Annotated in this window: 51 protein-coding genes and 1 tRNA gene (1 of these 52 running past the window's edge); 30 read left to right on the top strand and 22 right to left on the bottom strand. The window is 70.8% G+C overall.

Annotated features, from left to right (window positions below; translation table 11 throughout):
* On the bottom strand, positions 1 to 416 hold the 5' portion of the coding sequence (locus ACWD3D_RS00905) for an XRE family transcriptional regulator (RefSeq protein ID WP_451458795.1). 166 nt of this gene lie to the left of the window's left edge; only the first 416 of its 582 coding nucleotides appear in the window; the start codon lies at positions 414 to 416; the stop codon falls past the left edge of the window.
* Positions 413 to 628, bottom strand: coding sequence for a hypothetical protein (locus ACWD3D_RS00900; RefSeq protein WP_451458794.1), 216 nt, complete (start codon positions 626 to 628; stop codon positions 413 to 415). The genes ACWD3D_RS00905 and ACWD3D_RS00900 overlap by 4 nt, the downstream gene beginning before the upstream one ends.
* Positions 629 to 664: 36 nt before the next feature.
* Here ACWD3D_RS00900 and ACWD3D_RS00895 point away from each other — a divergent pair, with 36 nt between their 5' ends.
* From ACWD3D_RS00895 to ACWD3D_RS00880, 4 genes are all read left to right on the top strand, one after another.
* Positions 665 to 1,489, top strand: coding sequence for a methyltransferase domain-containing protein (locus ACWD3D_RS00895; RefSeq protein WP_451458793.1), 825 nt, complete (start codon positions 665 to 667; stop codon positions 1,487 to 1,489).
* 100 nt (positions 1,490 to 1,589) lie between these two features.
* Positions 1,590 to 2,945, top strand: a complete 1,356-nt coding sequence (locus tag ACWD3D_RS00890) for a sensor histidine kinase (protein WP_451458792.1) — start codon at positions 1,590 to 1,592, stop codon at positions 2,943 to 2,945.
* Entirely contained in the window at positions 2,942 to 3,604 is a 663-nt protein-coding gene (locus ACWD3D_RS00885) for a response regulator (RefSeq protein ID WP_451458791.1), read from the top strand. The genes ACWD3D_RS00890 and ACWD3D_RS00885 overlap by 4 nt, the downstream gene beginning before the upstream one ends.
* Positions 3,605 to 3,703: 99 nt before the next feature.
* Positions 3,704 to 4,909, top strand: a complete 1,206-nt coding sequence (locus tag ACWD3D_RS00880) for a cytochrome P450 (protein WP_451458790.1) — start codon at positions 3,704 to 3,706, stop codon at positions 4,907 to 4,909.
* Positions 4,910 to 4,977: 68 nt separating this feature from the next.
* Here ACWD3D_RS00880 and ACWD3D_RS00875 read toward each other — a convergent pair whose 3' ends face one another.
* Both ACWD3D_RS00875 and ACWD3D_RS00870 read right to left on the bottom strand, forming a co-directional pair.
* A complete protein-coding gene (locus ACWD3D_RS00875; RefSeq protein ID WP_451458789.1) occupies positions 4,978 to 6,636 on the bottom strand; it encodes an ABC transporter permease in 1,659 nt (552 codons plus the stop codon).
* Positions 6,633 to 7,604: an ATP-binding cassette domain-containing protein gene (locus ACWD3D_RS00870; RefSeq protein ID WP_451458788.1), complete on the bottom strand. Its 972-nt coding sequence runs from the start codon at positions 7,602 to 7,604 to the stop codon at positions 6,633 to 6,635. The genes ACWD3D_RS00875 and ACWD3D_RS00870 overlap by 4 nt, the downstream gene beginning before the upstream one ends.
* 184 nt (positions 7,605 to 7,788) lie before the next feature.
* Between ACWD3D_RS00870 and ACWD3D_RS00865 the strand changes: the two genes are divergently transcribed.
* Together ACWD3D_RS00865 and ACWD3D_RS00860 are read left to right on the top strand one after the other, a co-directional pair.
* Positions 7,789 to 8,415: a GbsR/MarR family transcriptional regulator gene (locus ACWD3D_RS00865; protein WP_451458787.1), complete on the top strand. Its 627-nt coding sequence runs from the start codon at positions 7,789 to 7,791 to the stop codon at positions 8,413 to 8,415.
* Positions 8,416 to 8,990: 575 nt separating this feature from the next.
* Positions 8,991 to 9,440 carry a hypothetical protein gene (locus ACWD3D_RS00860; protein ID WP_451458786.1) on the top strand — a complete coding sequence of 150 codons (450 nt, stop codon included), beginning with the start codon at positions 8,991 to 8,993 and terminating at the stop codon, positions 9,438 to 9,440.
* 13 nt (positions 9,441 to 9,453) lie between these two features.
* Here the strand turns inward: ACWD3D_RS00860 and ACWD3D_RS00855 are convergent, their stop codons facing one another.
* Positions 9,454 to 10,332 (bottom strand): diacylglycerol kinase, encoded by an 879-nt coding sequence (locus tag ACWD3D_RS00855; RefSeq protein ID WP_451458785.1) that lies wholly within the window; start codon positions 10,330 to 10,332, stop codon positions 9,454 to 9,456.
* 185 nt (positions 10,333 to 10,517) lie between these two features.
* Here ACWD3D_RS00855 and ACWD3D_RS00850 point away from each other — a divergent pair, with 185 nt between their 5' ends.
* A complete protein-coding gene (locus ACWD3D_RS00850) occupies positions 10,518 to 11,801 on the top strand; it encodes an adenylosuccinate synthase (protein ID WP_387374195.1) in 1,284 nt (427 codons plus the stop codon).
* A gap of 222 nt (positions 11,802 to 12,023) precedes the next feature.
* Here ACWD3D_RS00850 and ACWD3D_RS00845 read toward each other — a convergent pair whose 3' ends face one another.
* The gene (locus ACWD3D_RS00845) at positions 12,024 to 13,532 is read right to left on the bottom strand and encodes a PstS family phosphate ABC transporter substrate-binding protein (RefSeq protein ID WP_451458784.1); all 1,509 of its coding nucleotides are present in this window, start codon (positions 13,530 to 13,532) and stop codon (positions 12,024 to 12,026) included.
* Positions 13,533 to 13,735: 203 nt separating this feature from the next.
* Positions 13,736 to 15,964: a serine/threonine-protein kinase gene (locus ACWD3D_RS00840; RefSeq protein WP_451458804.1), complete on the bottom strand. Its 2,229-nt coding sequence runs from the start codon at positions 15,962 to 15,964 to the stop codon at positions 13,736 to 13,738.
* Positions 15,965 to 16,483: 519 nt separating this feature from the next.
* On the opposite strand from ACWD3D_RS00840, the gene ACWD3D_RS00835 reads away from it, so the two are divergent.
* Together ACWD3D_RS00835 and ACWD3D_RS00830 are read left to right on the top strand one after the other, a co-directional pair.
* Positions 16,484 to 17,374, top strand: coding sequence for a glycoside hydrolase family 19 protein (locus ACWD3D_RS00835; RefSeq protein WP_451458783.1), 891 nt, complete (start codon positions 16,484 to 16,486; stop codon positions 17,372 to 17,374).
* Between the two features lie 156 nt (positions 17,375 to 17,530).
* On the top strand, positions 17,531 to 18,088 hold the full coding sequence (locus ACWD3D_RS00830) for a hypothetical protein (RefSeq protein WP_451458782.1): 558 nt from the start codon (positions 17,531 to 17,533) through the stop codon (positions 18,086 to 18,088).
* A gap of 85 nt (positions 18,089 to 18,173) precedes the next feature.
* Here the strand turns inward: ACWD3D_RS00830 and ACWD3D_RS00825 are convergent, their stop codons facing one another.
* Positions 18,174 to 18,419 carry a DUF6332 family protein gene (locus ACWD3D_RS00825; RefSeq protein WP_451458781.1) on the bottom strand — a complete coding sequence of 82 codons (246 nt, stop codon included), beginning with the start codon at positions 18,417 to 18,419 and terminating at the stop codon, positions 18,174 to 18,176.
* 261 nt (positions 18,420 to 18,680) lie between these two features.
* Here ACWD3D_RS00825 and ACWD3D_RS00820 point away from each other — a divergent pair, with 261 nt between their 5' ends.
* Positions 18,681 to 18,842, top strand: coding sequence for a hydrophobic protein (locus ACWD3D_RS00820; RefSeq protein ID WP_266707077.1), 162 nt, complete (start codon positions 18,681 to 18,683; stop codon positions 18,840 to 18,842).
* A gap of 296 nt (positions 18,843 to 19,138) precedes the next feature.
* Positions 19,139 to 19,492 (top strand): PRC-barrel domain-containing protein, encoded by a 354-nt coding sequence (locus ACWD3D_RS00815; RefSeq protein ID WP_387371170.1) that lies wholly within the window; start codon positions 19,139 to 19,141, stop codon positions 19,490 to 19,492.
* Positions 19,493 to 20,561: 1,069 nt separating this feature from the next.
* Here the strand turns inward: ACWD3D_RS00815 and ACWD3D_RS00810 are convergent.
* Complete coding sequence (locus ACWD3D_RS00810) at positions 20,562 to 21,215, bottom strand: MFS transporter (protein WP_451458780.1); 654 nt, start codon at positions 21,213 to 21,215, stop codon at positions 20,562 to 20,564.
* Between the two features lie 790 nt (positions 21,216 to 22,005).
* Here ACWD3D_RS00810 and ACWD3D_RS00805 point away from each other — a divergent pair.
* The 3 genes from ACWD3D_RS00805 to ACWD3D_RS00795 all read left to right on the top strand — a co-directional run bounded on the left by ACWD3D_RS00805 (position 22,006) and on the right by ACWD3D_RS00795 (position 25,324).
* Positions 22,006 to 23,388 (top strand): aminotransferase class III-fold pyridoxal phosphate-dependent enzyme, encoded by a 1,383-nt coding sequence (locus ACWD3D_RS00805; protein ID WP_451458779.1) that lies wholly within the window; start codon positions 22,006 to 22,008, stop codon positions 23,386 to 23,388.
* A gap of 251 nt (positions 23,389 to 23,639) precedes the next feature.
* Positions 23,640 to 24,329, top strand: a complete 690-nt coding sequence (locus tag ACWD3D_RS00800) for a GntR family transcriptional regulator (RefSeq protein ID WP_451458778.1) — start codon at positions 23,640 to 23,642, stop codon at positions 24,327 to 24,329.
* A gap of 344 nt (positions 24,330 to 24,673) precedes the next feature.
* The gene (locus ACWD3D_RS00795) at positions 24,674 to 25,324 is read left to right on the top strand and encodes a hypothetical protein (RefSeq protein ID WP_451458777.1); all 651 of its coding nucleotides are present in this window, start codon (positions 24,674 to 24,676) and stop codon (positions 25,322 to 25,324) included.
* 110 nt (positions 25,325 to 25,434) lie between these two features.
* Here ACWD3D_RS00795 and ACWD3D_RS00790 read toward each other — a convergent pair whose 3' ends face one another.
* Positions 25,435 to 26,235, bottom strand: a complete 801-nt coding sequence (locus ACWD3D_RS00790) for an SLATT domain-containing protein (protein ID WP_451458776.1) — start codon at positions 26,233 to 26,235, stop codon at positions 25,435 to 25,437.
* A 367-nt stretch (positions 26,236 to 26,602) separates the two neighbouring features.
* On the opposite strand from ACWD3D_RS00790, the gene ACWD3D_RS00785 reads away from it, so the two are divergent.
* The 3 genes from ACWD3D_RS00785 (at position 26,603) to ACWD3D_RS00775 (ending at position 28,421) form a co-directional block, all read left to right on the top strand.
* Positions 26,603 to 26,938 carry a YbaB/EbfC family nucleoid-associated protein gene (locus tag ACWD3D_RS00785; protein WP_328720342.1) on the top strand — a complete coding sequence of 112 codons (336 nt, stop codon included), beginning with the start codon at positions 26,603 to 26,605 and terminating at the stop codon, positions 26,936 to 26,938.
* Positions 26,939 to 27,095: 157 nt separating this feature from the next.
* Positions 27,096 to 27,695: a recombination mediator RecR gene (gene recR / locus ACWD3D_RS00780; protein ID WP_266707091.1), complete on the top strand. Its 600-nt coding sequence runs from the start codon at positions 27,096 to 27,098 to the stop codon at positions 27,693 to 27,695.
* A 66-nt stretch (positions 27,696 to 27,761) separates the two neighbouring features.
* The gene (locus ACWD3D_RS00775; protein ID WP_451458775.1) at positions 27,762 to 28,421 is read left to right on the top strand and encodes a DUF5063 domain-containing protein; all 660 of its coding nucleotides are present in this window, start codon (positions 27,762 to 27,764) and stop codon (positions 28,419 to 28,421) included.
* 83 nt (positions 28,422 to 28,504) lie between these two features.
* Here ACWD3D_RS00775 and ACWD3D_RS00770 read toward each other — a convergent pair whose 3' ends face one another.
* Positions 28,505 to 29,269, bottom strand: coding sequence for an SDR family NAD(P)-dependent oxidoreductase (locus tag ACWD3D_RS00770; RefSeq protein ID WP_451458774.1), 765 nt, complete (start codon positions 29,267 to 29,269; stop codon positions 28,505 to 28,507).
* Between the two features lie 108 nt (positions 29,270 to 29,377).
* Between ACWD3D_RS00770 and ACWD3D_RS00765 the strand changes: the two genes are divergently transcribed.
* The 8 genes from ACWD3D_RS00765 to ACWD3D_RS00730 all read left to right on the top strand — a co-directional run bounded on the left by ACWD3D_RS00765 (position 29,378) and on the right by ACWD3D_RS00730 (position 40,786).
* On the top strand, positions 29,378 to 30,013 hold the full coding sequence (locus ACWD3D_RS00765) for a TetR/AcrR family transcriptional regulator (RefSeq protein WP_451458773.1): 636 nt from the start codon (positions 29,378 to 29,380) through the stop codon (positions 30,011 to 30,013).
* A 70-nt stretch (positions 30,014 to 30,083) separates the two neighbouring features.
* A complete protein-coding gene (locus tag ACWD3D_RS00760; protein ID WP_451458772.1) occupies positions 30,084 to 31,106 on the top strand; it encodes a hypothetical protein in 1,023 nt (340 codons plus the stop codon).
* Positions 31,107 to 31,556: 450 nt separating this feature from the next.
* Positions 31,557 to 32,831: a hypothetical protein gene (locus ACWD3D_RS00755; RefSeq protein WP_451458771.1), complete on the top strand. Its 1,275-nt coding sequence runs from the start codon at positions 31,557 to 31,559 to the stop codon at positions 32,829 to 32,831.
* Positions 32,832 to 33,050: 219 nt separating this feature from the next.
* The gene (locus ACWD3D_RS00750; RefSeq protein ID WP_451458770.1) at positions 33,051 to 35,132 is read left to right on the top strand and encodes a LamG domain-containing protein; all 2,082 of its coding nucleotides are present in this window, start codon (positions 33,051 to 33,053) and stop codon (positions 35,130 to 35,132) included.
* 272 nt (positions 35,133 to 35,404) lie between these two features.
* Positions 35,405 to 36,676 carry an aspartate kinase gene (locus tag ACWD3D_RS00745; RefSeq protein WP_266707105.1) on the top strand — a complete coding sequence of 424 codons (1,272 nt, stop codon included), beginning with the start codon at positions 35,405 to 35,407 and terminating at the stop codon, positions 36,674 to 36,676.
* Positions 36,673 to 37,752: an aspartate-semialdehyde dehydrogenase gene (locus tag ACWD3D_RS00740; RefSeq protein ID WP_451458769.1), complete on the top strand. Its 1,080-nt coding sequence runs from the start codon at positions 36,673 to 36,675 to the stop codon at positions 37,750 to 37,752. Before ACWD3D_RS00745 ends, ACWD3D_RS00740 begins: the two co-directional genes overlap by 4 nt.
* Before the next feature lie 836 nt (positions 37,753 to 38,588).
* Positions 38,589 to 39,173: a SigE family RNA polymerase sigma factor gene (locus ACWD3D_RS00735; protein WP_387371300.1), complete on the top strand. Its 585-nt coding sequence runs from the start codon at positions 38,589 to 38,591 to the stop codon at positions 39,171 to 39,173.
* Positions 39,170 to 40,786: a hypothetical protein gene (locus ACWD3D_RS00730; RefSeq protein ID WP_451458768.1), complete on the top strand. Its 1,617-nt coding sequence runs from the start codon at positions 39,170 to 39,172 to the stop codon at positions 40,784 to 40,786. Before ACWD3D_RS00735 ends, ACWD3D_RS00730 begins: the two co-directional genes overlap by 4 nt.
* 109 nt (positions 40,787 to 40,895) lie before the next feature.
* On the opposite strand, the gene ACWD3D_RS00725 is transcribed toward ACWD3D_RS00730, so the two are convergent.
* The 4 genes from ACWD3D_RS00725 to ACWD3D_RS00710 all read right to left on the bottom strand — a co-directional run bounded on the left by ACWD3D_RS00725 (position 40,896) and on the right by ACWD3D_RS00710 (position 44,950).
* Positions 40,896 to 41,807, bottom strand: coding sequence for an SURF1 family protein (locus ACWD3D_RS00725; protein WP_451458767.1), 912 nt, complete (start codon positions 41,805 to 41,807; stop codon positions 40,896 to 40,898).
* A 62-nt stretch (positions 41,808 to 41,869) separates the two neighbouring features.
* A complete protein-coding gene (locus tag ACWD3D_RS00720; protein WP_451458766.1) occupies positions 41,870 to 43,705 on the bottom strand; it encodes a prolyl oligopeptidase family serine peptidase in 1,836 nt (611 codons plus the stop codon).
* A 415-nt stretch (positions 43,706 to 44,120) separates the two neighbouring features.
* The gene (locus tag ACWD3D_RS00715; RefSeq protein ID WP_451458765.1) at positions 44,121 to 44,453 is read right to left on the bottom strand and encodes a hypothetical protein; all 333 of its coding nucleotides are present in this window, start codon (positions 44,451 to 44,453) and stop codon (positions 44,121 to 44,123) included.
* The gene (locus tag ACWD3D_RS00710; protein WP_451458764.1) at positions 44,450 to 44,950 is read right to left on the bottom strand and encodes a DUF6232 family protein; all 501 of its coding nucleotides are present in this window, start codon (positions 44,948 to 44,950) and stop codon (positions 44,450 to 44,452) included. The genes ACWD3D_RS00715 and ACWD3D_RS00710 overlap by 4 nt, the downstream gene beginning before the upstream one ends.
* Before the next feature lie 258 nt (positions 44,951 to 45,208).
* On the opposite strand from ACWD3D_RS00710, the gene ACWD3D_RS00705 reads away from it, so the two are divergent.
* Positions 45,209 to 45,655 (top strand): nuclear transport factor 2 family protein, encoded by a 447-nt coding sequence (locus tag ACWD3D_RS00705; protein ID WP_451458763.1) that lies wholly within the window; start codon positions 45,209 to 45,211, stop codon positions 45,653 to 45,655.
* Between the two features lie 197 nt (positions 45,656 to 45,852).
* On the opposite strand, the gene ACWD3D_RS00700 is transcribed toward ACWD3D_RS00705, so the two are convergent.
* The gene (locus ACWD3D_RS00700) at positions 45,853 to 46,647 is read right to left on the bottom strand and encodes an SGNH/GDSL hydrolase family protein (protein ID WP_451458762.1); all 795 of its coding nucleotides are present in this window, start codon (positions 46,645 to 46,647) and stop codon (positions 45,853 to 45,855) included.
* Between the two features lie 502 nt (positions 46,648 to 47,149).
* Between ACWD3D_RS00700 and metG the strand changes: the two genes are divergently transcribed.
* Positions 47,150 to 48,970, top strand: a complete 1,821-nt coding sequence (gene metG / locus ACWD3D_RS00695; protein WP_451458761.1) for a methionine--tRNA ligase — start codon at positions 47,150 to 47,152, stop codon at positions 48,968 to 48,970.
* A gap of 70 nt (positions 48,971 to 49,040) precedes the next feature.
* Here the strand turns inward: metG and ACWD3D_RS00690 are convergent, their stop codons facing one another.
* Entirely contained in the window at positions 49,041 to 50,318 is a 1,278-nt protein-coding gene (locus ACWD3D_RS00690; protein ID WP_451458760.1) for a helix-turn-helix transcriptional regulator, read from the bottom strand.
* 113 nt (positions 50,319 to 50,431) lie between these two features.
* Here ACWD3D_RS00690 and gltX point away from each other — a divergent pair, with 113 nt between their 5' ends.
* Positions 50,432 to 51,802, top strand: a complete 1,371-nt coding sequence (gltX, locus tag ACWD3D_RS00685) for a glutamate--tRNA ligase (RefSeq protein WP_451458803.1) — start codon at positions 50,432 to 50,434, stop codon at positions 51,800 to 51,802.
* 127 nt (positions 51,803 to 51,929) lie between these two features.
* Positions 51,930 to 52,178 carry a Sec-independent protein translocase subunit TatA gene (tatA, locus tag ACWD3D_RS00680; RefSeq protein WP_451458759.1) on the top strand — a complete coding sequence of 83 codons (249 nt, stop codon included), beginning with the start codon at positions 51,930 to 51,932 and terminating at the stop codon, positions 52,176 to 52,178.
* Positions 52,179 to 52,271: 93 nt separating this feature from the next.
* Here the strand turns inward: tatA and ACWD3D_RS00675 are convergent, their stop codons facing one another.
* The 5 genes from ACWD3D_RS00675 to ACWD3D_RS00655 all read right to left on the bottom strand — a co-directional run bounded on the left by ACWD3D_RS00675 (position 52,272) and on the right by ACWD3D_RS00655 (position 55,760).
* Entirely contained in the window at positions 52,272 to 52,505 is a 234-nt protein-coding gene (locus ACWD3D_RS00675) for a hypothetical protein (protein WP_266707129.1), read from the bottom strand.
* A 200-nt stretch (positions 52,506 to 52,705) separates the two neighbouring features.
* Positions 52,706 to 53,314 (bottom strand): hypothetical protein, encoded by a 609-nt coding sequence (locus ACWD3D_RS00670; protein WP_451458758.1) that lies wholly within the window; start codon positions 53,312 to 53,314, stop codon positions 52,706 to 52,708.
* 524 nt (positions 53,315 to 53,838) lie between these two features.
* Positions 53,839 to 53,912 (bottom strand) — tRNA-Pro (locus ACWD3D_RS00665).
* A gap of 65 nt (positions 53,913 to 53,977) precedes the next feature.
* Positions 53,978 to 54,715 (bottom strand): Pr6Pr family membrane protein, encoded by a 738-nt coding sequence (locus ACWD3D_RS00660; protein WP_451458757.1) that lies wholly within the window; start codon positions 54,713 to 54,715, stop codon positions 53,978 to 53,980.
* Positions 54,716 to 54,821: 106 nt separating this feature from the next.
* A complete protein-coding gene (locus tag ACWD3D_RS00655; protein ID WP_328720324.1) occupies positions 54,822 to 55,760 on the bottom strand; it encodes a metallophosphoesterase in 939 nt (312 codons plus the stop codon).
* Positions 55,761 to 55,853: 93 nt separating this feature from the next.
* Between ACWD3D_RS00655 and ACWD3D_RS00650 the strand changes: the two genes are divergently transcribed.
* Entirely contained in the window at positions 55,854 to 56,318 is a 465-nt protein-coding gene (locus ACWD3D_RS00650; protein WP_451458756.1) for a GatB/YqeY domain-containing protein, read from the top strand.
* Positions 56,319 to 56,453 lie beyond the last annotated feature (135 nt).

Genomic DNA, 56,453 nt, shown 5'->3' with positions numbered 1-56,453 from the left:
GTGCCGGAGAGCACGGTGAACCAGTCGTTGCCGCCCGGGTGCACCTTCAGCTCGTCCTGCCCGTGCCGTGGCTCGGGCGCGGTGATGCTCATCCGGACCACGGTGACGCCCGGTTGCCCGCCCTCCCGGTTCAGCAGCCAGGTGGTCGTCCCGCACTCCGCGTCGTGCTGCGGGCGGATCACCACGTCCTCGTCCGAGACCGACTCCACCAGCGCGTCCAGGGTCGTCCCCAGGGCGCGCGCGATCGAGCTGAGCTGATCGAGACCGATCCGCCGGTGGCCGGTCTCGATACGGCTCAGGGTGGAGGGGCTGAGGAAACAGCGCGCGGCCAGATCGTCGAGCGACCAGCCCTGGGCGGTACGGAGGCCGCGTATCCGCTTGCGGACCAGGGAGTCGAGTTCACCGTCTTGCGTCATACGCAAGATGCTATGCCTTTGGCGCAAGGCGTGCGTAGGCTCGAACCATGGACGACAACGACGCGCACCGGCACGGGCACGATCACCAGCAGGGACAGCGGCACGGGCACACCCCCGGCCACCAGCACGGTCACGGTCATGGGCACGGCCACGGTCATGGGCACGGCCACGGCCACGGCCACGCTCATGGTCATGGTCATGGTCATGGTCACGGCTCGCAGGATGCCGACTTCTCGGTACTGACCGAGATGCTGGACCTAGACGCCGAGGTGCTGCACGCACACCTGGACGAGCTGACCGGCTGGATCGAGGAGCTGTCCGGCGGTACGACGGCGGAGGCGTCGGGCGCCCCGGAGGGCTCGGGACTGCGCGTGCTCGACCTGGGCAGCGGCACCGGAGCGGGCACCTTCGCCCTGCTCCAGCGGTTCCCCGGCGCCGACGTCACCGCCGTGGACGCGTCGCCCGCGATGGCCGCCCGACTGGAGGAGAAGGCCGCCGCGCTCGGGGTCGCCGGCCGCGTCCGTACCGTGGTGGCCGACCTCGACACCGAGGCCCTGCCCGCCGGGCCCTTCGACCTGGTGTGGGCCTCCGCCTCGCTCCACCACATGGCCGACCCGGCCGCCGTCCTGGCCCAGGTCCGCGAGGTGCTGCGGCCCGGCGGGCTCATGGTCGCGGTCGAGCTCGAAGGCTTTCCGCGCTTCCTCCCCGACGACCTCGGCATCGGCCGCCCCGGACTGGAGGAGCGCTGCCACGCGGCCCAGGCCGAGGGGCGGAAGGCCGCCGGGATGCACATGACCGAGGACTGGGGCACCCGCCTGCGCGAGGCGGGGCTCGACGTGGTGGCCGAGCGGGTCCTCGCCATCGACCTGGCCGCCCCGCTGCCCGCCGCCACCGGTCGCTACGTCCTGGCCTCCCTCACCCGGGTCCGGTCGGCGCTGGAGGACGTACTCGACGCCGAGGACCTCGCCACCCTGGACGCGCTCACCGACGCGGACGGCCCGCACGGGGTACTGCGCCGCGACGACCTCACCGTCCGCACCGAGCGGAGCGTCTCGATCGGTGTCCGCCGCTGAGGTTCGTAGCACCTGAGGCTTCGTAGTACCTGAGGCGGAGGGACCCGTATCCGCTTCTGTGGGGACGACCCCGGCCCGCGCCTCCCCCTACCGTGAGCACGTGACCGAGACCCGAGCCCAGACGAAGACCAGAACACCGGAGTTCCAGGCGGCGGCGAGTGCGCTGGGCGGCCTGCGGCAGGATCTCCTGAGCGACGTGTTCGCCTACCGCCCGCTCGCTCCGCTCGACGGCGACGGGCCGCTGCTGGGGGCACTCCCGGCGAATGTACGGAAGAAGCTGGTGTGGACCCCGCACGCCCTGGTGCTGGGGGCCGCGCTGATCTGTGTGTTCCTCGGGATGGCCCAGTCGGGGGACGAACTGGTGCTCTCCCTGGTGCCGGCGATATCCGTGGCCCTGACCCTGGTCCGCCCGGTGACCGCGTTCTGGACCTCCGTGCTGGGCACGTTGGTGGTGGCCGGGGGTGGCGGCGTCGGCCCGTGGGCGGCGAGCAGCCTGTGGGGGCACCTCGTCGTGCTGGTCGTCGTCGCTGCCCGCACCCGGCCGCGTACCGCCGCCTGGGCATGGTTCCTCACCGTGCTGCTGGGCGTGCTCATGGAGAGCGCGGCCTACTCCGACGGCACGTCGACCGCCGCACCCATGTTCGTCGTGTCCGCGCTCGCCCTGCTCGTGGTCACCGTCGTGCAGGTCCGGCGCGAGGCCAGGCGTGAGGTGAGCGAGGCCGAACGGGAGGTGACCGTCCAGCGCACCGTCACGGCCGTCGAGCGCGACCGGCGCACGCTGCTGGAGGAGCGCACCACCATCGCCCGCGAACTGCACGACGTGGTCGCCCACCACATGTCCGTCGTGGCGATCCAGGCCGAGGCCGCGCCGTACCGGGTGCAGAACCCGCCGCCCGAGCTGGAGCAGGCGTTCGTCACCATCCGCGAGAACGCGGTGGCCGCGCTCACCGAACTGCGCCGCGTCCTCGGTGTCGTACGGGCCGAGGACCAGGAGGCGCCGGACGCTCCGCAGCCCACGCTCGCCCGGCTCGACCGGCTGCTCGACAACGTCCGCGAGGCGGGCCTGGAGACGGAGAAGACCGTCACCGGGGCGGTCCGCGAACTGCCTCAGGGCGTCGAGCTGTCGGCCTACCGGATCGTCCAGGAGGCGCTGAGCAACACCCTGCGCCACGCCCCCGGCGCCACCGCCGTCGTCGAGATCGCCTACGTTCTCGGCGGGCTCGGGGTACGGGTGGTCAACGGCCCGCCCACCGGGCCGGTCAAGGTCTCGCCCGGCGCCGGCCACGGCATCACCGGGATGCGCGAGCGGATCGCCATGCTGGCGGGCGAGATGACCGCAGGGGCGACCGAGGAGGGCGGCTACGAGGTCGCCGCCTTCATCCCGGTGCCCCGGGCGGCGGAGCCCGCCGAGAGCGCGGAAGCCCCCGCCGACGATGCGCGGGAGGCCGCCGCGTGAGCGACGTCCGGGTCCTGATCGTGGACGACCAGATGCTGGTCCGCGAGGGCTTCTCGGTGCTGCTCAACGCCATGCCGGGGATCGAGGTCGTCGGCGAGGCCGTCGACGGGAGGCAGGCGATCGCGCGGACCGCCGAACTCGCCCCGGACGTCGTGCTGATGGACATCCGCATGCCGGAGATGAACGGCATCGAGGCCACCCGCGAGATCGTCGCCGCCGACGCGGATGCCAAGGTGCTGGTCCTGACCACCTTCGACCTCGACGAGTACGTGTACCAGGCCCTGCGCGCCGGGGCCTCCGGCTTCCTGCTCAAGGACGCCTCCGCGCGCCAACTCGCCGAAGGCGTACGGGTGGTGGCATCCGGCGAGGCGCTCCTCGCGCCTACCGTGACGCGTCGGCTGATCACCGAGTTCTCCAAGCTGGCCCAGGCGCCGAGACCCCCGGCCCTGGCCCGGATCGGGGACCTCACCGAACGCGAGACGGAGGTGCTGGTGCTGGTCGCGCAGGGGCTCTCCAACGCGGAGATCGCCGCGCACCTGGTGGTCGCCGAATCCACGGTCAAGACCCACGTCAGCCGGGTCCTGGTGAAGCTCGGGCTGCGCGACCGCACCCAGGCGGCGGTCTTCGCGTACGAGGCACGGCTGGTCACACCGGGGTAAGGGCTGTCCCGCGAGTCCTGCGTCGCGCACCCGCCAGGAATCGCGGGACAGCCCTCGGGGGCCGGCCGCTCCGGGGCGGGCTGCCGGTAGCGTCGGGGCATGCACGTGTCATTCGACCCCTGGTCACCCGCGTTCGTCGCCGACCCGTACCCCGCCTACGCCGCGCTGCGCGCCGCCGGCCGGGTCCACTGGTTCGAGCCGACCCGGCAGTGGCTGATCCCGCACCACGCCGACGTGTCGGCTCTGCTCCGCGACCGGCGGCTCGGCCGGACGTATCTGCACCGCTTCACCCACGAGGAGTTCGGCGTCACCCCGCCGCCCGCCGCGCACGAGCCGTTCACCACCCTCAACGGGCAGGGGCTGCTCGATCTGGAGGCGCCCGACCACACCCGCATCCGGCGTCTCGTCTCCAAGGCGTTCACACCGCGCACGGTCGAGCGCCTCGCGCCGACCGTGCGGCGCCTCGCGGCAGAGCTGGTCGACGCGTTCGTGGCCGAGGGCGGCGGCGACCTCCTCGCGGCGGTCGCCGAACCGCTGCCGGTCGCCGTGATCGCCGAGATGCTGGGCGTCCCGGAGTCCGACCGGGCGCTGCTGCGCCCCTGGTCCGCCGCGATCTGCGGGATGTTCGAGCTGAACCCGTCGGAGGAGACCGCGCGGGCGGCCGTGACGGCGTCCACCGAGTTCTCCGCGTATCTGCGCGAACTGATCGCCGTGCGTCGGGAGAAGCCCGGCGAGGACCTGATCTCCGGGCTCATCGCCGCCCACGACGAGGACGAGCGGCTCACCGAGCAGGAGATGATCTCCACCTGTGTGCTGCTGCTCAACGCGGGCCACGAGGCGACCGTCAACACCACCGTGAACGGCTGGCGCACCCTCTTCCACCACCCCGGGCAGCTCGCCGCGCTCCGGGCCGACCACGGCCTGTTGTCCACAGCTGTGGAAGAACTCCTGCGCTACGACACCCCGTTGCAGATGTTCGAACGCTGGGTGCTGGACGACATCGAGATCGGCGGCACGGTGGTCCCGCGCGGCTCCGAGGTGGCGCTGCTCTTCGGCTCCGCCAACCGCGACCCGGAGCGTTTCACCGACCCCGACACCCTGGACCTGGCCCGCCCGGACAACCCGCACGTCACCTTCGGCGCGGGCATCCACTACTGCCTCGGCGCCCCGCTGGCCCGTATCGAACTGGCCGCCTCCTTCGACGAGTTGTTGCGGAAAGCGCCGGGAATGCGGCTGGTCGAGGAGCCGCTGTGGCACCCGGGGTATGTGATCCGGGGTCTGAAGGGCCTGCACGTGGAGGTGTGAGATGCCCGTCGGACCTGCGGGGGGTCACCCCGCAGCTCTCACCCCCGCAGCTCTCACCCTCGCAACTCTCACCCCCGCAGGTCCCGGCGGCGCAGTGCGGCGAGGCCCGCCGCCACCAGGGCCACCGCCACCGCCGTCAGGGCGGCCAGGGCCCATCCCCGCAGGTCCTCGCCCCCGGGGAGCTTCGGCAGGTGGCTGAAGGGCGACACGTCGAGCACCGCCTGCGGGAGTCCGGCCGCCGGGCCGATCCAGCCGAGCGCCAGGCAGAGCCCGGCCGCGCCCCAGGAACCGGCGACGGAGATCCGGGGCGCCGCCCCGTACAGCAGCACGGCCACCCCGCCCAGCAGCCAGATCGCGGGGAGCTGGACCAGGGCGGCGCCGAGGACGGCCGGGAGGCGGTGGCCGTAACCGGCGGCGAGTCCCAGGCCGCCCGCACCCATCAAGGCGACCGCGCCGCCGAACGCGAACAACAGGTGTCCACCGGCCCAGGCGGTCCGGGAGGCGCCCGCCACGAGCACCGGTTCGGCCCGGCCGCCGGTCTCCTCGGCGAGCGGCCGGAGCGCCGAGGAGACCACGTAGAGCGCCGCGACCATGCCGAGCATCCCGGCCATCGCGGCGAGGAACGCGTCGGTCAGCCCGGCCGCACCGCCCATCCGCGCGATGATCTCCCGCGTCTTCTCGTTGCCGCCGACGAGGTCGGTGGCCCCGTTCGCGAGCCGGCCGAAGACGAGCCCGACGACCGCGAAGGACACCGTCCATCCGGCCAGCGGGCCACGCTGGAGCCGCAGCGCCAGTCCGTACGGCGTGGTGATCCGGCCGGTCGCGGGACCCGGGCGGGTCGCGAACAGGCCGCTTCCCAGGTCCCGTCGGGCGGCCAGCGCGAAGGCGAGCGCGAGGAGCACGGCGGTGCCGGCCACGAAGAGCAGCGGCACCCACCAGCGCTCGCCGGCGTACGCGCGGGTGTTCTCCACCCAGCCGAAGGGGGAGAGCCGGGTCAAGGCGGAGGAGCCGCCGGTGCTCGCCGCGTCACCGGCGGCCTTGAGGACGAACGCGGCGCCGAGGGCGGCGGCGGTCACGCCCTTCGCGGCGCGCGCGGTCCCGGTGAACTGCGCGGAGACGGCGGCGACGGCGGCGAAGAGCAGCCCCGTACCGGCGACCGCGAGGCCCAGCGCGTAGGCACCGGAGCCGCCGCACCCGGCGGACGTCAGGAGGACCACCACGAGCGCGGCGAGCGCCAGATCGGCCACGGCGGCGGCGAGGAGTGCGGCGGTCAGCGGGGCGCGGCTGCCCAACGGCGCGGCGGAGAGCATCTCCTGGCGTCCGGTCTCCTCCTCCTCGCGGGTGTGGCGCACGACGACGATCAGCGACATCACGGCGGCCAGCCCGGCCCCGAAACCGCCCATCCGCCAGGCGACGAGCGCCCCGGTCGAGTCGCCCAGGACCGGGCCGTACAGCGCCCGGAGACTTCCGTTGGCGTTTGTCGAGGCCGCGAGCCCGACGCGGTCCGCGACGGTCGGGTAGAGGGAGGCGAAGGAGCCGGCGACGGAGGCGAACGAGGCGCCGATCGCCAGCAGCCACACGGGGATCCGTACCCGGTCACGGCGGAGTGCGAGACGCAGCAGCACGCCGGTGCCGGTGAACGGGCCGGAGCGGGCGAGGCGTCGGGTGCCGGCGTCGCCGGGGTGGGGGAGCGCGCCCGAGTCGTCGGTGGTCGTCGCCGAGGTCATCGCGCCGCCGTCCCGTCCTCGTCGTGGCTCCGGGGGGCGTTTCCCGTGGCGGTGTCGTCCGCAGGGGTGTCGTCCGCCGTCGTGCCGTCCGACGCGTAGTGGCGCAGGAACAGCTCCTCCAGGGTCGGCGGTGCGCAGCTCAGGGCGCGTACACCGGCGGACGCCAGCGCGGCGAGTACCGCGTCGAGCTTGTCGGTGTCCACCTGGCAGCTGATCCGGGCGCCCCGCGCCTCGTACCCGTGGACTCCGGGGAGTGTCGCCAACCGGTCTGGTACGGCACGGAGTTCGGCGGTGATTCCGGTACGCGTCAGATGGCGCATCGCGGTCAGCGAACCCGTCTCGACGGTGCGGCCCCGGCGGATGATGCTCACCCGGTCGCACAGGGTCTCGACCTCGCTCAGGAGGTGGCTGGAGAGCAGGACCGTGCACCCCCGGTCGCGCGCCTCGGTGACGCAGTCCCGGAACACCGACTCCATCAACGGGTCGAGTCCGCTGGTGGGTTCGTCCAGGATCAGCAGTTCGGCGTCGGAGGCGAACGCGGCCACCAGGGCGACCTTCTGACGGTTGCCCTTGGAGTACGTACGCCCCTTCTTCGCCGGGTCCAGCTCGAAGCGGCGGACCAACGCGTCGCGCCGGGTCCGGTCGAGTCCGCCGCGCAGCCGCCCGTAGAGGTCGATGACCTCGCCGCCGGTGAGGTTCCGCCAGAGCGTGACGTCGCCGGGGACGTAGGCGAGCCTGCGGTGCAGGGCGACCGCGTCCTGCCAGGGGTCTTGGTCGAACAGCCGCGCGGTGCCGGAGTCGGCGCGCAACAGGCCGAGCAGAACACGGATGGCGGTGGACTTCCCGGCGCCGTTGGGACCGAGGAAGCCGTGCACCTCCCCTTGTTCCACGGAGAGTTCGAGGCCGTCCAGTGCGGGGGTCCGGCCGAACGACTTGTGCAGTGCGGACACGGAGATGGCCGTCGTCATGGTTCTGAAAGTACGTGGGTTTCACAAAGTTCTGAAGTTAAGGAACCGTATAAAGTCGGGAAGCGCGTGACACCGCGAGCCAGGGCGTGCGGAAGTGGGCGGAACACCCCTCGGAAGTGGGCGGACACCCCTGACACTCCCTGAAGGGCCGGCCGGAGGGCCGGATCGGGAGGACGGAACGGCGATGGGCGAGAGTGCGGGCGGTACGGGCGGCAGCGGCGCCGGACCGGATTCCGGGGAGCGGCCGGGCGTCGGCGCGCGGGACGGGGCGGCCGTCTCGCGGTTCGTCGAGCGGTTCGCGGCCGACACGACGGAGGCCGGCATGCAGCGCATGGCCTCGCGCGTCTTCGCCGCACTGCTCGCCGACGACGACGCCACCATGACCTCGGCCGAACTCGCCTCCGAGCTGCGGATCAGCCCGGCCGCCGTCTCCGGCGCGATCGGCTACCTCACCCAGGTCGGCATGGTCGGCCGGGAACGCGAACCGGGCTCCCGCCGCGACCGCTACCGGCTTCACCACGAGATCTGGTACACCACCTTCGCCGGACGGGACCGGGTCATGACCCGCTGGGAGCAGACCCTCCGCGACGGGGCCCGGTCCCTCGGCGAGGACACCCCGGCGGGCGCGCGGCTCGCGGAGACGGCGGAGTTCTTCGAGTTCGTCCAGGACGAGATCGTCACGATGATGGAGCGCTGGAAGGCCCGCCAGGAAGCCCGCCGGGAGGTCGGCCTGGAGTCCCGCCGGGAGGCTGGCCTGGAGTCCCGCCGGGAGGTCGGCGGGCCGGAGGCGACGCTGACCGCCGACCGCTGAACCGCCGACCGCTGAACCGCCGACCGTTGAACCGCCGACCGTTGAACCGCCGACCGTTGAACCGCCGACCGCTGAACCGCCGACCGTTGAACCGCCGACCGCCTGACCGCCGACCGCTGAACGTGGCGTGCCGGACCGTGGACGACCGCCGTGGAGGCACCGCATGAAGGAATGGCCCGCGCGGCGACGCACCGCCGTACTGGGTGGCACCGTCCTCGCCGGAGTGCTGGCACTGGCCGGGGGTGCGGAGGCCGTCGCCCGGCACGTGGTGGACGGGCGGGTGGAGAAGCTGGCCGGCGAACGGCTCGGCTCCGAGGTGACGGCCGACACCGACGGCTGGGGTCTCGTGGCGCTCACCCGCGGCAGACTGGGCACTCTCACTTTGCACGCGGACGACGCGACGCTCGACGGGTTCGACGGAGTCGTGGTCGACGCGGTGCTCAGGGACCTCACCGCCCCCGACGGAGGCGGCCGGGCCTCGGTGTCCGGCAGCAGCGCCCGCGCCGAGATACCGGCCGACGCCCTGCGCGCCCGGGTCGCGGCGGCCGGCGGCGCGTTCGGAGCGATGGTCGGCGGTGTCGAACCTCGTCCGGCCGACGGGACGCTGCGGATCATGCTGGGCGGGGGGCGGCCTCGGGCAGGCCGACATACGGCCCGAGCTGCGCGACGGTACCGTCCGCTTCACCCTGACCGGCGCGAAGATGTTCGGCGTCGCCGCCCCGAAGTCCGTGACCGACACCATCGAGTCGGCCCTCGCCGGTCTGACTCCGGCCGGTCCGGGCGTCGGCACCGGGGGTACAGGTGGTGCGGCGGGCGGTACGGGCGGCGGTGCGGGTGCGACCGCCTCGGATCGCGCGGCGGAGGCGCTGGGCCTGCGCCCCACCGCCGTCACGGTCACCGAGGACGGGCTGCGGGTGGACCTGAAGGGCGGACCGGCCGAGTTCGATCAGGACATCGGGGCTGCCGGGGCTACCGGGGCTGCCGGGGCCTCCAGGGTTTTCGGCGCTCCGGACGGGGGTCGCTGAACCCGCCCCGGGGTCAGGCCGCGGCCTCGGCCGCCGGAACCATCAGCCCCCAGGCATTCGCCCACACCGTCCACGTCCGCCGCCGGACCGGGCCGTGGAGCTGTATGTCGGCGCGGTAGCGGAAATCGGGGCCGGAGACCGTCACCGCCTTGGCCTCCGCCGTCACGGTCTCGCCGCTCGACGCGCGGACGACCACCTCGGCCAGGCCGCCGCCGTTCAACGAGGTCACGGTGACCGCCTCCACGGCCCGGTCCAGATCGTTGAGGAGGAGACCGTCGGCCTCCACCCGCAGGCGGTAGCCGGTGGCCCCGGTGGTGGCCGGCGCGGGGAGGGGACGGACCAGGGTGCGGACCAACGAGACGCAGCTGTCCCAGACGGCCGTGACACCCGAGTGGGCCGGAGACGCCGTGCCGTCCGTGCCCTGACCTGGCGCGGGAGGAGGCGCCGGGACGTCCACGCCCCCCAGGACCACGCCGTCGCTGTCGTCGACGAGCAGGTCGAGACGGTGCACCGCTCCGTCCAGCGCCGTGCGCGCCGCCGCCACCGCGCCGCGCGGCACACCGAGGGAGTGGGCGAGCCGCAGGGCGGGCGGGGCGCCGACGGGGACGAGCGCCAGGGCGCTGTCGGCCAGCTCCCGGTCCCGGTGCAATTGGGCCACCGCGCGGAGCAGGGCATGGTCGTCGCCGATGACCACCGGCCGCCTGTTGCCCCGCCGGGACAGGGCGCGGGCGAACTCCTCCGGGGTGTCCGGAAGGGAGATCTTGGCGTGCGCTCCGGCGTTCAGAACGTCCTTCGCGATGCGGACGGACTCGCCGTCGGTCCGGCGGGCAACCGGGTCGATGACCACCAGCAGCTGGTGGCCGTCGTCGCCGGGGGGCTCTGCAGCCGACACCTCGGTCCTTCCTCGGGTAGCATCTTGGTGCAAGAGCCCCTTGCGCTATTGCGCCAGGGGCTTCGTCTATTCCGGGGCACCCGGTTCGACGGCTCAGGCTTTGTCGTACATCGTCGTATGGCAAGTACGACCTTTACGTACGCCCCTGACCTTGGACATGCCCCGCCCGGAAGGGGTGTACGCCTGTGCCCGCACTTGTGCTGCTCGGTGCTCAGTGGGGTGACGAGGGCAAGGGGAAGGCCACCGATCTCCTCGGTGGATCCGTCGACTATGTGGTGCGATACCAGGGCGGCAACAACGCCGGTCACACGGTTGTCGTAGGCGACCAGAAGTACGCACTGCATCTCCTCCCCTCCGGAATCCTGTCACCGGGTTGTACCCCGGTGATCGGTAACGGTGTCGTGGTCGACCCGGCCGTGCTGCTCTCCGAGCTGAGTGGACTGAACGACCGTGGCGTCGACACGTCCAAGCTTCTGATCAGCGGCAACGCTCATTTGATCACTCCGTACAACGTCACGCTCGACAAGGTCTCCGAACGCTTCCTCGGCAAGCGGAAGATCGGCACGACCGGCCGCGGAATCGGCCCGACGTATGCCGACAAGATCAACCGTGTCGGTATTCGCGTCCAGGACCTCTACGACGAGTCGATCCTCGTCCAGAAGGTCGAGGCGGCCCTGGAGCAGAAGAACCAGCTTCTGGCCAAGGTCTTCAACCGCCGCGCGATCGAGGCCGAGGGCATCGTCGAGGAGATGCTCCAGTACGCGGAGCAGATCAAGCCGTACGTCGCCGACACGACGCTGATCCTCAACAACGCCATCGACGACGGCAAGGTCGTCCTGTTCGAGGGCGGCCAGGGCACTCTGCTCGACGTCGACCACGGCACGTACCCCTTCGTCACTTCGTCGAACCCGACTGCGGGCGGCGCCTGCACCGGTGCCGGTGTGGGTCCGACGAAGATCAGCCGGGTCATCGGCATCCTGAAGGCGTACACCACGCGCGTCGGCTCCGGCCCGTTCCCGACGGAGCTGCTGGACGCGGACGGCGAGGCGCTGCGTCGCATCGGTGGCGAGCGTGGTGTCACCACCGGCCGTGACCGTCGTTGTGGCTGGTTCGACGCCCCGATCGCGCGGTACGCGACCCGGGTCAACGGCCTGACGGACTTCTTCCTCACCAAGCTCGACGTGCTCACCGGCTGGGAGCAGATCCCGGTCTGCGTGGCGTACGAGATTGACGGCAAGCGCGTCGAGGAGCTGCCCTACAACCAGACCGACTTCCACCACGCGAAGCCGATCTACGAGAACCTGCCGGGCTGGTCCGAGGACATCACCAAGGCGAAGACCTTCTCCGACCTGCCGAAGAACGCGCAGGCCTACGTGAAGGCGCTGGAGGAGATGTCGGGCGCACCGATCTCCGCGATCGGCGTCGGCCCCGGCCGCACCGAGACGATCGAGATCAACTCGTTCCTGTAGGGGTTCCCTCGGGAGCACCGTACGACGACGGCCGTGGGCCGGGACACCTTCCGTGTCCCGGCCCACGGCCGTTCGTGTTCTCGGGCCGTTCCGGCTTCCGGGCCGTTCCGGCTTTCGGGCCGGTCGGGTTTCGGGCCGTTCGTGTTTCCGGCCCGTTCTGGCTTCCGGTCCGGGCCGTTCGGGTTTCCGGCCCGTTCCGGTTTCCGGTCCCGGCGGTGGCCGTCAGGGGCCGTCGCCGCAGAGCGGGTACGCCTGCGGGGCCGAGCAGGGCAGGTGGCCGTGCTTGCGCAGGGCCTGCTGGTCGTGGCTGTTCACGTAGTCGAGGAAGCGGGCCGCGAGCGAGTCGGCGGCCGGTTCCCGGTAGGTGTACGCGTACTCGACCACCCAGTACGGGTAACCGTTCGTGGTGATCTTCCCGGGGGTCGCTTCCTTGCCGTCGATGGTGATGCGGTGCAGCCCCTTCGGCGCGGCCACCCCCGTGCGCAGTTCGCTGTAGCCGATCGCCCCGTCGACGGACCCGACCGCGCGCAGCACCTCGTCGGTGCTGCCCAGTTCGCACCGGGTGACCAGCGCCTTCGGGTCGTCGGAGGTGCGGCAGTCTCGGGAGGACGTGGGGATGGGCTCGTTGCCGCCCAGCACCCGGCGCTGGAGAGCTACCCGGGTGCCCGAGTTCGCGTCCCGGCTGACGAGCCGGATCTCCAGGTCGGGGTTGCCGGGGAAGTGGTTCCAGTTCCGGATCTCGCCCCGGTAGATCCGCCGCACGTCGTCGAGCGACAGGTTCTTCAGCCGCACCTTGTCGTTGACGACGAGGGAGAAGAGCACCACGGCGACCCTGCTGTTCTCGCTCAACTGCGGGTAGTTGTCCGGCTTCGGGTCGTCGGAGAAGACGACCGTGGCGGGGGAGGCGCCGCGTTCGGCGAGGAGCCGGACCCCGGCGTCGCTGCCGTGCATGTCCACATCGATCGAGGAGCCCTCGCACGCCTGCGTGTAGAGCTTCGCCAACTCGGTCACGGCCGGCTGGAAGGCGGTGGAACCCGCCACCCGTAGGGAGCCCTTGGCGCATTCGACGGGGGGCGGGGTGCGGTCGAGCGCCAGGATGATCGAGGAGAGCGTGACGACTCCGATGGTCAGAGCCACAGTGATGAACCGGGCCGCCCGGCTGAACACCGGCGGCTTCTCGTCGGGGCGGGCCGCGCTGTTGACCCGTACGTCCCCGTCCCGGATGCCGCCGACGATCCTGATCGGGCTGCCCACCTCACCGCCGGTGAGCAGTACGAGGAGCTTGAAGTGCTGGTGGCGGTTGAGGGGCACCCGGGGCAGCCGGATCAGACCGCCTTCCTGCCGCATCCCGGCGGCAGGGGTGAAGTGCTCCATCAGATGGCCGGACTCGACGGGCTGGGTGACGGCTATCCCGCGCACCGTACGGTCGGTGAACTCGACGGTCAGACCGTGTCGTTCGATGCCGGTGTAGTCGTCGCGGGAGATCGACTGCGAGCCGTCGTTCTCGATGCGCAGCAGGACCAGGGTGGCGTCCGACATGTCGGGGGTCTCGTCGAACAGCCCCAGCCGGACGTTGACGCCGCTGCCGATCGGGGTGTCCATCTGGACGCGGTACCCGATGCGCCGCTGGGCCGGGATGCGGCGCTCGTACCAGAGCACCCCCACGGAGACCAGCACGCCGACCGCGGCGGTCGCGACGGCCACGACGTTCTCGGCGCTCAACCATTCCACCGCTGCCTCGCACTCCTTCGTGCGTACCGAACCGGGCGTGCACGGCGCGCCCTTGGGCGGCCCACGGTACGAGCGGGAAGGCGGGGACGGAGCGGCGGAAGGTGTGTCGTCGGGCGGTGTTCGTCTCCTGTTCAGCTCGCACCCGGGAATGGGCCGTTCAGTTCAACTCGGTTGGCCGGTGCGCCTGTTCGGGGCGGTGGCTCTCAGGAGGATCTGTAGTACTCGCCGGCTTCGTCGTCCGTTCCCATGCCGTGGACCAGAAGCCGTTCGCGTCCCTCGAAGATGTCGATCCGCAGGTACTGCGAGCCGCTGGAGAAGCAGTCCGGGTCGGAGCGGTCCACCGCCGCGACCGTGTCCGGTCCGGCGATCAGCAACTCGCCCACGCCTCCGACGACCGCGGTGCTCGCGCAGTCGACGGGATCGGGGGCCGGTAGCCCGGTGTCGAAGTCCAGCTTCGGGGTTCTCGACACGTACCGGATGAGCGGGGCGCCCACCGGTCCCTGGGTGACTGTGAGGTCGTACTGGTAGAGATGCCTTCGCCGGGGGCCGGGTTCGGGCATGGGGGCGCGCTTCCAGTACCCGAGGAAGGTGGCCGGGACGGCGCGGGGGCCGCTCGCGGCGCGACGGAACGTGGAGTGGACCGCCCCGGACGTCCATTCCACGATGTCGGGGGAGCGCAGGGTCAGCGTCTGACGACCGGCCGGGGTGCACCGGCCCGCGGGGATGCCGGTGGTCACGTCGCTCTCGCCGAAGACGATGTGGGTCTCGTCGGCGTCGACGAGAACGGAGCGGCCCATGCAGAGACGCTCGCCGAAGACCTGGAGGTACGTGGCGGTCCTGTGGCCCCTGGCACCCTGCTCGATCTCGATCCGGCCGGTTTCGTACGGGGCGTCCGCGGCGCCCTTGAGTACGCCTTCCCAGGCGCCGAGGAAAACCTCCGGGATGTCGCCGGGACCTGTGTTCCCCCGGTGGCGTGGGCCGGTGCCGGTGCCGGTGCCGGTGCCTTCGGCGCCGTAGCCGTAGCCGTTGCCGTCGCTGGTGTCCTTCGCGGGATCGGTGGAGCCTCCGGAGCCGCCGAATCCGCCGAGGGTGCCGAGCCCCCCGGGGGTGTAGTGCTGGAGGGCCAGGCCCGCGCCGAGGAGACCGGTCACCGCGTAGGCGGCGACCAGCACGGTACGTCGGCGGGGGTGGCCACCTGCCGGGTTGCGGGTGGGGACTTGGGAGGGGGTGCGGGTGGTGGCGGCGGGCGCTGCCGGGGGTGTGGAGGGGGACGCTGCCGAGGGTGTGGCCGGGCCGTCGGGCGGGGTGGGCGCAGGGTGGGCGGAAGGCGCCGGAGGCGTCGTTCCGTGCGTGCGGCCGTGGGCCACGGTGCCTGCCGGCGCGGCACCTTCCGGGGCGGGCGTGTCCGCGTCCAGCAGCTGGGCCGCCTGGGAACCGAGCATGGCCAGGAGTTCGGGCGGCAGCCATGCCTGGGGCTGTCCGCCCCGCCGGGGCGGAGCCGACCGGGCCAGTGCTTCGGCGGTGGGGCGGCGGTCCGGGTCCCGGTCCAGACACGACCGCACCAGCGGGTCCAGTTCGGCGGGTAGCGCGGTCAGGTCCGGCTCGTTGTTCGCGATCCGGAACATGATGGCGTGCACCCCGCTGTCGGATGCGCCGAAGGGCTGTACCCCGGTCGCCGCGTACGCCAGGACCGCGCCCACGCAGAAGATGTCCGAGGCGGCGGTGACCTTCTCGCCCCGTACCTGCTCGGGCGACATGAAGCCCGGGGAGCCGATCACCGCGCCGGTGCTGGTCAGACCGCCGTCCGTGACCGTCTCCACGGCACGGGCGACACCGAAGTCGATGATGCGCGGGCCGTCCACGGTGAGCAGGATGTTCGACGGCTTCAGGTCGCGGTGGACGAGTCCTGCCGCATGGACGTGGGTCAGCGCCTGACCGAGCCCGGCGGCCAGGAACCGTACGGACTCGACGGGCAACGGTCGTACGTCCGGGACGCCTTCGCGTCCGCCGCGCTCGCCGGCTCCCCGCCGTCGCCCGTCGCCCCGCGCGGGAACCCCCCGCGTGTGCCCGGCCGGCCGCGGCTCGTCCAGCGGATCTCCGCCTTGCGCGTGCTCGTCCTGTGGGTATCCGTCCTGCGCGTGCTCGTCCTGCGGGTATCCGTCCCGCGTGTGCTTGTCCCGTCGGGTGCGCGGGTCGCCCACGACGGTACGGAGCGAGGGGCCGGGTACGTAAGCGATGGCGACCCACGGCAGCGCGGCTTCCGTGTCCGACGCGATCACCGGAGCGGTACCGGCTCCGCCGACGCGCTCCAGCGCGGCGACCTCCCGGGCGAACCGGATGCGGAACTCGTCCACCACCGCGAACTGGGCGTGCACGACCTTCACCGCCACGGTCCGTCCGCCCTCCGAGCGGGCGAGGTAGACACGTCCCATCCCTCCGGTGCCCAGGCGGCCGAGCAGCCGGAACGGGCCCACGCGAGGAGGATCTTGAGGAGTCAGCGGGTCCACGTCCGGGATACTCGCACACTGGTCGCCCGGGTCGCGCGGTCCCGCGCCCCGACCGCCGAAGCGGAATGCGCCGGGAGGGTGTCGCCCGCACGGAGATCCTGCCGTGCGCCAGGGTTGCGGTGCCGATCGACATTCCGCACTGATGTGCGGTGCAGGGGTGGTGGAGCGGGGTGGGCCCGACCGATTCTTTTGACGACGGGCCGGGCCGCCCGATGTCGCTTGTGGCCCAACAGCTGTGTCAATAAGCCCTGTTGAGAGTGGTTCGAAGGGCCTCGTCGGCCCGGGAAATCCGCGCGGGGAGCTCCGATGGACGACGAATGAAGCTTGGTCCAGACCTTGACAGGTCCAGACCATTCTCGCTTGAGTGTCCGCACCCCCACCAGACGACGTGCCCCCGGACCGGTCAGAAGTCCGGACGCAGCGTCGCACCGAAGGAGTGATCACGTGTTCCGACGCGTCATGGGTCTTCTCGCCGCGGCAGCGGCCGTAGCGGCAACGGTCGTCATTCTTCCCGCCGGTTCCGCCTCCGCGGCGACCTGCGCCCCCGCCTGGAACTCCTCGTCCGTTTACTGGGGCGGCGACTCCGCCTCCCGCAACGGGCACAACTGGACCGCCAAGTGGTGGACCCAGAACGAGATCCCCGGCAACACCGACGTCTGGTCCGACGCAGGCACCTGCGGCGCCGGCGGTGGCACCACCAACCCCCCGAGCACCTCCGGCTTCGTCGTCAGCGAGTCGCAGTTCAACCAGATGTTCCCGAGCCGGAACTCCTTCTACACGTACTCCGGACTGACTGCCGCCCTGAGCGCATACCCGGGCTTCGCCAACACGGGCAGCGACACGGTCAAGCGCCAGGAGGCGGCAGCCTTCCTCGCCAACGTCAGCCACGAGACGGGCGGGCTGGTGTACGTGGTCGAGCAGAACACGGCCAACTACCCGCACTACTGCGACACCTCGCAGTCCTACGGCTGCCCGGCGGGCCAGTCCGCGTACTACGGTCGCGGCCCGATCCAGCTGAGCTGGAACTTCAACTACAAGGCCGCCGGTGACGCCCTCGGCATCAACCTGCTGGCCAACCCGAACCTGGTCCAGACGGACGCGGCCGTGGCCTGGAAGACCGCCCTCTGGTACTGGAACACCCAGAGCGGCCCGGGCACGATGACCCCGCACAACGCCATGGTCAACGGTGCGGGCTTCGGCGAGACCATCCGCTCGATCAACGGTTCCATCGAGTGCAACGGCGGCAACCCCGCTCAGGTCCAGAGCCGCGTCAACTCGTACCAGTCGTTCACCTCGATCCTGGGCGTCACTCCCGGCTCGAACCTGAGCTGCTGATTCCCTCCCCGCTCCGGGGACCCTCCCCGATCCGCTTGCGCTCCACCGTTTCCACCCCCTCCTTCGCATGACCGGGCGGGGGGTGCGACCGGCCACCGGCCGTGCCGCACCCCCCGCTTCGGCGTGCCGGAGGCAACGTTGGCAAGATCCGTGTGCATGACACCCGAGACATCCGACAACGGCAGTCTGCCCACTCCCACCACGACCACCGAGCGGGTCGCCCTCGTCGACCACGTGCTCGGCCTGCCGTTCCCGCAGGGCGACGAGGCGGAGGACAGCGGGGTACGGAGCAGTGGCCCCGGACACCATCTGCTCATTCTGCGGGCGAGCGAGGACTTCTGGGACGGGCCGCACGAGGAGACGGCGGAACCGGCCGAGGAGGAGATCGAGGCAGAGTTCAGCGCCGTGGCGACAGCGCTCACCGAGCGATGGGGCGAGCCCGAGACGATCGACCTGTGGCCCTGGCTGGCGGGTGACGACGAGACGGAGATGGCTTCCGCGGCTCCCGAACCCCTGGGGCAGCTCTGCAACCTGGCCGGCAGCATGCAGGTCTGGCGCATCCCCGGCACCACCCGCTGGCTCGGCCTCACGGTGGGCCAGGCCGACCCCGAGTTCCCGATCTGGCTGCTTGCCGCAGTCGGTGAGGCCGAGGTACTGGAGGCCGGCGCCCGGGGCGAGGAGGAGACCGGGGACGACGACTCCTCCGCGCTCTGAGCCCGCACACGGGGTGGCTTGGCGGCGGGACCCCGCCGGCCTCTGGGGCTGCCGGCGGTGGCGGAGAGGTGACAGGGCCGGCTGTTCAGCGCCGGTGTTCTCCGAACCGCCACAGCACGTGCACGACGCGGAACACCGCGAGTACCCCTCCGACCGACGCCCCTGTGATGAGCAGGACCCTGTCGGTGGTGGGTGAGAGGTCCCAGACGACCGCGGGACCGGCGATCGCGGCGAGCATGACGGCTCCGAGGAAGCACGCGCTGAGCAGCGCGTAGCCGATCTCCACGGTGATCTCGTCCCGGTCCTGCTGACTGCGTCTCCGCGTTTCCATGTCCACAGAGTGGCAGCGGGCGCGGGACAGGTCCAGCAATGGGCGCTGGGGCCGGGGTCGGGGACATGGGGAGGGGCGGGGCTGAGGCGGGGGCGGGTGAGTTGCGGAACGCTGCGTCGGTGGACGTGGGGGCGCCCGCCGGGGAGGGCCGGTTGCCGGAATGGCATCGTCGGATGCCCCGTAAATTCATCGAGAAACAGGTGAGTTCGCGCGTGTGGGGCACGACCGTAGGGGCAACAGAAGCTCTGGAGGTTGATAATCATGGTTCCCCTGCTTCTCGTTCTTCTTCTGGCCGTCATTCTTTTCGGTGCGGGATTCGCGCTCAAGGCGCTGTGGATTGTCGCGGCGATCGTCCTTGTTCTCTGGCTGATCGGCTTCGTGGCCCGTCCGAAGGGTGGCAGCCATCGCTGGTACCGGTGGTAGTTCGTAAGAACCACTGGAACGAAGTTTTCTCTGAACGAAGAGGGTCCGCTCCCGATGGGTGGGCCCTCTTCGGCGCTTCCGCGCGCCTTGCGCGGCGAACGGACATGGAATTCATGGGACCGAACTCCATGTGGGGTTTCATCAGATGGAGCTGCTGAAAGAGAAAGAGGAATCGTGGCGCATGAGCGCGGCGAGGGCGGGCAAGCGAAGTTCAGGACGGGAGCCGCTCACTGGCGGAAGATCCCGTGCCGCTGAGCAAGTCACCACCTTCCGGCAACGAGAGAGGAAGCCTGGATATGAGCGAGAACATCTGGGGCTACCAGCCCACGGCCGGCCACACTGCGGGCGCCGATCTGATCGGCTACAAGGTCGAAGCGACCGACGGCAGCATCGGTAAGGTCGACAAGCACTCCGACGAGGTCGGCTCCTCCTACCTGGTGGTCGACACCGGGGTCTGGATCTTCGGCAGGCACGTCCTGCTTCCGGCGGGCACGGTGCGCCGGGTCGATCTGGAGGAGAAGCGGGTCTATGTGGACCTCGACAAGGAGCAGATCAAGAGCGCTCCGGAGTTCGACAAGGACTCCCACCTGGGAAACCCCGAGTTCTTCGAGACCACGGGTGAGCACTACGGGCGTCACCGTCGTATCTGACGCCACCGTGCGTCAGAACGCGGACGGGCCCCGGCGCCGAGTGACTTCCTTCCCTCCAGGGGATCGTTCCCGAGGGGAAGTCGCGGAAGCGAGACCGCCGCACGCGGCCACGGGAACCCAACGGGTCGGATCGGGCAGAACCTCTCTGCCCGGTCCGGCCTGTTTTCCGTGTGCCTGCACGGCTCCCCTGCGGATCTACTGTGACGAGTGCGGGCCGTGCTGAACGCTGTCGACCGCGAGATCGGTGTGATCGTCGGTCGCATTGGGTTCTCGGCATTGGGTTCTCGGGCGTTTCTTTCCTCTCCGTCGTCGGTTCTGAATGGTGGGTGCTCGCGGCCAATCGTGAATCGACGACGAAATGCGTGCGTGGGTAGGGGAGTCGACAGTTTCGAGATCGGTTTATGGGCGAGCGCACGCGTTTCGGGCACCCCTGAACTGGGCGGGTGGGGCGCGACGGCGACGGGGGCCGCAGCCTCCAACCGGCCGCCCGGGATGACCCCATTGCGTGTCATCCGGCCCTGCCTCTTCCTCGGGACTTGCCCAGGTTCCACGGAATATGCTCGAAGGGGTGTGGGCAAGGTGAGGCTCGATGGCCGCGAAGTCGGCTTCCGGGTCTTCTCGCAGACTCGGGGCGAGATGATTCCGTGCGATCCCGCCCGGACTTTTTCCGGACCCGGTGTGCGGTTGGCCACCGGTGGAAGTCCTGACGATTCCGCCGTACGACTTCGGCGCGGCGAGCAAACCGAGGAGGGTGAGGGCGATGGCCCGGCTGAGCGCCGACGAGTTGGACGCCGGTGCGCGCGAACTCTTCATCGTGGTGCCTTTCCTTCGCGCCGGCTGCCCTTGAGGAGGGGAGCCGACCTGCTTGGTCCGTCACCCCTTTACAGAGCACCGACCGGTCGGAAAGGTTGAGGTAGCCCAGCCCCACATCGCACGAACGGGTGACGCGCACACCCGCGCAACCCTCGCTGCCCCCAGGGTTGGTGCCGATTCCGATTCCGATTCGGATCCCGATTCCGATGCCGCTGCGGGTATCGGAACTCCCACGAATCCGGGCCCAGCTGCACTGTCAGTCGATCAAGTCGCTGAGCGTCACGTACATCTCGACCTGGTTGGCACGGTTCGGGTTCAGGCCGATGCACAGGTCCCGCCGGTCGAGCAGCCAGCCGTTGGGGCGGCATTTCTCGTGGGTGATGCCGAGACGGCGGACGATCTCCTGGTACGAGAGACCGCTCTCGCTGCCGATCGTCAGTAGGCGGTAGCAATTGCTGGAACCGCAGCCCTCGCTCTGTGACTCCACGGTCAGCCCTGCGGGCAGGACCGGTATGGCGGAGGCGGAGGGAGTCGATGCCCCTGTCAGGACGAGGGCGTACAGCAAGGAGGCGACCAGGGTGAGCGCGAACTGTGTGCCGAGCACGCCGATCGCCCCGTTGCGGCGGATCGTCCAGGAGTCCTGATCGGGCGCCGGTCCCTCCTCCGAACGCTCCCAGACGACCCCGGCCGCGACGATCAGCGGTGCGACGACTGCGAAGACGAGGTGGGCGTCGGGCCTCGGCACCACCGTCAACCACAGGTGCTGGACGGCCACGAGCAGACCGCCGACGGCTGCCAGTGCCACGGCAACGGCTGTCCCCACGAGAGGGGTTCGCGCCATGCGCCACCACACCAGCAGAGGGAGGACGGCGTAGGCGAGACCTACCAGCGTCCATGCGAGGGCTTGCACGAGGTGACGGCCTCCCGGGCGGGTACCGGCACGACGGCAGGCCGAGCGCCGGTACGACGGATGCGGGCTGCGTCGGCAGCCGATCTGAGGGACGTCGTAGGGCGGTCGCCCGGTTCCTGCCGGCGCCGGCTCCGGGGCCGACAGGCGCCACTGGTGGCTGCGGTCGGGCGGGGCGGGGTGGAGGTTTGGCGGGCTCGGCCGTACAGGATGTGGTGAACTGGCCGGGATGCGCGCGATGTTGATTGGGCAGGGGTGAATGTCCGCTAAGTCTGAGTCGGCGAAGTTGGACTGGAAGCCGTCAGACGTCGGATAAACCCGCAGGTCAGGAAGAGTGCTACCCGCGCGTGCGGGGATGGTCCCGTGGCGCTGAACCCGTTCTCGTCCACGAACTCGTGCTCCCCGCGTGTGCGGGGACGGTCCCACCATCAACGTGGTGAAGGCGAACAGGAGCGGGTGCTCCCCGCGCGTGCGGGGATGGTCCCTCGGTCGGGCACGGGACCTCGACGCAGGTCTTGTGCTCCCCGCGTGTGCGGGGATGGTCCCACGCACCCTTCCCCTCCTTTCGCTGACGCGGGGAGCTCCCCGTGCGTGCCCGGGCCGTAGCGGCTCTCGCGCACGCCGGTGCATCGCTCCCCGAGGCTGCGGGGCTCGGGCCAGGGCGCCACGCGCACCCGTGCACTCCTCACCGCGCGCCCCGGCGTGTGGCCCCCGCAGTCCGTCGACCCGTGCCACCAACTTCGAGCCACGTGGTCATGGAGTGGCGCACCTCGCAGCCCCTACGCTCTCCGGCATGACCGCTGAAGCCCTTCGTGGCCCCCGAGTCCCGTTCGTCGACCAGGCTGCCGGTGCGGCGGTGAAGGCCGCCGACCGGGCGCACGTCTTCCACTCCTGGTCCGCTCAGGGCCTGCTCGATCCGCTCGCCGTGGCGGGGGCGGAGGGCTCCTACTTCTGGGACTACGACGGGAACCGCTTCCTCGACTTCACGAGTGGGCTCGTCTTCACCAACATCGGCCATCAGCACCCGGTCGTGGTGGCCGCGATCCAGGAGCAGGCGGCCAAACTCGCCACCTTCGCACCCGCGTTCGCGATCGAAGCCCGGTCCGAGGCAGCGCGGCTGATCGCGGGGCGCACCCCGGGCGACCTGGACAAGATCTTCTTCACCAACGGTGGAGCCGAGGCGGTCGAGAACGCCGTGCGGATGGCGCGGGTGCACACGGGCCGCACGAAGGTGCTTTCCGCGTACCGCTCGTACCACGGGGCCACCTCGGCCGCGATCAACCTCACCGGCGACCCGCGCCGTTGGGCGTCCGACAACGGTTCGGCGGGGGTGGTGCGGTTCTGGGCGCCGTTCCTCTACCGCTCGTCGTTCCACGCGACGACCGAGGCGGAGGAGTGCGCCCGCGCCCTCCAGCACCTGGAGGACACCATCGCCTTCGAGGGGCCCGGCACGATCGCGGCGATCGTGCTGGAGACCATCCCCGGCACGGCGGGCATCATGACCCCGCCGCCCGGTTACCTTCCGGGCGTGCGCGAGATCTGCGACCGGTACGGCATCGTGTTCGTGCTGGACGAGGTGATGGCCGGCTTCGGGCGTACCGGGGAGTGGTTCGCGGCCGACCACTACGGGGTGGTGCCCGATCTGATGACCTTCGCCAAGGGCGTCAACTCCGGTTACGTGCCACTCGGCGGGGTGGCGATCAACGCTGAGATCGCGGCAACCTTCGAAACCCGCCCCTACCCCGGCGGGCTCACCTACTCCGGCCATCCGCTGGCCTGTGCCGCAGCTGTCGCCACGATTCGGGTGATGGAGGAGGAGAAGGTGGTGGAGGGAGCCGCGCGCCTCGGCGAGAAGGTGCTCGGGCCGGGGCTGCGCGAGCTGGCCGAGCGTCACCCCTCGGTCGGCGAGGTGCGGGGTGTCGGCGCGTTCTGGGCGCTGGAGCTGGTACGGAACCGGGAGACGCGCGAGCCGCTCGTCCCGTACAACGCGACGGGGGAGGCCGCAGCGCCGATGGCCGCATTCGGGACGGCGGCGAAAGCGCGAGGGCTGTGGCCCTTCATCAACATGAACCGCACCCACGTCGTACCGCCCTGCAACGTCAGCGACGCCGAAGCGCTGGAGGGCCTCGCGGCACTGGACGAAGCGCTGACGGTCGCGGACGGCTACACGGTCTGAAGGACGAACGAGCCCGGGGTAGCCCGGCTCAGGGCTCCGCCGGCAACACTGCCCGAACCGACATTGACGCCGAACGAGTCATCTACGGGAGAAATGCCCGATATTGGTTTCATGTGCGGGAGAATTTCCTGCCAGAAGCGACGCGCTCCCGAACCTGTCCCCGTATCGCCCGCTCCGCCCACCCTGCCCGGATCCGGGCAGGGTGGGCCTGCCTTAAGGTGTCTCGAACAGAAAAATGGGGAGGGAACGGGATGAGCCCGAGCGGAGGTGTGACCCGCAACACGCTGCGCCGCCAGATCTCCGGTGCGCTGCGTGACGAAGTGCTCGCGGGGCGTCTGCCGTCGGGCAAGGAGTTCACCGTCAAGCAGATCGCCGAGCAGTACGGGGTCTCCGCGACGCCCGTCCGTGAGGCGCTCTTCGACCTCGCCTCGCAGGGCCTCCTCGTCTCCGACGAACACCGCGGATTTCAGGTACGCGCGTTCACCGCCGAGGACTACCGCGCCATCGTGCAGGCTCGTTCCGTCATCGTGGAGGGCGTCTTCAGCGGCTGCCATCCGATCACGGTCCGGGGCGACGCGATGACCTCCGTCCGGCGCCGCGCCTCCGAGGCCGCACGTGCCGCGAGGGGCGGAGACCTCGATGTGCTGATCGGTTACGACTTGCGCTTCTGGCGGGAACTGAGCGCGTTCGTCGGCAACCCGAACATCAGCGACTTCCTCGCGACTCTCCGCGTCCAGGGCTGGGTCTTCCTGGTGCACCGGCTGCGGTCGAGTGCGGAACGGGACCGCCTGCTCTGGCTCGACCACGAGGCGCTCGCCGAAGCCGTCACCGCCGGGGACCGGGCGGCTGTGCTGGCGATCCTGCGCGCGTACTACGCCCGGGAACGGGAATGGGCGGACCGGCTCCTGATCGCCGAGCTGAGCGCGACGGACGGTCGCTGAGGCATACCGGCCCCAGCCCTGATCCGACCCGACCCGACCCGACCCGACCCGACCCGACCCGACCCGACCCGACCCGACCCGACCCGATCCGGCCCGGCCCGGCCTGACCGGCCCCCAGCCCCAAAGTGTCGGCCCAGGCCCAGAACCCGGCCCAGAACCCGGCCCGGCCCCGGACGCGGCGGGACACATGTGACTCCCTGCGGCGCTTGCGGCACCTGAGGCATCCCGCCCCCGTGGTGTCCGGATTCGTCCCGATCCCGTGACCGCAGAGACCCTGTGCGTGGCCCACCTGCCGCATTACGCTGTCCCGACGAGCGCCCAACCCCGTGTGAGAGCGAGACTTCGTGGCCTGTGACCTGTGGCTCGTCCCCCTCGTCGATGTGCTGTGCCACAGCCCCGACAACCCCTTCGCCGAAGAGATCGCCGTCTTCGACAGCGCGCTGGGGGAGGCAGGTCTCCCGCCCGTCCCCGTGTACGCGTACATGCCGGGCCTCACCGGGGACGTGGCCCCGGTCGCGGGGTTCGACTACGAGGCGCTGCACTTTCTGCGCCGGGCCTATCTGCTCCAGCTCAGCGGGCTGGCGGTCACGCCCGTCGACGCTCTGGGCGGGGACTACGAGCAGCTCCTGGAGATGTTCGAGCAGAGTGCTCAGCAGTCGCACCTGGTCTGGCACTTCGACCACGCGGGGGCGTACGTCCCGGTGGACTTCCCGGTTCCGCTCTCCAACGACGCACTGCTGGAGGGCGGCGGTCCGCTCGGGTCCTCGCACGGCCTGCTGCGCGAACTGGAGTTCGTCGCCCCGTCCCTCGGCATCGACCCCGCGAACCCGCCGGCACCGCCCACCCCGCCCACCCGGCCCACCGAGCTGGAGGAGCCGGCCGAGCCGATCGCGTACGACGAGAGTCCGTTCGCCCGGGAGCGGCACGTCTGGCTGGGCCTGCACGCGGCGGCGACCCGCAGCCTCGCGCAGGGCTCGATGATCGTCTTCAGCTGACGCCCACGCCCACGCCTACGCCCACACCCGCGCCTACGCCCACACCCACACCCGCGCCCACGGCTGCGGCGAAGACGGCGATGGCACCGACCACGGCGACGGCACCGACCTCACCGGGGCGGCTCGGGCGGTCGTTGCCGTGGCATGTTCGGCCGGGTCACCGAGGGGATCGAGAAGCGGCCCGGCGGCCCGGTCTGCTCGCCCCGGCCGATGCCGGCGCCCGTCGCCAGAGACTGCATCCCCATGGGGGCGGGCCCGGCGCGGAACTCCACCATCCAGTCCGCCGTTTCGGACCGCACGAGTTCGGTGATGTCCTCGGAGAACCGGCGCAGCACCCCGAGGCAGCGCTCGGCGGCCTCGCTCGCGGTGCCTTCGGTCGGGCCCAGTACCTCGCGTACGGACTCCGAGGCCCATTCGAACTGGAGTACCTGGAGCCTGCGCTGTACGGCTTGCGCGGTTGCCAGATCCCTTATCCAGCCGGAGGTCAGGCCGAAGTACCGGTCGCAGGCCATGCAGGCCGCGCCGAGCAGCAGCGAGAAGTAGCCGTACCCTGCCGCGCCCTCCAGCGCGCCCGTCAGGTCGAGCAGCGGCAGCGTCGCGCCCGCGACGACGCCGACCGAGGTGCCGACGCGCAGTCCGCGTGCGCCGCGCCGCTTCCACGTGCGGTCCTTCAGATACCAGGCGGCCGTCTCCAGCGCCCCCGTCTCGACCCACCGGTACAGCTCGTCCAGGCGTTCGGCGGGCTCGCCCCAGTCGCCGAGCGGAAAGGGGCGCGCGGTGAGATCGCGTCCCGGTCCCTCCGGGTGGCCCGCTTCCGGGGCGGAATGCGTAATTCCGGTGCTGTCACCGGACGACCCCGCAGTGGATTCCTTGCGGGGCGGCCCCTCGGGCGGCATCTCCGGCTGGCTCACCGGGGCACTCCTCTGCACTCTGCGTGGAACTACGGAGGGTCTGTCTCGGGTAACTCCACTGACTTTCATCGACTCCGCCGACTGGCTCGCTGCGCCGGCGCCGGTGATTGGCCGTGCTGACTCTGCGTTACCGGGGTGTGATGATGTGTGGCGGTACGCATGCCCTTCCTACCGCCGAATGGTGGGCCGTGGGAGCGAAAACGCGGTATTACAGCGTGCTGTCGGCCTCTGGTCAGGTATAGGGCGTTTCCTTGGCGCCGCAAATCTCACTCGAAAGAGTTGCGTCCGATGGGTGGAGCGGGGCACCCGGCGAGCACGTAGGCTCGTTTTAGCCAGACATCCGCCCTCGAAAAGCCCAGGAGTGACCATGATTCCCGGTGGTGGTCAGCCCAATATGCAGCAGCTGCTCCAGCAGGCCCAGAAGATGCAGCAGGATCTCGCGGCGGCCCAGGAGGAGCTGGCGCGGACCGAGGTGGAGGGTCAGGCGGGTGGTGGCCTGGTGAAGGCCACCGTGAACGGCTCCGGTGAGCTGCGTGCCCTCGTGATCGACCCCAAGGCGGTGGACCCCGAGGACACCGAGACGCTGGCCGATCTCGTCGTCGCGGCGGTCCAGGCGGCCAACGAGAACGCCACCGCGCTCCAGCAGCAGAAGCTGGGCCCGCTGGCACAGGGCCTGGGCGGCATGCCCGGGCTCCCGTTCTGACCCGGTACTTGAGCGTGCCCAGTCGGCCCACGGTCGGGCAGCCGGGCGTGTTCCCGGTCGGGCCGGGCGGACTCCCGCGCTGAGCCGTCCGGCACCTCTATTGGTACCCGCGCGTACCCACTACGGTACGAGCAGGAATTGAAGGAAAGGCGTTCCGTTGTACGAAGGCGTTGTTCAGGACCTCATCGACGAACTGGGCAGGCTCCCGGGCGTCGGTCCCAAGAGCGCGCAACGGATCGCCTTCCACGTTCTGCAGGCGGAGCCGACCGATGTGCGGCGCCTCGCCCATGCCCTCCTGGAGGTCAAGGACAAGGTCCGTTTCTGCTCGGTCTGCGGCAATGTCGCGCAGCAGGAGCAGTGCAACATCTGTCGCGACACCCGCCGTGACCTGACGGTCATCTGCGTGGTCGAGGAGCCGAAGGACGTCGTCGCGATCGAGCGGACCCGTGAGTTCCGGGGCCGCTACCACGTGCTCGGCGGCGCGATCAGCCCCATCGAGGGTGTCGGCCCCGACGATCTGCGCATCCGTGAGTTGCTGGCGCGGCTCGCCGACGGTTCCATCACGGAGCTGATCCTGGCGACCGACCCGAACTTGGAGGGCGAGGCCACCGCGACGTACCTGGCGCGGATGATCAAGCCCATGGGGCTCCGTGTCACCCGTCTCGCCAGTGGTCTGCCGGTGGGCGGCGACCTGGAGTACGCGGACGAAGTGACCCTGGGCCGCGCATTCGAAGGGAGACGGCTTCTCGATGTCTGACGCGGGTACGTTGCAGAGGTTCCAGCCAGCCGCCGTTCGTGCAGGTGCCCACGGGAGGTCCCCTCGATGTCTGACGCCACGCTGAACTCCGTCACGCAGGACCCGGACGACTTCGCCGTCCAGATCGCGGACCAGATCAAGACGTTCATCGTCGCGGTCACCGAGGTGTCCAAGGTCCAAGAGCCGGAGGAGGCTGTTCCGGTCCTTCTCCTCCAGGTGTCGCAACTGCTGCTCGCGGGAGGTCGGCTCGGCGCGTACGAGGACATTCTCCCGGACGAGCCGTACGAGCCCGACCTGGGCGCCGAGCCCGACGCGGACGGGCTGCGGGAGCGTTTCGCCGCGCTGCTGGAGCCCATCGACGTCTACTCCGAGGTCTTCGACCCGTACGAGCCCCGCAAGGCGCCCGTACCGCACCGGATCTCCGACGACCTGGCCGACCTGGTCACCGACCTCGGTCACGGTCTCGCCCACTACGACGCGGACCGCACGGCCGAGGCGCTGTGGTGGTGGCAGTTCTCGTACTTCTCCAACTGGGGCTCTACGGCCTCCGCGACGCTGCGGGCGCTCCAGTCGCTGATCGCGCACATCCGTCTCAACCAGCCGCTGGCGGAGCTGGACGGGCTGGACACCGACCAGGACCCGGGCGACGACGACCTCGCCGAGGCCGCGGGTCTGGTGATGGTCCAGGAGATCGCGGGCCCGCTGGGGCTGCGCCCGGTGAAGTAGCGCCGGAGCCGGAGCCGGAGCCGGAGGGGCTGGGACGCGGGAGCGCGCACCAGCCCCTCCGGTCCGGTCCGGGGACGGACGGGTCAGACCGCCGACCAGCCGTTGTCCACGGCGAGGATCACGCCGTTGATGTTGCTGGCCGCGTCCGAGGCGAGGAAGACGATCGCTGCGGCCTGCTCCTCGGCGGTGGCCGGCTTGCCGACGTTGCCCATGTAGGAGCCGAGGACGGCCGGGCCGAGCGCCTCGCGGTCGGCGTTCACCTGGATGTTGGTGATGGTGCCGCCCGGGGCGATGGCGTTGGTGCGGACGCCCTGGGCGCGGTACATGACGGCGGTCGACTTGGTGAGGCCCGCGATGCCGTGCTTCGACGCGGTGTACGCGGCGCCCGCCGCCGAGCCGCGCAGGCTCGCCTCCGACGCGGTGTTCACGATCGCGCCCTTTCCGGCCGCCAGCATGTGCGGGAGCGCGGCCCGCGTCAGCAGGAACGGCGCGGTGAGGTTGATGCGGATGACCCGCTCCCACTCGGAGTCCGTGACGTCCGCCGCCGCCGACATGGAGTCCATGATTCCGGCGTTGTTGACGAGCACGTCCAGGCCGCCGAAGGTCTCCACGGCGGTGCGCACGACTTCGTCCACCACGGTCTGCTCGCTCAGGTCGCCCACCACCGCGACGGCCGTGCCGCCGTCCGCCGTGATGTCGGCGAGGGTCTGCTCGGCCCGCTCCTTGTCCAGGTCGGCGACGAGGACCCTCGCACCCTGAGCGGCGAACCGGAGGGCGGTGGCCCGGCCGATGCCGCTGCCCGCGCCGGTGACGACGACGCTGCGGTCCTGGAAGTCGGTGGTGCTCATGGTGGTGCTCCCTTGCCTTGATGTTCCCTTTCGGACTGTACGGTTTTTTGGCGCACAGTGCCAGAAAGGCGCTTCGCGCCATAGTGCGGAGATCGTTAGGGTGGACCCATGGGAGACGCTCCGACCTACGCCTCGCGGTCAGCCCGCCCCGGCCGCCCACCCCTGACCGAGCGCCGCAAGGCGGCCACCCGGCTGGAGATCGCGGAAGTCGCGGTGAGGCTCTTCGCGGAGAAGGGCGTCGCCGCCACCTCCGCCGACGAGATCGCGGCGGAGGCGGGCGTTTCGACCCGCACGCTCTGGCGGTACTTCCCGACCAAGGAGGCGTGCGTACAGCCGCTGCTCGCGGTCGGCGTCGACTCGCTCGCCGAGGCGCTCCGCGACGGCTCCGGACACGAGCCGCTCATCGACGCGCTGGAGGCCATGCGGCCCGACACCATGCGCCCGACCGCCGGATCGGCGGACGTGCTCAGCCTGGTACGGCTCACCCGCACCGAACCGGGGCTCCGGGCCGTGTGGCTCCAGACCCATCTGGAAGCCGAGTCGGTCCTCGCCGAAGCCATCGCCCAGCGCACCGGGGAGTCCCCGGACGCACTCGCGCCCCGGGTCGCCGCCGCGATGATCAACGTCGCGCTGCGGGTCGCCGCCGAGGACTACGCGTGGAATCCGCAGCGCTCGGACCGGGCCCTGGACGAGGTCGCGCGCGAGGCGTTGCGGATCGCGGCGGAGGTCCTGCGGCAGGGCTGAAGCTCCTGGCTCCGGACGGGCCGGCGGAATCCGGGCGCGGTTGAGGGGCCCCGGCCCGTACGGTCGGCCCATGACGAGGACCACGCCGGACAGGCCGGTGTCGGTGGAGGCGGTGTTTCCCGAGCTGGCCGCGTGGCGGGGCCGGACGACGCGTCTGCACCCCAGGCCCGGGCGGCCCGGTGTGCGGGACAGTCATGTCGGCGGCCCGATGCTGTGGCCGGAGGGTGAAGCGTGGCCGGTCTGCCACGAGCCGCATCTGCCGGAGGCCGAGGGGTACGCACCCGACGAGATCCGCGCCGCACGGGCGGCGGGAGGCCACCCGCCCGAGCGGCGGTGGCCCCGCGTCGAGGCGGACGGGCCCGCCCCCTTCGTCGGGCTTGCCCAGCTTTTCCGCCGTGACGTCCCGGGGCTGGCGGCAGGGCCCGGCGGCGCCGACCTGGTGCAGCTCTTCCGCTGCCCCCTTGCCCATGGGCCGCACCACGAACGCCGTTACCGCCTGCACTGGCGACGGGCCGAGGACGCCGGGCGGGCGGAGCGGCTCCTCACCGCGCCCCCCGAAGCGGCCCTGCTCCGGTGGGAGCACGAACTCCCCGAGCCGTGCGTCCTGCACCCGGAAGAGGTGGACACCTACCCCTGGGCGGAAGAGGGCTCGCTGCCCACCGAGTTGATCGCGCGCGTTGACGCCTGGGACGAGGCTCAGGAGCGGGAACACGGTCCGGACGCCCTCAGCTACCAGTACGACCTCTCGATACCGCCCGGCTGGAGGGTCGGTGGCTTTCCCAGCTGGGCCTCCACGGGTCCGATGGTCGTCGACTGTGCTTCCTGCGGGGCCCCGTCGCGTCTGCTGCTGACCGCCGAGGGCTACGAGACGGAGGGGCCTTCCTGCAGCTGGGTGCCGTTGGAGGACCGCGACCCGCCCCAACGGGGCAGGACGTCGAGCCGGGCCGGGGCGCCGAGTCGGGCAAGGGTGTCGATCCGGGGCGCTGAAGCCGTGGTCCGGCCCACCCGGCTCCGCTTCGGCCGCGACCGGGATCTGCATGTCTTCGTCTGCCCGGTCGATGGGGAGCATCCGCCCCGGTGGGTGCTTTCCTGACGTCCTTTCGGACGTCGTGTCGGCCACCTTCCGATCCACGGACGAGTGATTTTCAAGGCAGTTGGTTGCCGGACGGAATTGTCGGCGTATTCGCAGGTCCGCCCGGAGCTCAAGCCCCGAGCCCCGGGCTCCGAGCAGCGGGCTCCGAGCCTTGAGCCTCGAACTCCGAGCCCCTTTTTGCAGGAATGGGTGGTCAGGTTCAATCCCACCCACCCTCCCTTCCCGCCAAGTACCGCGCGCCCGAGTGCGGATGGTGTGCGGCCGGAGGGGGAGGGAGCGCGAACGACCCCTGGGGGTGGCTTTCCGTGACCGGCTTGCATCGGAGCGTAGTGACGCTCTACGTTCGCGATGAGCAACCTCAAACCTCAGAAAAAGGACGACCCCGGCGGTGTGGCAACACCGACCGGGGTCTGACCGAAGCGAGATCGCACGGCTAGGAGTCGATCCCTCATGGCTAACGCCAACATTAGTGCCGCCCTGCGCGCACCCGCCCATCCCATGGCGAAAGCCGGGTACGGCAAGCGCCACGCCCCCGACCAAGCGCCCCGGCATGCCCGCGACTTCAGGCATCTGGCCCCGAGGGAAGCGGCCATCGGCGCGTACATCGACCGGCTGCCCGAAGGTGCCGCGATCGGCTACAAGACCCTCGCCGAGGAGCTCCCCGACTACGGCCAGCAGGCCTGCCGCAGCGCCCTCGACCGGCTGACCCGCGAAGGCCATCTCCGCCGCATCAAGGTTCACTTGACCGGCGCCAACGGCACCAGGCACTGGGTGACCCGGACCTACTTCTCCCGTACCGCGCGGAACGCGGCCTGGTGGGCGGAGCTCGTACGGTTCGTGCGCGGCATCGATGTGACCGGCCAGCCGGCCGCCCCGAAGACGGTCCCGACGGCGGTCCCGGAAGCGGGAGTTCCGGAAGCGGGAGTTCCGGACGCGGATGCCCCGAGTGCGGATGCCCCGCACGCGGAGGTTCCGGGCGCGCGAGTTCGGGGCGCGGCGCCCTGGCACACGGCGCGAGCGGCGGAGGCGGTGAGCACGGCCGGGTGGCCTGCCGGTGCGGAGGCCGCGGCTGTCGGCTTCGTCACGGCTGAAGTCCCCGGCGACACAGCCTCGGTGGTCGCCTCGCTCGGCGACCTGATGGCGGGCCGCATGGACGCCCCGCCGCCCGGCTCCGCCGCCGCCCTGGCCCTGGAGGCCGGAGCGAGGGCGCCCCGCTCCCCTGCGTACGACGTACTCGCCGCGCTCGGCGCCCGCGACCCCCGGCTCCAGCTTTCCGACGGTGAATGCGTGGAGCTGGAGCCCTTGGTCGGCGAGTGGCTGGACCGGGGCGTGGGGCCCGACCGGATCGCCCACGCCCTCGCGGCGGGGCTCCCGGCGTCGGTGCATTCCGCCGTCGCCTTCCTGCGTAAACGACTGGAGAACAAGATGCCGCCCACCCAGCAGCCCGGCCCGCACGCCTCGCACCCCGCGCACGAGGAGATCGCCGGGGCCGTGATGATGTGCCTCTTCTGCGACGAGGACGAGACCACCACCACCCTGGTCGACGGGATCTGCGTGGACTGCCGCGCCGACATCGACCGCGACGAGGCGAGCGGCGCCACCGGCGACGTCCCCGACACCTTCCTCGCCCGCCCCCGGCAGCAGCAGGACGTCGCCGCCCGGGTCGCGGAACTGCGCGCGGCCTCGGGGCGCCCGGCGGCGGTACCGGTGCCGCGCCGGAGGTGAGCGGGACCGCCGACCGGGAAGGCACCCCGTTCACGAGCCCCTCCGCACAGGCGGCGCAAATTACCCGACGGGGTGTCAGTAGGCGCTGATAGCTTCGGTTTCCCGTGATCTCACGGGCGTCGACAGGGGGGAACGGTGATCATGCCGGAGAACGGCAGAAAGAGAACGCGTCTCGGACGCGGCGCTTCACGATGGCTGGCGGGAACGGCCCTCGGAGCCGTGATCGCGCTGACCGCTTCGGGAGTGGCGGTGGCGGTGGACAACCTGCCACCGCTCCGGCCGACGGCGGGCGATCTGCACACCGAATCGAAGCCCTGCGTTTCCGGGGCGGAGCGTCCCTACGTGGGGCGGGAACCGACGCTGTTCGCGGTGCTCAACGATCCGGTCGAGGACGACGCACCCGGTGGGGCCAACCTCGTCAAAGCCGAGTTCGAGCTCTGGTGGACGGACGCGGCCGGTACGGAGCAGCGCCTTAGCTACGCTCCTTCCTCCGCTGTGCCTTCCGGGTTCACGTTCCAATGGAACACCTACCTCCAGGCCGCCGCAGTCCCGGCCGACACCGTCATCTCCTGGCACGTGCGGGCGAACGACGGAGCAGCGGTGTCCGAGTGGAGCGACACGGCGGCTCCGGCCTGCGAGTTCGTCATCGACGAGGTGTCCCCGCAGCCCCCGGTGGTGTCGTCGTCCGAGTTCCCGGAAGACGTGTTCTACGGCGCGGAGCAGGGCACTTACGGGACCTTCCGGTTCCAGTCACCCTCCGACGACGTCGTCGAGTACCGCTACACCTTCATTGGTCAGGCGCAGCAGAGCGTAGTTGCGACCGGTCCCGACCACGCGGCGGAAGTGCGGTTCCTCGCCACCTCGTTCACCCAACGCGTCGACGTCGTGGCCTTCGACCGGTCCGGGCGCCGGAGCACGTCGACGTCCTACGACTTCTATCCGGCCCCACCCCGCAGCCCTGTCGCACAGTGGCAGCTCGCCGACCCGGCGGGCAGCCGGTCCGCCGCGCCGGTCACCGGAACGGCGGCACGTGCCGGAACCGGCGCCTCGTTCGGCGCGTCCGCGCCGGAGGGCACCGCGCTGACCTCCACCGTCTCCCTGGACGGCACCGGGCACGGCTTCCTCACCCCGGACGCGCCGGTCGTGGACACCGCGAAGACCTTCGCGGTGGGCGGCTGGGTGCGCCCCGGCGCCACCGACCGCACCATGACCGTCGCCTCCCAGGACGCCGACGGCGCCCCCGCCTTCACCCTCGGTCTGCGGCCCGGTGACGGCGGTGCGACGTGGTCCTTCGGGGTGGGGGCGGACCGTGTCACCGGCGGCACCCCGGAGGCCGGCACCTGGTCCCACGTCCTGGGCCTGTACGACGTGGAGACGGGTCTCGCCCACCTCTACGTCAACGGCAAGGAGACGGGGACGCCGATCGCGATCACGCCCGCGCAGACGTCCGGCGACTTCCAGATCGGCCGCGCACGGGGCAAGCTCGGCTACCGCGACCGTTGGCAGGGCGAGATCGGCGCCCTCCAGGCGTACGACAGGGTCGTCATGCCCGCCGAGATCACCCAGCTCGCTCTGGTCGAGGTGCCCCCGGCGACGGAGACCGCGCACTGGTCGATGGAGTCCAGCACGGACGGTACGACACCGTCCTCGGTGGGGACGGACCAGCCGCTGAGCCTGCGGGACGGCGCTCACCTCTACCAGTGGCCCTCGCCGGACGACTGGTGCGACCTCTACCCGGAGTGCTTCCCGGACAAGGACCCCCTCCGGGGCCAGGCCGACCTCGCACTCGACGGGGTGGACGACTACGCAGCCACCACCGCGCCGGTCGTCGACACCGCCCGCAGCTACACCGTCGCGGCCCTCCTCGCGCTCGACCACGTGACCGCCGACGACCCGGCCATGACACTTTTCTCCCAGGGCAACGACGACGGAACGGCGGCCTTCCAGGTCCGTTACGTGCCGGCCACCCAGAAATGGGAGCTGAGCGTCTCCCACGCCGGCACTCCCGGCGCTGAGGTGACTACCGTGAGCGCCGAGGCCGCGCCCGGGGGCCTGCACCGCGTGGGCATCGTGCACGACACGGTGAACGACCGGGTCACGCTCTACGTGGACGCCCAGGAAACCGGAGCGAGCGCGACCTTCCGTTCCGGCTGGACGAGCACCGGGGGCCTCCAGATCGGCAGGGGCCCGGTGCCCGGCGGTGGCTGGGGCTCGTATCTGCGGGGTTCGGTGGACGAGGTCAGGGTGTTCGAGGGAGCCCTTCCGGGTCTCCAGGTCCGGAACCTCGGTCTCAACAGCTGAGGCAGACCCCCGGTCGCGCTTCGGTGCGCGGCCCCCGGCGTACTCCGCCGGGGGCCGCGCCCGGCTTGCGGAGCCAGTGTGGAACGTGTGGGCTGGACCACAGACGCGCGTGGCGGCCGGTGAGGTGGGCATAGGCCCCGTACGAGCGGCCCGGGTCGACACGCCGGACCAGGTGGTGGGCGGGACATCTCACCATCTGGTAAGGACGGGGAGATTCCGGGCCGCTCGTTAAACTGAGCCGACCGCAGTAACGGAATGAGCGAGGAGCGCACGTGGGCCTGGTCGTGCAGAAGTACGGAGGCTCATCCGTAGCCGATGCCGAGGGCATCAAGCGCGTCGCCAAGCGAGTCGTCGATGCCAAGAAGAGCGGCAACCAGGTGGTTGTCGTGGTGTCCGCGATGGGCGACACGACGGACGAGCTGATCGATCTCGCCGAACAGGTGTCTCCGATGCCTGCCGGGCGTGAGTTCGACATGCTACTGACCGCCGGAGAGCGGATCTCCATGGCCCTGCTGGCGATGGCGATCAAAAACCTGGGCCACGAGGCCCAGTCGTTCACGGGCAGCCAGGCCGGTGTCATCACCGACTCCGTCCACAACAAGGCGCGCATCATCGATGTCACGCCCGGCCGCATCCGGACCTCGATCGACGAGGGCAACATCGCCATCGTCGCCGGGTTCCAGGGCGTGAGCCAGGAGGGCAAGAACATCACCACCCTCGGCCGCGGTGGGTCCGACACCACTGCGGTCGCCCTCGCCGCGGCGCTGGAAGCCGAGGTCTGCGAGATCTACACCGACGTGGACGGCGTCTTCACCGCCGACCCCCGGGTCGTCAAGAAGGCCCAGAAGATCGAGTGGATCTCCTTCGAGGACATGCTGGAGCTGGCCGCGTCCGGCTCCAAGGTGCTGCTGCACCGCTGCGTCGAGTACGCACGCCGATACAACATCCCGATCCACGTCCGCTCGTCCTTCTCCGGACTGCGCGGCACCTGGGTCAGCAACGAGCCGCAAGGGGACCAGCAGGTGGAGCACGCGATCATCTCCGGAGTCGCCCATGACGTCTCCGAGGCCAAGATCACCGTCGTCGGCGTCCCCGACAAGCCGGGCGAGGCCGCCGCGATCTTCCGCACCATCGCCAACGCGGAAGTCAACATCGACATGGTGGTGCAGAACGTCTCCGCCGCCGCGACGGGGCTGACGGACATCTCCTTCACCCTTCCCAAGGCCGAGGGCCGCAAGGCCATCGACGCCCTGGAGCGGGCCAAGGGCACCATCGGCTTCGACTCGCTGCGCTACGACGACCAGATCGCCAAGATCTCGCTGGTCGGCGCGGGCATGAAGACGAACCCGGGCGTCACCGCCGGATTCTTCGAGGCGCTCTCCGACGCCGGTGTGAACATCGAGCTGATCTCGACCTCCGAGATCCGCATCTCGGTCGTCACCCGCGCCGACGACGTCAACGAGGCCGTGCGCGCCGTGCACACCGCCTTCGGTCTCGACAGCGACTCCGACGAGGCCGTCGTCTACGGAGGCACCGGCCGATGACCGCACGCCGCCCCTCGCTCGCGGTCGTCGGTGCGACCGGGGCGAGCGGCGGCGTCATGCTCCAGATCCTTTCGCAGCACGCGGACGTCTGGGGCGAGGTCAGACTGATCGCCTCACCGCGCTCGGCCGGCCGCAAGCTGGCCGTACGCGGCGAGGAGAAGGAAGTCCTCCCGATCACCGAGGACGCCTTCGACGGCGTCGACATCGCCGTCTTCCTGGTACCCGCGAAGGTCGCGGCCCTCTGGGCGCCCGTCGCCGCGTCCCGGGGCGCAGCCGTGGTCGACGGCTCCGCGGCCTTCCGCCTCGACCAGGACGTGCCACTGGTCGTCCCCGAGGTCAACCCCCACGCGGCCCGCACCCGCCCGCGCGGAATCGTCGCCTCGCCGGACTGCACCACCCTCTCGCTGATCGTCCCCGTCGGCGCGCTGCACGCCGCCTTCGGCCTCCGCGAACTGACCGTCTCCACCTATCAGGCCGTGAGCGGCCGGGGCCGCGAAGGCGTCGCCGCCCTGCGCCAGGAACTCGGCCTCGTCGCCGCCGGCCTCGCCGCCGGTACGGAGCTGGGCACCCGCCCCGGAGACGTACGCCGCGCGCTCGGCGACCGGCCCACCAGCCCGTTCCCCGCCCCCGTCGCGCTGAACGTCGTGCCGTGGGCCGGTACGGCCGCGGGCGACGGCTGGTCCTCCGAGGAACTCTCCATCCGCGACGAATGCCGCAAGATCCTCGGCCTGCCCCAGCTGCGTACCGCCATCACCTGCGTGTACGTCCCCGTCGTCACCACGCACTCGATGTCCGTCCACGCGCGCTTCGAGAACGAGGTCACCGTCGACAGGGCCCACGAGATCCTGGCCACGGCCCCCGGCGTCGTCCTCTTCGACAGTCCTGCCGCAGGCGACTTCCCGACCCCGGCGGACGTGGTGGGCACCGATCCCACCTGGGTCGGCCGGGTACGCCGCTCCCTGGACGACCCGCAGGGCCTGGAGATGTTCCTCTGCGGGGACAACCTGCGAAAAGGCGGGGCCCTGAATGTGGCCCAGATCGCCGAATCCCTGGCGGCCGCCATGGGCGGCTCCTGAATCCCGTCCAGGGATTCGACCCGGGTTTCGTTCCGGGGGATCTTGAGGGGATCTCGCGAGGGATCTTTCGGGCGGTGGCCAGGGCGGTGTTACGGGCCGTGTTCCGTTTCGCGGGCGACGGACGGTCCCTGTCGGTTCTGGCTCGGTTCTGCCTCGGTTCTCCTTCGGCTCCGGCGTGGCCTTGCCCTGGCTCCGCGCCGGCCCGCGGCCGGTCGGTCCACTTCGGCCGTGCGGTTCTGCGCTGGTCCGAGGCCGGTACCGGCCTTGTTCGTCGCCGGTCTGGAACCGACATCCGTCCGGTCTGGTACCGGCCTCCGTCCGGTCTGGTACCGGCCTCCGTCCGGTCTGGTACCGGCCTCCGTCCGGTCTGGTACCGGCCTCCGTCCGGTCTGGAACCGACATCCGCCCGGTCTGGTTCAGAGCCTTGTCGGGGGCCGCTTCCGAGGCATCGAATTTCGTACGTCATCGAAATGTCTGATCGAAAGAGTTTTGTGGGATCTGTGAAGGTCACATGTTCAATTCGGCTTCCTTAACCCCTTGAGCTGGGGCGTTGTCATATCCGACGATGACCCTGTGGTCCTGTGCAACCGTGAGTCGACTGTTCGGCGTCTTCGTCGTCACTTCTTGCGCGATGGGCGCACCAATAGGGCAATTGGGGAAGAGCGGGTACGTATGAGGGCGAGTCGCAGAGAGCTGAACGCGCTGCCGCACGCGTACAACCCTGACGGGGGGCAGCGTGTCCAACTTGCGTGGCAGAGGTACTCGAAATTCCGGTGGTCGGCTCGCTGCGAGGGCTGTCCGCGCGCCCGCTCCGCAAGCGCCGCGCGGTCGGCGGCATGCCGGTGATCGCCCCGCTGACCGCTGCGAGCGCGACGAGCCCCGTAAGGCTCCCCTCGCAGCGCGAGGGCGCTGAAGAGGCGGTGGCGGCGGGAACGACGGTCGACCATCTGACCGAGACCTACCGCGCCCACTACCGCTCGCTGCTCGGCCTTGCCGCACTGCTGCTGGACGACACGGCCTCCTGCGAGGACGTCGTACAGGAGGCGTTCATCCGCGTGCACTCGGCCCGCACCCGGGTGCGGGAACCCGAGAAGACGCTCGCCTACCTCCGGCAGACGGTCGTCAACCTCTCCCGGTCCGCGCTCCGCCGCCGCATCCTCGGGCTGAAGCTTCTCTCCAAGCCCATGCCGGACATGGCCAGCGCCGAAGAGGGGGCCTACGACCAGCTGGAGCGGGACGCGCTGATCAAGGCGATGAAGGGCCTCCAGCGGCGTCAGCGGGAGGTACTGGTGCTGCGCTACTTCGCGGACATGACCGAAGCGCAGGTCGCCGATACCCTCGGTATCTCTCTGGGCTCGGTCAAAGCGTACGGTTCGCGCGGGATCGCCGCTCTGCGCCTCGTGATGGAGGCGCAGGCATGAGCGGTCGCCCCTTCAGCCACGAACCGGACCGGACGGGAAGCGGAACTGTGAACCACGGGCCGAACACGAGCGAGCCGGCCGCCGAACAGGCGGAGGCGGCTGAGCCGACCGGCCGTACGCGCGGAGGCGACGAGGAGCACGGCCCTCCGGTACACACACCGTCCGGACGGTATGCCGGAGCGCCCAGCCATGCGGGAACGCCCGGTGACGCTCCGGTCGACGCGACCGACGACGCGACCGACGACGCGACCGACGACGCCTCCGACGACGCGACCGACGACGCCGACGCGTCTGACGATGTCACCGAGCGGCACGACAAGACGCCCCGCGCCCGTGATGACCTGTCCCGCCCCCGTGTGAAGGCGCACACCGCCCACGACGACACCTCCGGCACCGGCACGCTGACCCAGCTCTTCCCGGCCCGCGCCGAGGCTGCGGACTTCGGCCGGGGCATCGGCGGCGGCACGGCGAGCGACGACGGTGTCGCCCTGCGCGGCATCGACATGCGCGACATCGATCCGAGCGGCGGCGGCCCGAGTGGTGGCAGCGCGTTGTGGGACAGCGTGTTGAAGGGCAGCGGTCCGGGCTGCGGTTCGGCCGACGCGGGGGACGAGGAGGACACGACCGACGAACAGGCGCTGCGGCGCCTGCTGCGAGGGGCCGTCCAAGACCTCGAACCCGCCGAGAACGCCCTGGACCAGCTGTACCGGGCCGTACCCGCCCGGCGGGCGCGACGCCGTCAGGCCGTCGTCGGCGCGGCTGCCGCAGTCCTGCTCATCGGTACCGCCGTACCCACTTTCCTGCACGTGGCGGACTCCGGGAGCGTCGCCGCAGCGGCGCCCTCCCTCGCCGGGCACGGCCAGAACTCCCAGAGCCAGCAGGGCGACGCGTCCGGAGCGGCCGTGGGGGAGCAGCCGAGCGACGGACAGCCCGCGCAGGGCGCGGACGGCAGGCCCGAAGGAATACCCGATCCCAGCGGCACCCCCACCGCGACCGACGATCCGACGGACTCCGACAGCGACCTCTCCGGGGCCGTCAGCGAGGAGGACCTCGCCTCGATCGCCGCCCTGCCCGCCTGCGCGCCCGGTCAGCTCGGCGTCGCCTCGGCGTCCACCGGGACGGCGGACGCGAACGGCACGGTCTACGGGACCTTCCGGATCGCCAACACCTCCGTCACCAACTGCTCGGTCAGCACTGCGGGCACGGTGGCCTTCACGACCGCGGGCGCCGCGGACGCGACGAAGATCGCGGTCGTCCAGCACGTCGCGGGCGACCCCGCCGCCGGGCTGCCCGACCCTGCCGTAGAGCCCGCGGCCATGCTGCTGAAGCCCCAGATGTCCTACGAGGTGCAGTTCGCCTTCGTACCGAGCGACACCTGCCCCACCGCCACACCCCCCACGCCGACACCCACCGAAACCCCCACCGGCACGGGCACGGGGGAGGACCAGGCGTCGAGCGTGGAGACGCAGTCCGTGACGGCGGACGCTGTCCCGTCCGAGGGAAGCATCGCCGTGACGCACACCCCTGAGGCGGGCGCGCCGGCCGCGGAGACCACGATCACCCACGCTTGCGCGGGCACGATCTACCGGACCGGCATCCTCACCGCCTCGTAACCGACGGGCCGCGGCCGGGAGCACCGGGCCGGGAGCACCGAGGCCGGGACCGCCAGGCCGGGAGCACCGGGCCAGGAGCACCGAGGCCGGGGATGCCCGCGCGCGGGGGTCACTCGCTGTGGGGCGTCGTCCCGGAAGAGGTACCGACGGGTTCACCCGGTCCGGCGGTGACCACGGTTGACCCGGTGTCGGTGTCGGTGGTGGTGGCGGCGGTGGTGAGGATGGCGGGGTCGGGGACCAGCCCCAGGGCGATGTCCCGGGCCGCTTCCGCCTCGCGCCGCAGCAGGCGGAACCACATGAAGAGCACGAACGCCGCGAAGACGAACCACTCCCCGGTGTAGCCCAGGTTCTGGAAGGCCTTCAGGTCCAGCCCGCTGCCCTCCACCGCGGCGGCCGGGACCGCCCGCATTCCGTTGCCGGAGTCGTCCGCGCCTCCGATGCCGCTCGCGGGGAGCGTCACCCAGGCGTCGTACACGTCGTACGGCACGAGGTTCACCAGCGACGCCGCACTGATGATGCCGAGTTCCCCCTCGGGGAGCCCGCCCGCGCTGTTCACACCGTCACTGGTGGCGCTCTCCGAAGCCTGGAGGTCGCCGGTCACCGTGATCTCGCCGGTGGGAGCCGGCGGGACCGTGTTGTTCTTCCGCGCCTGTTCCGTCCCGCCGGGCATCCAGCCGCGTACGACGGGCAGCGCCTTGCCGCCGTCCGTACGCAGCAGGTCCAGGACGTAGAAACCGTCGCGGTCGTCCAGCTCGCGCCCCGGGACCAGGAACTGGTCCGCGAACGTCCCCGTCGCCGTGGCGGGGCGGCCGGACGTGACCGTGTCCACGGGCAGCAGCGAGTCCAGCGGCTTTGCCTGACGGGTACCCGGGTCCGGCTGCTTCTCGGCCTGTTCGTGCGACTGCACGCGGTCCTCGAAGCGGCCGAGCTGCCAGGTGCCCATGAACACGCAGAACGGAATGGCCAGCACGACGAAGAGGTTGATCCCCCACCATCGCGGGGTCAGCAGGAACCGGTACACCCCAATACCGTACGGTCCCCGCTCCGCCGACCGGGAGCGGGGGCCGCCCATTTATCCGGTCCTTACGCGCGTGCGGTGGTGTCCGCCTCCGGCTTCCGCGCCTCCGGGAGATGGCGCAGCGCGAAGTCCAGCTCCAGTCCCACCTGCTTGATCCGCTCCTCCACCACCAGCGAGCCATGACCCGCGTCGTAGCGGTAGACCTCGTGCACCGCGCCCCGGGCCTTCAACCGGTCCACGTAGTTCTCCACCTGGCGGATGGGGCAGCGCGGATCGTTGACGCCCGCCGAGATGTACACCGGCGCGCGCACCGCGTCGACGTACGTCAGCGGCGACGACGCCTCGAACCGCTCGGGCACCTCCTCCGGAGTGCCGCCCAGCAGGGTGCGGTCCATCGCCTTCAGGGCTTCCATCTCGTCGTGGTACGCCGTGACGTAGTCCGCGACCGGCACGGCGGCCAGGCCCAGGGCCCAGACGTCCGGCTGGGTGCCGAGACCGAGCAGGGTCAGATACCCGCCCCAGGAACCACCGGCCAGGACCAGACGGTCCGGATCGGCGAGCCCCGACCCGACGGCCCACTCCCGGACCGCCGCGATGTCCTCCAGCTCGATCAGCCCCACCCGGTGCTTCAGCGCGTCGGTCCAGGCCCGGCCGTACCCCGTCGAACCCCGGTAGTTCACCCGCACGACCGCGAAGCCGTGGTCCACCCAGGCGGCGGGGCCCGAGGCGAACGAGTCGCTGTCGTGCCAGGTCGGGCCGCCGTGGATCTCGAAGATCGTCGGGAACGGGCCCTCGCCCGAGGCAGGTGTCTGCACCAGGGCGTGAACACGTCCGCCCGGCCCGTCCACCCACGCGTCCCGCACCGGCACCGAGGAGGGGGCCTTCGGACCCGGCGGGTCCAGGACCACCGCCCCCGTGGTGGAGCGGACGACCGGAGGCAGGGCGGCCGAGGACCAGAGGTACTCCACCGTCCCGTCCGGGCGGGCCGTGGCACCCGACACCGAACCGGCGGGCGTCTCCACCCGCACCGGCTCCTGCCCACCCGGCTCATGGCGCCACAGCTCGCTGCGGGCCTCGAAGTCGTGCTCGACCAGGATCGCGGAGCCGTCCGGATACCACTGCGCACCCACGTCCCCGGGAAGATCGATCGCCAGCTCCGTCTCCGTGCCCGCGACCGGGTCCCAGATCATCGGCTCCCAGCGCCCCCGACGCTGATGCCCGATCAGCAACCGGGTGTCGCCGGCGACCGGAGCGAACCCCATCACCGCGAGGCCCAGTTCCTTCGTGCCGCCCTCGGTGTCGTCGAGCTCGGCCACCGTCGACCCGTCCGGCCGCACCACACGCAGCGCCGAATGCATCGCGTCGCCGTGCTCCGTGTGCTCCAGAGCGATCAGGCCACCGTCGTACGACAGATCGCCCACCCCGGCGGACTCGCGGTGCCGGTAGATCTCCACGATCCCCGCGTCGCCCGGCCGGGCCAGATGGATCGTCGTCCCGTCCTCGTCGGTGGAACGGCCGACGACAGCGCTGCCGTCCCGCCCGATCGCGAGACCGGCCGGGTACGACGGCTCCAGCCCCGGCGCCGCCGGCACGTCCTCGCCGCCGCCGAACGGCTGCCGCATCCAGATACCGAACTCGTCGCCGTCCGTGTCGCTGAACCACCAGATCTCGGAGCCGTCCGGAGTCAGCGCGCCGTCGGTCGTGCCGTTCGGCCGGTCGGTCACCTGCCGCTGCCGACCGGTCGACCGGTCCCACGCGTACAGCTCGTAGGTCCCGGTCGCGTTGGACACGAAGAGCGAGCGCTCCGGGGCGTCCTCCGCCCAGTCGGGCAGGGAGACCCGGGGCGCGCGGAACCGCTGCTCCCAGTCCGGAGAGGTCGAGGCGTTCTGTGTGTCGCTCATGCCCCCATCCAACCCGAAAGGGGGTCCTGGACGCACGGGCCTTCGCCTGCCGGCGAAATCACCCGGAATCCCGGCCCGCACAGGTGCCGGCCGTCGGGCATCGCCGTCCCGCGACCGGCGACCGGACGTCACCGACCGGTCGGCACCGCCCCGTGGTCCCCTGCCGGTCGGCACCGCCCCGTGGTCCCCTGCCGGATGTCCCCGACCGGAGATGCCCCGCGGGGAGACACCGAGGTGTGTCCCGGACGCCGCCGGGACACACCCCCTGCTCACCGCTTCAGCTCACTCGCGGAATCGCGCGCGGAGGCTTCCCCGCGCTCCCGGGCTCCCGGGCTCCCGGGCTCCCGGGTCCCCGGGTCCCCGGGCCCGCGAACAGTGCGGCAGCGCACGGTGTCTCCGCGCTGCCACGCCCGGCTCAGCCCGCGAGCAACGCTCTCGCGGCATTGATCACCGGCAGGCCCACTTCGCCGACCAGGGCCGCGATGCCGGTGATCCGCTGCACCAGGCTCCGACGCCCTTCCGGGGTCGGCTCCGTGGCGATCGATTCGGCCGCCGCGTCCACCTCGGCGCGCCCGTTGTCGTCCAGATGCGGGCGGAGCCTCTCGATTTCCCGCAGAAGAGCCTCCACCGCGGGACCGCCGGAGGCCACACCGACGTTCTTGTCGCCTCCGACGATGTCACCCGAACCGAAGTGCTGAGCGTGTTCGATGCGGGACCCGCCGTACTGGTAGTAGTTGTCGCCGCTCATGATCCCCCGATGTTCCCGCTGCCGAAGTGCTGGGCATGCCCGATGCTGGTCCCGCCGTACTGCTTGATGGTGTTGCTGTGCACGACGTGCGAGAGGTTGATGACCGTCTGAGCCACGTCGGGATGGCCGATCGCCTTGGTGATCTCCTGGACCAGCTGGAAGATCTCCTCCTGCCGGGTCGACCAGATGGCCTCGTGCTGAATGCCGGACGTGTTGAGGACGAGGCCGTACACCGGGGGCCTCTGCAGAACCGCGACCAGCTTCCAGACCAGGAACGCCTCGACGGCGATCAGGATGATCGTCCCCATCGTGTCGAACGCCGCGGCGATGATGCCGCCGACGATCAACCAGGCAATGGTCCGAATGATGAACTTCCGTATCGCCACACCCTTGTCGACCGTCAGCTTCCGCTGGCCGACGTGAGAGATGTTGCGAAGCGGATACGCCTCGCCTCCCACCCACAACACGCCTTCGTTGATCGTTACTTGGTCCGCCACCGGACCTCCAGTCCATAACGGGCGATGGGGTCTGGAGCGTAGCGAAACCGATGCGCGCGGGAGGGGGAAATGAACACCTCCGTTATCTTTCGGTCACACAGAGCGCGGGGCGCGTATCTCCCGGGACCGGCCCCGGCCGGAACGCGCACTCGGTGGGATACCCGTCGCACCTGCGGCAGGGAAGAGCCCGGCGCGGGCTGTCGATCGGCGTCCTCGCAGGTCGGGGTGATTGTCAGTGGCGGGGTCCAGACTCGTTCCATGACTGCAGAGATGGGCGCGGGCACGGTCTCGACCGCTGTTCTGCGCAAGGCCGTGGAGACGTACTGGACCGCCGCCGACGCCCGCGACTGGGAGGCGTTCGCGGCCACGCTCGACGACGACGTCGTGTTCGAAGTGCCGCAGACCCGCGAAGTCGTCCGGGGCAAGGAGAGATGCGTGCGGTTCAACCGGGAGTACCCGGGCGACTGGCACGTGCGGATCGACCGGATCGTGGCCGACCTGCCCGAGCAGCCGGCCGGAGCGGGCGTGGCCGGGCTCGGTGGGCAGGCCGCCGCTCGCACGCTGTTCACCGTGGGGGACGCGGAGTTGGACGGCATCCACTTCTTCTCGTTCGACACCAGGGGCCGCATCACCGCCGTCACCGACTTCTGGCCGGAGCCGTACGAGCCGCCGACCGGCCGTGAACACCTCGTCGAGCGCGTCTGAGCCCGGAGCCGTTCCGCCGCCGTACGCCGGCTCGCCCGCCGCGCCCCTCGGGTCGGGGCAACGGCACAGGGCCCCCACGCCGGCCTGCGGCGGAGGAGCCCTGTGCCTGTGGGAGGTGGCGGGGTGCCGGGGAGGCGCGGCCGGTGTGGGGTGCGGTGCGGCACCGCGACGGGGGCGAACCGTGCAGGTGTCGGTCCTCAGATCGCCGAGCGGAAGGCGGGCAGGTAGCCGCTCGACTGTCCGGCGGCCTTCGGGTGGTAGGAGTTGTAGACCGGCAGCGTGACGCTGTTGAGCCAAGGGTCGCCGGAGCAGAGCTCGTGGCCGGTGAACTCGTCCACCACGCTGGAGTAGGTGAACCCGGCGTTGGCCGCGCGCTTGGCGATCACGGAGTTCAGGACGTCCGCCCCGTTGTTGATCGCCTTCCGCGAGTTCTCGCTGAGGCCCAGGATGCAGCTGCCCGCCAGCTTGTAGAAGTGCGGGTAGCCCAGGACCACCACGTGCGCCGAAGGGGCCTTCGCGTGGATGGAGCCGTAGAGGGAGTCGAGGCTGCCCGGCAGGACGTTCTGCGCCTTCGTGATGGCCGCGTTCACGCTGCTCACGCAGGTGGCCTCGCTCGACAGCACGCAGGTCTGCATGACATCGGCGAAGCCGACGTCGTTGCCGCCCGCCGAGATGCTGACCAGTGCGGTCGAGGAGCTGAGCGCACTCAGCTGGCCGCTCGCGACGGTCGACGTCGTCGCGCCCGAACACGCGACGAAGGCGAAGGAGGCGGGCGAGTTGGCGGCGGCCCAGAGGTACGGATACGCCTTGGTCGAACGGTGGCAGTCACCACTGTCCGAGATGTAGCTGCCGGCGCCGACCCCGGAGGAGTAGGAGTCGCCGAGAGCGACGTAACCGCCCGTAGCGGCAGAGGCCGGCTGAGCGGCTCCCAGCGCGGCGACGGTTGCGATGGCCAGAGTGGATACGGATGCCCAGAATCTACGCACTGACATGGCCGGTGGCCCCTTCGGAAGGTGGGGGGTGCGAGGGGAGTTCGTGGAGCAGACAGTTTTTAGCAGCTCGAAGTACCGGCCGGTAATGGCTGTGCGAGAAGTCGTCTGATATGCCCGAATGATCGTTCGGTGGCCGTAGCTCCGCGCGTAGATAAACCTTGAACACTGGTCAAAATCGGGGCACTTGGGGGCGCAGCGCGAGCGTGCGCGCCGTGGTGCGGGTTGCCACGGGAGGGGGCGTTGAGGTGGCGTCGGAGGCCCTCCGGGGTGGCTGACGGTTCACCAAAAACCACTCGCACGGATGAGGCGCTTCCTGCCTACGATGACGCCCACCGGTGACGCCCCGCACCGGGCGCACCCCTCGGGACCGCGGCGCCGGTGTCACCTTCCGTAGCCGCTCGCCCGTCGCCCCTCCCGGGACCACCGACTCATCTCGCGCTCCCGGCGCGCGCCGCGGCACCCGCGCGCGGCGGTCCGCCGGACCGAAAGGAAGCATCCAGCCATGGCCCGACACCTGATCACCAGCGCCCTTCCGTACATCAACGGGATCAAGCACCTGGGCAACATGGTCGGGTCGATGCTTCCGGCCGATGTGTACGCCCGCTACCTCCGCCGGACCGGTCACGAGGTCCTTTTCCTCTGCGCCACCGACGAGCACGGCACCCCCGCCGAACTGGCCGCCCGCGCGGCCGGCCTCCCGGTCGCCGAGTTCTGCGTGCGGGCCCACGAGGCGCAGCGGGCCGTGTACGACGGATTCGCCCTCTCCTTCGACCACTTCGGCCGCAGTTCGTCGCCGCAGAACGCCGTACTCACCCAGCACTTCGCGCGCCGTCTGCACGAGCACGGCTTCATCGAGGAGCGCGTGGTCCGGCAGGTGTACTCCCCCGCGGACGGGAGGTTCCTGCCGGACCGCTACCTGGAGGGCACCTGTCCGCACTGCGGGGACGAACGGGCGCGCGGCGACCAGTGCGAGAACTGCACCCGTGTCCTCGACCCCGCCGACCTGTTGCGTCCCCGCTCGGCGATCAGCGGTTCCACCGACCTGGAGGTGCGTGAGACCCGTCATCTCTTCCTCCTCCAGTCCCGGCTCCAGCACGAGGTCGAGGCATGGGTCGAAGCCGTGGCCGGCGCTTGGCCGCACCTGTCCACGTCGATCGCCCGCAAGTGGCTGACCGAGGGACTCCACGACCGGGCCATCACCCGCGACCTGGAGTGGGGCGTTCCGGTACCGGCCGACACCTGGCCCGAACTGGCGGCCGAGGGCAAGGTCTTCTACGTCTGGTTCGACGCCCCGATCGCCTACATCGCCGCGACGAAGGAATGGGCCGACGCGGCTCCGGGTGACGTCGCCCCGGGTGACGTCACCCCGGGGGACGCGGCTCCGGACGAGGCGGCCCGCGCATCCTGTGATCCGAGGGCCCTCCGCGACTGGCGCAGTTGGTGGTACGAGGCCGACGACACCGTCCGGTACACCCAGTTCATGGGCAAGGACAACGTCCCCTTCCACACGGTGATGTTCCCCGCCACCGAACTCGGCGTGCGCGAGCCGTGGAAGAAGGCCGACATCGTCAAGGGCTTCAACTGGCTCACCTACTACGGCGGGAAGTTCTCCACCTCCGCGAGACGCGGCGTCTTCACCGCCGACGCGTTGGAGGTGCTCCCCGCCGACTACTGGCGCTACTACCTCGTCGCGCACGCCCCCGAGTCCGACGACTCCTCCTTCACCTGGGAGCACTTCGCCGCCTCGGTCAACAAGGACCTCGCGGACACCCTGGGCAACTTCGTCAACCGCACCCTGTCCCTCTCGCGCAAGAAGTTCGGCGGCACCGTCCCGGCCGGGCGTGCCGCCGGCGAACCGGAGGCACGGCTCGGCGCCGAAGCCGCCCGGCTGCTCGCCCAGTACGAGGAGAGCCTGTCGGGCCTGCGGTTCCGCAAGGCAGCGGCAGCGCTGCGCGCCGTGTGGTCGCTGGGCAACGCCTATCTCGCCGAGAAGGAGCCCTGGCGGGAGGCGAAGACCGACCCGGAGGGCGCTGCCCTCACGCTGCGGACGGCCATGAACCTCATCCGCCTGCACGCGATCGTCTCCGAACCCGTCGTGCCGGCCACCGCGGCCACCCTGCGCGACGTGTTCACCCCGGCGGAAGGCGTGCCGAGTGCGTGGGCCGACGCGACCTGGGTCACGCCGGACGAGGCCCGGACGCTGGACTTCCTGCCCGCCGGAACACCGTTCACGGTGCCACCGCTGCTCTTCTCGAAGATCACGGACGAGGATCTGGAGACGTACCGCACACGCTTCGGGGGCAAGGACTCCGAGGACGACTGAGCCGGGCCGGTCGCGAGCCCCCGGGGTTGCGAGTACCCCGGGGGCGCGCTCGTCGGGGCGTGAACACGCCTCAGAGGGGGCCGTTCTCCACCTGCGGAGCTGACGCCGTAGGCGGCACCTGTGCCTGTTCCTCCACCTGGACCACCTGAGTCACCTGCGCGGTGGAGGCTGGGGAGGGCGCGTCCTCCAGCCAGCCGTTCCGTGCCGAGTGGCAGCCGAGCTGGAAGCGGGTGGATGCCCCCACCCGCGCCATGAGCCGCTGGAGACGGCGCTGCACGGTGCGGTGTCCCATGCCGAGCTGGCGGGCGATCGCGGAGTCCGTGAGTCCGAGGTGCAGCAGGGCGAGGATTCTGCGGTCGGTCGGGTCGATCGAGGAGCCGGAGTCGTCCTCGGGAAGCCCTGCCGTGGGCGAGGGTCGCAGCAGCGTCCCTCGCTCGAACTGTGCCTCGAACAGAGAGCTGAGCGCGATGAGTAGCCCGGTGCGGTGGACGACCAGGGCGACCGGTTCGATGTCCTCGCGCTCCGGGTCGAGGGGGAGCAGCGCGACTCGCCGGTCGACGACGACCAACTTGATCGGCAGCTTGTCCACCACGGAGATCTGCTGGCCCTGCGAGACGTAGGCGTCCAGCGCCTGTGCGGTGTCCGGACTCTTCAGCCAGTCGCGTTCGATGACGGTTCGCAGGGCGATTCCGCGTCGGACGAGGACGTCCTCGATCTCCGCGTGGTTGTCCTCGTGGCTGATCACGGAGTGCCGGGGCTGCCCGAGCGGCATCAGGGAGCACACCTCTGTGGTGGCCTGTTCCTGCATCAGCAGCAGTCTGCGGCGGATGGCCGCGGCACCCGAAAGAACCTCGACCGGTGCCCCCGAAGCGTGGGTCTGGGCGGAGCGGTGGCGCTCGGCGAGGGTGGCCATCAGGGACTCGACCTGGTGCAGCGACGACCGCCGGGACTCCAGCAGCGGGCCGAGGGCGAGTACCGGAGAGGCCGCCCGGTAGCGCGGTTCGGCCCCGCCGGCGGAGGCGGAACTCGCGAGGCCGCGCACCACCAGTGACTCCAGGGCTTCGAGGACGGCCGGGAGGGGAGCGGACAGTTCCTCGGTCAGCGGCGCGGGCTCGCTGTCCGGGCGGTCCACGAGGAGCCGGTAGAGGGCGTCCTCCAGCGGGTCCAGCCCGAGCTGCGTGAGCAGCGCGTCTTCGGTCTGTCGGGCGTCCGGTGTCCCGGAGACGCCGCCCGGCGGACCGGATCCGATGGTGCTCAGCTGCGTCTCCGGACGGGTGTGGGCTCGAACATGGTCCGCCCCCTTGCAGTCGCCCTCACAACTGTGCTGATCACGATATCCGTTGATCATCTTGCGGAGTATGCCTGTGGATGACGACTGCCCGCCCCTCGCGGCGCGTCGGTAGGGTGGTCGGTATGTCTGACGCTCCGGTTCGTGTCCGTTTCGCCCCGTCCCCCACCGGCATGTTCCACGTCGGCGGCGCGCGCTCCGCCCTCTACAACTGGGCGGTCGCCCGTCAGACCGGTGGCACCTTCGTCCTGCGCGTCGAAGACACCGACGCGGCCCGGAACAAGCCCGAGTGGACCGACGGGATCATCAACGCCCTGGCCGCCATCGGCATCCACGAGGAAGACCCGGCCTTCGAGGGCCCCTACTTCCAGTCGCACAACGCCGCCCGCCACACCGAGGCCGGACTGCGGCTGTACGACGACGGCCGCGCGTACTACTGCGACTGCACGCGCGAGCAGCTCAAGGAGCGCACCGGCTCCGAACACCTCGGATACGACGGCCACTGCCGCGAGCGGGGTCTCGCCCAGGAGGAAGGGCGGGCACTCCGCTTCCGCACCCCGGACGAGGGCGAGACCGTCGTGAGAGACCTGGTGCGTGGCGAGCCCGCGTTCCCGAACAGCGCCATCGAGGACTTCGTGATCGCCAGGGGCGACGGCTCCCCGGTCTTCCTGATCGCCAACGTCGTCGACGATCTCGACGAGGGGATCACCTTGGTGGTCCGGGGCGAGGAGCACCTCTCCAACACACCGAAGCAGCAGCTGCTGTGGGAAGCGCTCGGCGCCGAACCGCCGCGCTGGGCGCACCTTCCGGTGATCGTCAACGAGAAGCGCCAGAAGCTCTCCAAGCGTCGGGACAAGGTGGCGCTGGAGGACTATCTCACCGAGGGGTTTCTCCCCGGGGCGATGGTCAACTACCTCATGCTGCTCGGCTGGGGACCCGGCGGAGACCTGGAGATCCTCCCCTACGAGGAGATGGAGCAGCTCTTCCGCATCGAGGACGTCAACACCTCACCGGCGTTCTTCGACGTGAAGAAGCTGACCGCCTTCAACGGCGAGTACATCCGCGCGCTCGCACCGGAGCAGTTCGCCGCGGCCTGCGCGCCGTGGCTGATCGCCCCGCACGCTCCGTGGGACCCGTCGGCCTTCGACACGGCGGTCTTCGAAGCGGCGGCCCCGCTCGCGCAGACCCGGCTGACGGTCCTGTCCGAGATCACGGCCTGCGTCGACTTCCTCTTCCTTGCCGAGCCGGTCCACGACGAGACGTCGTGGACCAAGGCGATGAAGCCCGGCGCGGACGCCATCCTGCGGGACGCCCGTGCCGCCCTGGACACCACCGCCTGGCAGGCGGACGAGCTGAAGTCGGCGCTGGTAGCGGTCGGCGAGCAGCACGGACTGAAGCTGGGCAAGGCCCAGGCGCCCATCCGGGTCGCGCTCACCGGCCGCACGGTCGGGCTGCCGCTCTTCGAGTCCATGGAGCTCCTCGGCCGCGAGCGGGTCCTCCGCCGTCTGGACACGGCTTACCAGAAGTTGACCGTCCAGTCGTGATCCCGTAACGGCAGGGACCTCACGGTCCGCCCGTCCGGGTTGTACCGTTGCGTTCAAGTAGCAATCATCTGGGCCGGGCAGGCGGCGCGCGAGCGTCCACGGCCGACACGAGGAAGGCGGGCTCGGCATGCTCCGCAACGGACTGGAACCCTGGCACCTGCTGATCCTGGCGGTCATCGTCATCGCCCTCTTCGGATCGAAGAAGCTCCCGGAGGCCGCGCGGGCCCTGGGTAAGTCGGCGCGCATCCTGAAGAGCGAGGCTCAGGCGATGAAGAACGACAACGCCCCCGCGCCCCAGGTGACCGTCACCGAGGCCGCCCAGCCCGCACCGGCGCCCACCGCCGCGATGACGGAGCCACGCCCCGCCGACCTCTGACCCGGCCCTGCCCATGCCCCCTGCCCCGCCGGCCCTCGTGACCGCGGGGCAGGGGGCGCGGTTTGCCCGGTTCCTCGGTGCCGCCCGTACGTATCAGGGGCTGGCGGCGTCGAACCCGTACGCCACGGGCTCGTCCTGCGCATAGGGGTCGCGGCGGTACACGTACAACGCGTCCACCATGAATTCGTCGCCGTCCGGGGATTCGACGCGGCAGGGACGCGTCACCTGAAGGACCGGGGGCTGGTCGGGAACCCGCATCCGAAGACCATCAGCAGGTCCTCCGGCGAGTTCGGCTGTCTCCCACATCGTCGCAGTGTGAAGATCCATGCCCACAACTTTACGGGCTGTCCCGCGCCCCTTTGGCGAGCATCGAACAACCGCTACGTCTTCTTACTGTGCAGGTCACTGCTGCTGTCGCTGCCGCCCCAGTCGCCGCTGCCGTCACTGCCTCCGGCGCCCTGGTGGTCAGGGCGAGCGCCGGTTGGTTTGCCGTCCTCGAACGAGTCGGCCAAGATGCACTGATTTGCTCAGCGAGTACCGTTCCGGGCAGCGGCGGCCGATCCGTGTCCGACCAGGGCGGCGACGTACCGGAACTCTCCCCGGGGCCCGTCCAGCCGTGAGTACGCCTCCCAGTGCAGCGGATAGGTGCCGTGCAACGTACGGGCGTTGGCGGCGTAGTCGCCCTGCCCCCAACGGAGTTCGCCGGAGAGCACGCGCCCCTCATGAATGCGGAACTCCTCGTCCCGAGTCCTTCGGGACGCCTTGGACGGGGGAGTCCAGAGCGCTCCGGCGTTGGTGAGGAGAAGCGCCACGCCGTTCTGGTCCGGGCGGTCACCGAAGCGCTCCAGCCGTTCGATGTCGGTGACGAAACCCAGCCTCCCGAGATCGGTGGCCGAATGCGGCCTCAGCGAGTACTCCTCATTCAGCGGACCTGCCGTCCCCGCCCATCTGTCCTTGAAGTACTTGAATTCGACAGCGGTGCGCGCGGACGGCCCGATGCACAGCAGATCGAGGTGCTCGGCGCGGCCTCCGTGCAGCACGGGTCGCCGGACCTCCAACCGCGACTGGACCTCGGGCACCAGCTCCCACAGTGCCCGGGCAAAGCTGTGCTGCAGATCCGCCTCGGAGTGAAACACGGGCCGATCCTGCCGCAGGCGACCCATGACGCGGGCCAACGGCACCACGCCGGCTATGAGAGCAGAGGTTCCGCGCACAGCGTCGGTCATATTCGGCCCCCGGTTCACTTCAGTCCGTCCGAAGGGTCATTCCAGCACAACCGGCACCCCAGGCCCTCTCGGATCCACCCGGTGATCCGAGCCGGAGTGACGGCCAGAGACGGAGTCCTCCCCACGCCACCGCCTCCGGAGCGGTAGTCACGCATGCAAGGCGGGCTTGCATGGGTTCGGAGGGCCTCCGCTAGAAGATCGTCTCCCAAGCTTCTTCCACCGAGCGCCGATGCGCCGAGGACCGGGCGCGGTTGCCGCAGCAGGTTCGCACATCGGGTGAGGCCCTTGCGGCGCGCGCAAGGAGTATGTCGTCGCACCGCCCGGCGAGGAACCGACCAGGATTTTCTCGCGGATCTCTCCCAAGAGATTTCCAGAAACGAGTCAGGGGCCTGATCCACTAAGTGGATCAGGCCCCTGACCTGGTCTTACGGCTGTCGGGGTGGCGGGATTTGAACCCACGACCTCTTCGTCCCGAACGAAGCGCGCTGCCAAGCTGCGCTACACCCCGATGTCCACCGGTCTCCCGGCGACATCGATTACTTTAGCCCACCCGCGCCCGGAGACGAAATCCGGTTACCGGCGGGGCCCGGTCCGATGCAGGGGGCGAGGGCGCACGTGGTCGAAGGCGATGAGCAGGGTGGCCAGGACCACGAGGAGCAGGGAGAGGGCGAAGGCGTGGGCGAGGACCTCCGAGTAGCCGTACGTGTCCACGTTCAGGAAGGGGTACGGGTAGCGAGGGCCGGCGTCGGGGGCGAGCAGGGGGCCCCGGGCCAGCACGAAGGCCAGGTAGGCGACGGCGCAGAGCAGCCACTGCGGCAGGAACCGGAGGCGCAGCGACCTGGCCGGGGTCAGCAGGAGCCAGTCCAGGGTCACGGCGACGGGCAGGAACGTGTGCAGCAGTGCCTGTGAGACGGCCCGCGCGCCCGTGGGCGGGGCGGCGGGGGTGCCGGTGGCCGAGTAGCCGAAGCTGTTGTCGGTCAGGATCAGGTGGTACGTCAGGCCAATGATCACCGCGACGAGGAGTACGCCCCCCGTGAGGTGCGGGGACGCCGGTCCGCGACCTGTCCAGGAGCGGAACGAGGACCAGCCGAAGACTCCGGCGACCAGGACGTTCGCCTGGAAGGCGAACCGGCTCAGCAGCTCCAGCGGCGCACCGGTCGTCGCCAGTTCGATCGTGAGGCCGCAGATCGCCGCCGCGCACACCAAGGCCCGGAACACGGCGGCCGTACGGCGCGGGCTACGGGCGCCCCGCAGGAACGCGTCCTCGGCCCGGGGCCTGGGCAGCGTCGCGGTTTTCGGGGCGGCGGTCATGGCCTCACCGTAAAGGCGGGGTTCCCGGGCCGCGATTCATCCGTGGCGGATGGGCCCGGGCCCATCCGCCGTCTCCGGAGAGCCGGGCGGAATCAGGCTCCGCCCGTCAGGCCCGAGGGGTCAGCGTGAGCAGGGTCGCCTCCGGGGGGCAGGCGAAGCGGACCGGGGTGTAGCGGTTCGTGCCGCAGCCGGCCGAGACGTGGAGGTAAGCCCGGTTGCCGTCGGCCGTGTGGCTGGAGAGGCCCTTCACCCGGTCGGTGTCCAGGTCGCAGTTGGTGACCAGCGCGCCGTAGAAGGGGATGCAGAGCTGTCCGCCGTGCGTGTGACCGGCCAGGATCAGCGGGTAGCCGTCCTTCGTGAACGCGTCCAGCGAGCGCAGGTACGGGGCATGGACCACGCCGATGGAGAGGTCGGCGCCCGTCTCGGGGCCGCCGGAGACCTCGGCGTACCGGTCCCGCTTGATGTGAGGGTCGTCCAGGCCGGTGAACGCGATGTCGAGGCCGTCGAGCTTCAGCCGCCCCCGGGTGTTGGAGAGGCCGATCCAGCCGGCGTCGTCGAACGCGTCGCGCATCGGCTCCCACGGGTTGTGGACCACGTTCGTCGCCGGGGCGTTCCCGTTGAGTCCGTGTTTGCCCGCCGCCTTCTCCTTGAGATAGCGCACCGGGTTGCGGAGCTTGGGGCCGTAGTAGTCGTTCGATCCGAAGACGTAGACCCCCGGGAGCTCCATGAGGGGGCCCAGCGCGTCCAGCAGCTCGGGCACCGCCTCCGGGTCCGAGAGGTTGTCGCCCGTGTTGACGACGAAGTCCGGGCGGAGTCCGGCCAGGGACTGGAGCCAGGCGCGCTTCTTGCGCTGGCCGCTGACCATGTGGACGTCCGAGATCTGGAGTACGCGCAACGGGCGTGCACCGGGCGGGAGTACCGGGACGGTCACCCGGCGGAGGCGGAACGAGCGGGCTTCGAATCCTGCGGCGTAGGCGAGACCGGCGGCGCCGACCGCCGCACCGGCCGCAGCGACTTTCAGGGGAACTCCGTAGCGTGCGCGCATGCGCCCATCGTCGCAGACCCGGCCCGGGCGGGGTCCGGCGGCGGCGGGAAAACAAACGGGCGCCCCGGACCGTGCACCTGACACAATCGAGTCATGACCACGCTCAAGTCCAAGCTCAAGGAAGACCTCACCACCGCCATGAAGGCGCGTGACGAGCTGACCTCGTCCACCCTTCGGCTGACCCTCACCGCGATCACCAAGGAGGAGGTGAGCGGGAAGACCGCTCGCGAACTCTCCGACGACGAGGTGCAGAAGGTCATCGCCAAGGAGGCGAAGAAGCGCCGCGAGGCGGCGGAGGCCTTCGCCCAGGGCGGGCGGACGGAGCAGGCAGAGCGGGAGAAGGCCGAGGGCGAACTGCTCGACGCCTACCTGCCCAAGCAGCTCTCCGACGAGGAGCTCGACGCGATCGTCGGCTCCGCCGTGGAGGAGGCGAAGGCCGCCGGTGCCGAGGGCCCCCGCGCCATGGGTGCCGTGATGAAGATCGTCAGCCCGAAGGTCGCGGGTCTCGCCGAGGGCGGCCGTGTCGCCGCCGCGGTGAAGAAGTCCCTCGCGGGCTGAACCCTCGGGGGCTGAACCCCCGCGGGCTGAAACGCTCGCGGGCTGAAACGCTCGTGGGCCGGCCCTTCGCGGGTCGGGTCCCACGAGCGCCGGCCCCGAACGACAGAAGGTGAGGCGCCCCGGAATGGGGGCGCC

The organism is Streptomyces sp. NPDC002690 (assembly GCF_053592415.1).
This window is presented reverse-complemented; position numbering and strand designations above follow the sequence as displayed.

Coding starts and splice junctions, on each gene's coding strand:
- metG (WP_451458761.1), top strand. CDS start 47,150: ATGGCCCGACACCTGATCACCAGCGCCCTTCCGTACATCAACGGGATC.
- ACWD3D_RS00760 (WP_451458772.1), top strand. CDS start 30,084: ATGACGAGGACCACGCCGGACAGGCCGGTGTCGGTGGAGGCGGTGTTT.
- ACWD3D_RS00825 (WP_451458781.1), bottom strand. CDS start 18,419: ATGGAAACGCGGAGACGCAGTCAGCAGGACCGGGACGAGATCACCGTG.
- ACWD3D_RS00815 (WP_387371170.1), top strand. CDS start 19,139: ATGAGCGAGAACATCTGGGGCTACCAGCCCACGGCCGGCCACACTGCG.
- ACWD3D_RS00770 (WP_451458774.1), bottom strand. CDS start 29,269: ATGAGCACCACCGACTTCCAGGACCGCAGCGTCGTCGTCACCGGCGCG.
- ACWD3D_RS00870 (WP_451458788.1), bottom strand. CDS start 7,604: ATGACGACGGCCATCTCCGTGTCCGCACTGCACAAGTCGTTCGGCCGG.
- ACWD3D_RS00880 (WP_451458790.1), top strand. CDS start 3,704: ATGCACGTGTCATTCGACCCCTGGTCACCCGCGTTCGTCGCCGACCCG.
- ACWD3D_RS00765 (WP_451458773.1), top strand. CDS start 29,378: ATGGGAGACGCTCCGACCTACGCCTCGCGGTCAGCCCGCCCCGGCCGC.
- ACWD3D_RS00820 (WP_266707077.1), top strand. CDS start 18,681: ATGGTTCCCCTGCTTCTCGTTCTTCTTCTGGCCGTCATTCTTTTCGGT.
- ACWD3D_RS00730 (WP_451458768.1), top strand. CDS start 39,170: ATGAGCGGTCGCCCCTTCAGCCACGAACCGGACCGGACGGGAAGCGGA.
- ACWD3D_RS00775 (WP_451458775.1), top strand. CDS start 27,762: ATGTCTGACGCCACGCTGAACTCCGTCACGCAGGACCCGGACGACTTC.
- ACWD3D_RS00655 (WP_328720324.1), bottom strand. CDS start 55,760: ATGCGCGCACGCTACGGAGTTCCCCTGAAAGTCGCTGCGGCCGGTGCG.
- ACWD3D_RS00830 (WP_451458782.1), top strand. CDS start 17,531: ATGACACCCGAGACATCCGACAACGGCAGTCTGCCCACTCCCACCACG.
- ACWD3D_RS00700 (WP_451458762.1), bottom strand. CDS start 46,647: ATGTCAGTGCGTAGATTCTGGGCATCCGTATCCACTCTGGCCATCGCA.
- ACWD3D_RS00895 (WP_451458793.1), top strand. CDS start 665: ATGCTGGACCTAGACGCCGAGGTGCTGCACGCACACCTGGACGAGCTG.
- ACWD3D_RS00840 (WP_451458804.1), bottom strand. CDS start 15,964: ATGGGACGTGTCTACCTCGCCCGCTCGGAGGGCGGACGGACCGTGGCG.
- ACWD3D_RS00740 (WP_451458769.1), top strand. CDS start 36,673: ATGACCGCACGCCGCCCCTCGCTCGCGGTCGTCGGTGCGACCGGGGCG.
- ACWD3D_RS00720 (WP_451458766.1), bottom strand. CDS start 43,705: ATGAGCGACACACAGAACGCCTCGACCTCTCCGGACTGGGAGCAGCGG.
- ACWD3D_RS00705 (WP_451458763.1), top strand. CDS start 45,209: ATGACTGCAGAGATGGGCGCGGGCACGGTCTCGACCGCTGTTCTGCGC.
- ACWD3D_RS00755 (WP_451458771.1), top strand. CDS start 31,557: ATGGCTAACGCCAACATTAGTGCCGCCCTGCGCGCACCCGCCCATCCC.
- ACWD3D_RS00650 (WP_451458756.1), top strand. CDS start 55,854: ATGACCACGCTCAAGTCCAAGCTCAAGGAAGACCTCACCACCGCCATG.
- ACWD3D_RS00690 (WP_451458760.1), bottom strand. CDS start 50,318: ATGATCAACGGATATCGTGATCAGCACAGTTGTGAGGGCGACTGCAAG.
- ACWD3D_RS00715 (WP_451458765.1), bottom strand. CDS start 44,453: ATGAGCGGCGACAACTACTACCAGTACGGCGGGTCCCGCATCGAACAC.
- ACWD3D_RS00675 (WP_266707129.1), bottom strand. CDS start 52,505: ATGGATCTTCACACTGCGACGATGTGGGAGACAGCCGAACTCGCCGGA.
- ACWD3D_RS00785 (WP_328720342.1), top strand. CDS start 26,603: ATGATTCCCGGTGGTGGTCAGCCCAATATGCAGCAGCTGCTCCAGCAG.
- ACWD3D_RS00735 (WP_387371300.1), top strand. CDS start 38,589: ATGCCGGTGATCGCCCCGCTGACCGCTGCGAGCGCGACGAGCCCCGTA.
- gltX (WP_451458803.1), top strand. CDS start 50,432: ATGTTCCACGTCGGCGGCGCGCGCTCCGCCCTCTACAACTGGGCGGTC.
- ACWD3D_RS00805 (WP_451458779.1), top strand. CDS start 22,006: ATGACCGCTGAAGCCCTTCGTGGCCCCCGAGTCCCGTTCGTCGACCAG.
- ACWD3D_RS00875 (WP_451458789.1), bottom strand. CDS start 6,636: ATGACCTCGGCGACGACCACCGACGACTCGGGCGCGCTCCCCCACCCC.
- ACWD3D_RS00865 (WP_451458787.1), top strand. CDS start 7,789: ATGGGCGAGAGTGCGGGCGGTACGGGCGGCAGCGGCGCCGGACCGGAT.
- ACWD3D_RS00660 (WP_451458757.1), bottom strand. CDS start 54,715: ATGACCGCCGCCCCGAAAACCGCGACGCTGCCCAGGCCCCGGGCCGAG.
- ACWD3D_RS00800 (WP_451458778.1), top strand. CDS start 23,640: ATGAGCCCGAGCGGAGGTGTGACCCGCAACACGCTGCGCCGCCAGATC.
- tatA (WP_451458759.1), top strand. CDS start 51,930: ATGCTCCGCAACGGACTGGAACCCTGGCACCTGCTGATCCTGGCGGTC.